This window comes from Bacteroides sp. 3_1_13 (assembly GCF_001185845.1).
Classification (GTDB): domain Bacteria; phylum Bacteroidota; class Bacteroidia; order Bacteroidales; family Bacteroidaceae; genus Bacteroides; species Bacteroides xylanisolvens.
In genome coordinates, this window is record NZ_KQ236956.1 from 78,060 (window position 1) to 135,730 (window position 57,671).

Below are 57,671 nucleotides of genomic sequence, written 5' to 3' on the forward strand. Positions count from 1 at the left end.
CCCGCAATTTCTTGGGGGTAACTATTTGTAGCTTTCTTTAAAGTGATTACTTTTGTAATATGACAGAAGCAGCATTAATATCTTTAGCTCAAATAGTACTACCAAGCGAAGTCCTTTCCTCGTTTGATATAACTAAGGTAGAAAGTACCGATACCGAGATTAACATTCATCTTGATGAAAAGATGTACGATACTTTACGTAATGATGTTCACTTTGAATCCAAAGGTTTTATTCCTGCGGTTTCCATCACCGATTTCCCCATCCGCGACCACAAAGTAATCCTTTTGCTCCGACGCCGTAAATGGGTTGATATTCGTACCGGCAAGAGTTTTATTCTACCTCTTAAAATAGCCGCCGAAGGCACCCGCTACTCCAAGGAGTTTGCGGCTTTTTTAAAAGAAACGTATGGACACATCCCCGGTGACCTGCCGTACGCTTGATGATTTCTATCATATTGACGCATCTACCTTTGAGAAGCAATACAAGGATGTGCTAAGCGGTTATCGTAATTGGGAAGAGTTGAGCCATGCGGAAGAGTGGCTTGTCTTTCCTGAGAACATTGGACCTAATCTGGCTATTGACGAGACTTCCCTGTCGAATGGCGACCTTTATACAATAGTAACCAACAGGGACAGGCATGGTCGTGAGATGTGCCTTGTCGCCATTGTTGCAGGGACGAAGTCAGAGACGGTCATAGCGGCTTTACGCCATATTCCCGAACACCTGTTGGACAGTGTAGAAGAAGTGACACTTGATTTATCGGACTCAATGCGTAAAATAGTCCGCTCCTGTTTCCGCAAGGCATCTCGTGTAATAGACCGGTTCCACATCCAGAAATTAGCTTGCGATGCAGTGCAGGAAATGCGTATCAAACTCCGCTGGGACGCAATCCAGGAAGCCAATGATGAGATGGAAGAAGCAAAGCAGAAAGGGGAATCATATGTGCCTATGAGATATGAAAATGGAGATTCAAAGAAAGAACTGTTGGCAAGAAGCCGCTATCTGCTGTTTAAATCCTCCGAAAAATGGACCCCAGCACAAAAACAAAGAGCCAAAATTCTTTTTAAGGAATATCCGGAATTGGGACAGGCGTATGGATTATGTCATTCACTCAGAATGATTCTTGCCAAAAATACAATCAAAGATGCGGCAAGATTGAGTATGGCTAAATGGTATAATAAAGTGGAAGAGGCAGGCTTTCATGCTTTCAATGTAATTGCAGCAACCTTCTATGAACATTATGATGATATTCTTAACTTTTATAATAAAAGATCCTCTAATGCGGCGGCTGAATCCTTTAATGCGAAAATCAAACAATTCAGAACCGCATTAAGAGGAGTAGTGGATGAGAAATTCTTCCTCTTTAGACTGGCTAAGATTTATGCATACCCCCAATGATTATCGGGTGAGCCGTAATATTTCGTAAACAAAAAAATGAAAGAGTATAAATAAAAAAAATGCTGTTTTACCTGATCGGATAAACAACATTTTTATAGGAGAGCCTCTTGTCGGATTCGAACCAACGACCCCGAGATTACAAATCACGTGCTCTGGCCAACTGAGCTAAAGAGGCGTTTTTCTTTTGCGGGTGCAAAGGTATGAATTTCTTTTAAAAATGCAAATACATCGCATACTTTTTTTATATTTGCAAAGTTACCAATGATTAGATGAAAATGAAAATTATGAATGTATGTGGTATGGCGATTTTAGCCATAGGTATATGGGCTTGTTCCGGACAGAAAAAGGGGACGGCAAATGTAGAAGTTGCAACAGATAGTGTAGAAGTAGCTGCAGATGCTATATCTGTTCAGGCAGATAGTACAGGATATATTGTTCGGGTAGGAGAGATGGCTCCGGACTTTACGATTACCCTGACAGATGGTAAACAAGTGAGTCTATCTTCCCTTCGTGGTAAGGTTGTCATGTTGCAGTTTACTGCAAGTTGGTGCGGAGTTTGTCGTAAAGAAATGCCATTTATTGAGAAGGATATTTGGTTAAAGCATAAAAATAATGCAGACTTTGCTTTAATTGGCATTGACCGTGACGAACCACTTGATAAAGTATTGGCTTTTGCTAAATCTACCGGAGTGACTTATCCGTTAGGACTGGATCCGGGAGCTGATATTTTTGCGAAATATGCATTGCGTGAATCCGGAATAACAAGAAATGTGTTAGTTGATAAGGAAGGAAGAATTGTAAAACTGACTCGTTTGTATAATGAAGAAGAGTTTGCTTCTCTTGTACAGAAGATTAATGAGATGCTGAAATGAAAGAAAGCCTTCATTAGGCGTATCTGACGGAGCATTTATGAGCATATAAAAATAGTGACGCTATCCTGATGTGATGGCGTCACTATTTAGGTTATATAGTGACGCTATCCGGAACGCATACCGTCACTATATAATAATGAGCTTTTCAAGCAATACTAAGTTTGACTAGGTAATCGTAATGTTTTCCTTCTTTCACTAGTTCTGCCTTAAAACCACATTCGGAAGCGTATAAACTAAGAGTCTGGAAATCTAGATATAACCAGTCGAATGTGTCTCCTTTTACATCTTTATATTGCATTTGGAAGTCAATCTCTCCATAATAATCTCCGGCCAGATCGATGACTATGCTGCCGTCTTCTTCTTCAAAAAGATAGCGCAAATCGCTGGAATCCATGAGTATGCATCCGCCGGGACGGAGAATACGTTTCATTCGTTGGAAGAATCCGGGCATATTATTCAGTCTTCCGATAATTCCGGAACCATTCATAAGCATCAGGATCGTGTCGAATGTTTCGGTAAATGTTTCGTCAAAAAGGTTGATGAGGCGCGGATCGTTCACTCCGCGTTGTTGCATCACTTCGACGGATAACGGAGAAATATCAATGGCACACACTTCTTTTCCCATTTCCTGAAGTGCCAGTGCATGGCATCCGCTTCCGGCACCTACATCCAATATTCGTCCTGTAGCCATTTGTAGGGCGGTACGCTCTAATATAGGCATAGACTGTATACTACGGAACAATTCTTTGACGGGAATTTCATCTTCTTCGAATTGGGAAGAGAATACCCGCAAACGATCAGCTCTGTGATGGTTGAAATAATCAGAAATAGCGGCTCCCATCGGGTCCTTTTCTGCAGAAAGAGTTGTTGTTGCCATTGGTGGTTACGATTGTTAACTCTGCAAAGATAAATAAATCCGCAGAAAAGGGTTATCTTTGCCGTCGGAAATGTTGAATACTAATAAATGATTATATGAGTATAGAAGAAGCAATCATGGGTGGAATCGTCTTTAAAGGTAAGAAAGATAAGCCCAAAGAAGAGGAAAAAGTGAAGACGAAAGCGAAAAAAGCGACGTATATTCGTGGACAGCATGGTTCGGGTGCAGCGAAGATGAAAGCAGATATCCGGAAGAAGAGAGCTAGCCGTCATAAGAAATAAAAGTATGGTTATAAATATAATAATTTGTGTAGTATCTGTTATACTTATGTTGCGGGGTGCTTTTTTAATTCTGAAAATGGGACTCTTGTGGATGCTTCATTGCAGGATAATAAAATCGTATGACAGGAAAACACATGGAAAGGTAGTGGATATAGAGACACAGGTAAAGTCTGATGGTATGAATATTACTGATGTATGTATACCAAAAATAAAATATAAATTGGAGGGAGAAGACGAAAAGTGTTGCCAATTTCTTCCTTCTAATCTAAAGAGTGGAGAGGAAAATAACATTTATCTTTATCCAAAACAGTATCATATAGATGATAAGGTTACCATATTGTATGATAAAGGTAAGGCGAATGATATGTTTGTGTTGCCCAGAATGCAACTAATGAGGCTGCTTGTTAACCAATTTGTTCCTGGTTGTTTTTTTATACTGGCGGCAATTTTAGGATTATGCTTTGTTTTTTAGAAGCAGCATAGGCTGTCCGAAAAGCCTTAGAGGAATATTATAGAGTAGTACAATGATAGTAGAGTCAAATCAAGGTTAAAAGGGAAGAGCCCGATGCAAAACCGGACTCTTTATCAATCTTGTTAATTTTTAGAGACATTTATTGAATATCTCTGCTTAGAAATACAAAAAAAGGCAACTAACTCGCAGTGAATTAGTTGCCTTATCTTTTTTATTTATTGAATGTCCCTTTTTAATCTGTTTAGCTTTTTAGGGCCACTCCAAATTGTAGTAAGGGTGATTTTTCTTTTTAGGGACTTTTGGGACGACCTCTCTTACTTCTGCGGAAGAATCTCAATCCAGTAATCGTCCGGGTCATTGATGAAATAAAGCCCCATGGCCGTGTTCTCAAAACATACACAATTCATTTCTTTGTGATAAGCTCTGATTGCATCGTAATCGCCGGCTACACGAAAGCAGAGATGGCTTTCGTTTTCCCCCAGTTCGTATGGAGCAGTATGATCTTTCAACCACGTCAATTCCAGCAAGAAACCTGTTTCGTTATCAGTCAGGTAGACTAACGTGAACGAGCCGTCGGATGCTTCCTTCCGATGATGTTCTTTTAAGCCGAGTGCTTTTTCATAAAAAGCGATACTCCGCTCCAGATTAGTGACGTTGATATTAAAATGGTCAAATTTACTTTTTATTTCCATTGTTGCGATTTTCTTTATTTTTTCATTAAGAGCTTCACGATTTCTCCAACATACGTGCGCGGTTGTCCGGCTTGCGGAGTTGTCTGTGAAGGCATTTTCTTACATTCGATAACAGCCGAAGGTGTTGTTTGGTTTGGAGCGTACAATTTTAATGTATAGCTATCTGCCTTTTCTATTGCATCGTAAGCTTGATCGGGTGAAAGTGTGCAATAGGCAACTGCTTTTCCTGATTGATAACCAAGTGCGCCACCAGCATTTGCAGTCATATTGGTCATGTTGAACTCATCTTTTCCGATGCTGATTACTAATTTTCCGCTTCCCATCAAAGCATATACTTCACCCGGGATTTGTTTCAAATCAATTTCTATATAACCCGGCATATCAGCGGAAGCCTTGCCTGCAGGAGTAGCAGGAGTGAGAGTTGCAGCAGGAACAGTGGTTTGAGCAGGTTCGCCAGTTGTCACTTTTATATCAGTCTTTTTATCTGCGCCACCAATGACAATCGGACCTGCGGCTGCAACGATTGATGGAGTTTTTTGCTCTTCTTCTTTCTTCTTTTTCTCTGTTTTCGGACGGGTGTCAGGTGCTCCGAAAGCTACCGCTACATCCATGAATATATCATCGGCGAAGTCTACAGTTTTTCTACGCCATTTGGCCAAGCCACGTACTAATTTAGTCTTAGCTTTATTGAGCGCATATTTATCAGTAATCCATTCTTCGGCTTTATATTTTTCTGTTTCACGATAAGTAAAACGGATTTTTTCAAGCTCTACCAGGCAGTTTCCGGGTTTGCAGGTAACGGTAATCTGATAGTTAACTAATGTACGGTCTAATGACAGGGCACTGGAATGGAAAACAATCCATTCTTCTCCAATACCGGCAATTGTTCCTTTTACTTCGTCGGAGAAAACAATGCGGCTGTCGGTGTTTTTATTCTCTTTCAGACGTTCATCCATCCACTTTGTCATTGTGTCGTAGATTTGTGCCTGACTCATTCCGGGAATCTGGAACTCTTTGGAAAATACTACTTTACCTTCTACTTCAGGAACAGCTCCTGCAAGGTACCTGGTGTCATCTTTCTTCTCTTTTGCAGAATCTGCCTTCATTGCCATCGGCAATGCGAGAAACATAGTAAGAAACAGAATCGTAAATTTATTCATAATTATAATGTGTTTATTTGGTAATCTCAAAACTTTCGCCCCGACGGGTGATGCTGATAAAACGGCATCCTGCATTTTCTGCAAAACTACGAAGCGCATTTCCTCCTTCATAATCTTCACTGAAGTGCATGGGCACAAATATAGTAGTTTTTATTTGTTCGATGAACTGTTTTGCCCCTTTCATGTAATCTTTTCCCATTCTCCGATCCACCGGGAATAGCACTAGATCGATGTTAGGCACTTTTTCTTTTAAATATTTAACTTCTGCAAGGAAATCACCATTGGCTTTTCGTATCTCTTCTTCGGTCGATTCTTCACTCCAGTGCCAGTTGTTCAAGTCGCCGGCATGGAAGATACTCCAATCTTGTAAGTGAAGAAGGAACGAACTGCCGACATCTGTTGATCCGAAGGCGTCGATGCGGATCGTGTCGTCTTCGTATGTTTCTCCTTTTTTAATATAGAAAGCATCTTCGGCTTTGGCACGATGGGACTTCAGAATATCTTTGGAGAAGATATATTGAATGTCGGGGCGTTGCTCTTTCCAAGTCAATATTTCACGGTTAAAGTGATCGGGATGGAAATGGGTGGCCAATACGTACAGTTTACCCGGCCTTTGCAGGAGATAATCATGCACGATTCCCCGGTTGTGTTCCGTTTCGGAAGAATCTTTGTAGTAATCGATGATAATGGTTACACCTTCCATTTCGATGGCGAAACCGCTGTGATAAATATAATCCAGTGTCATAGCTGACTATTTTATAGTTGCAATATTACGTATTCTCGTTGGAGTTGCCAAGAAAAATCGACGAAATCAAGGAGCAAGACGACTGATTTTCCATTCTCCGTCCGGTTGTAGGGTGTATAGAAAGCGGTCGTGTAGTCGGTTGGGGCGTCCTTGCCAGAATTCAATCCTTGTAGGTGCGACGGCATATCCGCCCCAATTATCAGGTCTTTCCACTTCTTTTCCAATCCATCGGGCGGCTTCTCTGACGAAGGATCGTATCAATTGCATTCTGCTTGCTATCGGTTGACTTTGCGGAGAAATTCGTGCGCCAATCCGGCTTTTATAAGGACGCTTCCGGAAGTATTCATCCGATTCTTCCGGTGAAACTTTCGTCGCTATTCCTTCTATATGTATTTGTCTTTCGAGAGCGTGCCAGACAAAAGAGAGGGAGATAGATGGGTTTTGTGCCAATTGTTTGCCTTTGCGGCTTTCGTAATTGGTATAAAAGATAAATTTTCCATCATGGAGTCCTTTTAACAATACTGTACGTGTGGATGGTCTCCCTTCGGGGGATACAGTTCCTACAATGACCGCAGTCGGTTCGTCCACCTCTGCGTCAATCGCTTCTTGCAGCCAACGACTGAAAAGCGAAAGCGGGTCGCCGGGAAGTTCACTTTCCCGCAACCCGCCTTTCGTATATTCCTGTCGGATATCTGCTATGTTTAATTTCGCCATAAGATTATCTGGCAGCTTTAGTTTATTATTTTTAATGATGATATCACATAGGTACTTCTATTAATAGAATATGTGAGTCTTTCAATGTCTCCAGTTCAACGCTGTTCGTATCGTAAACACCCATGCCGTCACGACGTTTCAGAACTTCACCGTCTACTACTATTTCTCCTTCAATGAGGAAGATATAGACGCCTGCATGACTTTGATGCATGTGATAACCTAATTTCTTTCCGGCTTCTACTTTGCCGATGGAGAACCAGGTATCTTGCAAAAGGGAAGCAGGTGTGCTACCGTCGGGAGATACGATGACTGCCAGTTCGTTCGGACGTTCCAGTTCTGTAATGCTAAAATCCTGATAAACGGGACGGGTATTCCGTTCTCTCGGCATAATCCAAATTTGCAGGAATTCCACCGGTTCTACCGGACTTGCATTAACTTCACTATGGAAGATTCCTGTTCCCGCACTCATTGTCTGAATTTCTCCGACAGTAATAATGCGGCTGTTCTTCTTGCTGTCTCCATGTTGCAGATGTCCTTTCAGAGGAATGGAAATGATTTCCATATTCTTATGCGGGTGAGTCTGAAAACCTTGTCCGGGCGCAACCTTATCATCATTCAATACACGAAGAGCGCCAAAATTGATACGGTCGGAGTCGAAGTACTCGTCAAAACTGAAAGTGTGATAACTATCCAGCCAATCATACTGGGAATGTCCTCTTGTATCTGCTTTATGTATTACTTTTTTCATAAAAACTGTCCTTTCTCTTATTTGTTTATATGTTTTGTAAACAAAGAAAGCGGCTTAAAAGTTTTATTTCTTCACTTCATTTAATAAAGGCTTGTGATTGATAAAATCTTTTATGTTTTGCAGGGTGGTTGCGGCAATATTCTCCATTGCTTCATGTGTGAAAAAAGCTTGATGAGAAGTGACGATTACATTGTTGAACGAGAGCAAACGGGCGAGTACATCATCGTCGATGATGCGGTCGGATTGATCTTCATAAAAGTATTCGCTTTCTTCCTCGTATACGTCTAGTCCTGCGGAACCTATTTTCTTGTTTTTCAACCCTTCAATCAGCGCATTGGTATGAATCAGTTGCCCGCGACCGGTATTGATAATCATTACTCCGTCTTTCATTTTGCTGATAGAGTAGTCGTTTATCAGGTATTTGGTCTCTTCAGTGAGCGGACAGTGTAAGGAGATAATATCCGAATTGTGGTATAGTTCGTCCAGTGAAGTATAAACTATTTGTTCTTGACGGGCGAAGTTGTAGTCCGGATAGAGGTCATAAGCTAGTACGTTCATTCCGAACCCTTTTAAGATGTGAATCAGTATTTTCGCTATTTTTCCTGTGCCGATGATACCTGCTGTTTTCCCGTGCATATCGAATCCCATCAGACCGTGCAGAGAGAAATTACCGTCTTTGGTACGCCAGGAGGCGCGGGGTATTTTTCGGTTTAGCGATAGCATAAGTGCTACCGTGTATTCTGCAACAGCATAGGGAGAATAAGCGGGAACCCGCACTACGGTGATTCCGGCAGCGGCGGCAGCATTTAAATCTACATTATTAAATCCGGCACAGCGTAATGCCAGTAGTTTCACTCCGTTTGCCGCCATCACACGGATTACTTCTGCGTCGGCAACGTCGTTCACAAAGATACAGACTGCATCCACTCCTTGTGTCAGTAGTACGTTGTTTTTATTCAGATGTCCTTTGTAGTAGCGTATTTCAAATCCAAACTCTTTGTTTTTGTCATTGAAAGAGGACTCGTCATAAGGCTTTGTGCCGAAAAATGCAATTGTATAGGCCATAATATTTTCAGTTTTTATTGCTTACTAGTAAACGCTAAAATAGGGTGAATTGTTTATCCTTTTGGGGGTTATAAATGTGAATTGTTTCATTAGAAACAGTTTACTTTTTCAATTAAAATAAGGGGCTAAACGAAAATAAATGCACAAACGTATCTCTCGTGTGCAATAATATCGTATCTTTGCGCCCGAAATAATTAAAAAAAGATTTAGATGAGAAAAATTTCCTTGATTGGATTTGTAATGCTAATCGTTTCAATTCCAACTTTTGCCGGAGGTCTTCTGACAAATACTAATCAACACGCTGCTTTTCTTCGTATGCTATCTCGTGGTGCTACCTTTGAAATAGACGGGGCTTTGTCCAATCCTGCCGGTTTGGCTTTTTTGCCGAATGATGGTTTCCATATGGGATTGAGTGTTCAGAGTGCCTTTCAGACGAGAAATATTGATGCTAGCTTCTATACTTATAATGGAATTGCTATGAATAATGGGAGCCCGGTTATGGTTGATGGGAAACCGGTACCAACAAAATCTGATAACCCATTTAATAAATATTATAAGGGAAAAGCTGCTGCACCGGTCATTCCTAGTGTGTTCGCAGCCTATAAGAAAGGAGATTGGACGATTTCCGGTTTCTTCGCTATAACTGGCGGAGGTGGAAAGGCTTCGTTTGATGACGGTCTGCCTATGTTCGACGCGGCTGCTATGGCGGGGATTTTTCAGGGTAGTATTCCGGGACACCTTACTCCTGGTGTACAAAGTCCTCTTGTGACTCCCAATATGTATGACATCAATAGTGCAATGGATGGTAAGCAATACATCTATTCTTTACAGTTAGGACTAACTTATAAAATTAACGATTGGCTTTCTGCATTCGCCGGTGGACGTATGAACTATTTTACAGGTGGTTATAAAGGTTTTCTAAATGCTCATCTGAAAGAAGCTTATGGTGGTGGCGAATTGATGAATCTGGAATTGGATTGTGATCAGACGGGTTGGGGATTGACTCCTGTTCTCGGTGTGGATGCCAAGTTTGGTAAATTCAATATTGGTGCGAAATATGAATTCAAGACGAACTTGAATATTGAAAACAAAACTAATAATTTGAAATATCCAGATTCGGCAGAGAGTCTGGTTGGTAGCTATAAAGACGGTGTGAATACTCCGAATGATATTCCTTCTATGCTTTCGGTAGCAGTGGCTTATGAATTCCTTCCAGTGTTGCGTGCATCTGTAGAGTATCACTTCTATGATGATAAGAAAGCGGGAATGGCTGGTGACAAACAGAAATATCTGACAAAGGGAGCAAATGAATATTTAATGGGTATTGAATGGGATGTAACCAAGCAACTGACATTGAGCTGTGGCGGACAGATTACAGACTACGGATTATCTGACGACTTCCAAAGTGATACCAGTTTCTCTTGTGACTCTTATACATTGGGTGTTGGAGCGAAAGTGAAGTTGAGTGAAAGAGCAGCTTTGAATGTTGGTTATATGTGGACTACCTATGAAGATTATACTAAAACTTCAAAGAATTATAGTGGTACAGGATTGCCTGGTACCAATGTATATAGCCGTACCAACAAAGTATTTGGTCTTAGCATTGACTACAGATTCTAAATAAATTAGAACTCAATAAAATACGAAGTTAATAATGATGAGAGGGAGATAGCGTTTCAATGGCTGTCTCCCTCTTCAATTTTATACAATGAAATAATCTTTTATGTATATGCTGATTTAGAAAGAATACTGCACCAGCATATTCAACCGGTTGGCATGGCGGGTTGCGGAACTGAAATCAGTGCGCCATCCTCTCAAATATTCAACGCCGACTTGCAGATTGCTGCTTACATTCCAGAAAGCATTGGCTACCAGATATTGTCCTTTACGATAGGATTCGGGATTCTCACTAGGATATCCATTTTCAGAATAAAGTCTGGACAGACTGTATGTTCCGGATATAAAGATGCTCGGGCAAAGATTGTATTGCAATCCTGCATACCATCCCAGCATCGGAAGAACTTGCATTTTTCCTTCCTTGTCGGGATCGGGGACGATGTCTACGTTCAGGTTGCTTAAATCATTCAGGTAGGAACCGATACCTTTTCCATAATTAAATTGTCCGTATGCCTGCAATTTCTTGGTAATATTGAAGGTTGTAGAGGCTTGCAGACCGAAGCCAGTAGCAGAATAGGCTTTCTCATGCACATTGCTCGAATAAGTCATGCTGCGGATAATGGCTCCTAATTTAATATGGCTGTTGCTGTTCCAGTTATACTGTACGGAAGTGGCAAAGTCAGGCATCCGTTGGGTGTTGATAGACAAATCATTGTTGGTTGTTCCGTCTACCGAAGGCATTTCCATAGAAACACCAAACTTCCAGTTTTTCAACTTATCACACATATAGCTTAATTGCGTAGTGCGGTAAAAGGCTGATCCGTTAGGCCCTGCAAAGTCGATAGTTGGAGGCAGTGCGGAGAGGTCCATGAACGAACCATAGCTGTACCCGATGGTGAAACCGAGGAATTGTGCGTAAGCGTTTTGTAATTCAAAGGTCTTTCCATCGCCACGGAAGTTTCCGGCAGTGTAAACTACGAAGTCTCCCAAATGTTTGGTACGTCCTACCAATTTGAGGAACAGGGTGGAAGTGGTGATGTCCATCTGGAATTGGTTCTTTGCAAAATTGCCGCTTCCGCGTTGTGGTATCAATGCCGGATAGAAATCTACATCATTAACGATACCGTTAAAATCATACTCTGCCGTTGCACGAACGTATCCTCCGATGCCGAGGGCGAATTTCCCTTTCTGGTCAGTGAGCAGGAAACGGGGAGCATTGGGGTCGTGAAAACGCATCTGTGAACGGTCGTTCATGATTCGGATGATTTCATCTCCTGCTTTGTTCTTTGAGACAAACATGATCGAGTTGGGCTCTTCATCTTCGATGATTACCTTCTTTTGCGCATGGGCACAGAGGGGGAAAATTCCTATCCCCAGTAGCATAGCTACCATTTTAAAGCTTGTTTTCATTATGAGTTAAGTTTTAGGTGAATGCCCAATCAACAACTAAAAAAAGAAATGGTTGAGAGGGGCAAAGGAAAAATTGCCAAACTAATCGGAAGAATTGCTATTTATAATGATTCTAAAAAAGCGGATCTTTGTACCGTACTAATTAGATAAAAGAAATACGACGATGGAAAAAGTAGATTTTACGAAAGGAATATTAGCGATACAACCGGATTTGCATCGCTTCGCATATAAATTGACGGCAGATCGCGAATCTGCCAATGATTTGGTTCAGGATTGTTTGTTGCAGGCATTGGATAATCAGGAGAAGTTTACGTATAGCAAAAATCTGAAAGGATGGATGTATACGCTTATGCGTAATATTTTCGTGAATAACTATCGTCGTACAGTTCGCGAAATGAACTTGATTGATGATAGTTACTCCATCAATCAACAACATCTGATAGAAGATGAGGATGCTGACAGATTCGAATTTACATACGATATGAAACAGTTGTATAGGGTGATACATTCCATACCGGAAGAGATGAAAGTGCCTTTTCAGATGTTTGTAGCTGGATTTAAATATAGAGAAATTGCCGAGAAATTAGGATTGCCGATGGGAACGGTGAAGAGCCGTTTGTTTTTCATCCGTAAACGGTTGAAAGAGGAATTGAAAGATTTCTCCTCCTGATGCGCCTTTTTAATTGAGTGATGTGTTTTAAGGTCAAAGTGATGAGCTTTCCTGTCAGAATACGACGCTGATGGGAAGGCTCTTTTTTATTGTCAATCCAGTATTTCCTGTACTCTGTGTTTAGCCTTTTGGACAGTTGCTTGTGCGGTATGGGCTGCGTCTATAGCTTTTTTTTTCACTGTAGTCGTCTGAAAAGGATTGTTCATAGAGAGTTTTCATTTTTTTTTAGTCATCCTTTCTTTTTAGTTTTATGATTCAGTGTTTTGATACTGTTGAGGTAGGCTTGTTCTACGGGTGAAAGCGTGCGTACTTCCCACTTGCGATATTCTGTTTCAGCTTTATCCATAGCTTGTTCATGACTTATCATACCGGCATCCATCAATAGAACTTCTCCCGTAGAAGACAGTATGGCATCCAGATGTTTGATGTAATCGTTCATGTACATTGGACGGTGCTTGATAGCTTGTACTTCGGCAAAATCAAAATATCCGGAGACAAGGTTGTTCAGCACTTTGAGTTCTTCTGCGCTCAAGTAGTTCTTGGCTATCTTTGCATCGCGCAATGTCGGATGGTCGCCTTTAAAGGAAGTTAGTCCCATCATGTGTTGGTCGGCATCGGCTCGTTCATAAATAACTTCTGCAGCTGTATGTCCGTGGGCTGCAAAGTGTAGCTTATTCTGAACAATCTTGAAGAATTCAATAGATTGTTTGGCGTGGGGATCGTAATCTACGGCAGTAGCATAGATATCAAGCACTTGTCTATACATCACCTTTTCAGACGATCGGATGTCACGGATGCGGTCGAGTAACTCTTTCCAATAATAGCCTCCTCCCAGCTGCTTCAATCGTTCATCGTCTATGGTGAAGCCTTTGATGATATATTCTTTAAGGCGTGCCGTTGCCCATTGACGGAAGTGTGTGGCTTGAATTGAATTTATTCGGTAGCCTAAAGATATTATCATATCAAGATTGTAGTGAGGAATTTCTCTTTCAACCATGCGCGCTCCTTCTTGTCGAACCTGTCGGATTTTCCGACAGGTTGATTCTTCAACAAGTTCACCATCTTCATAAATGTGCTTAATATGTTCTACCACATTTGTTCGAGACGTTTGGTAAAGGTCGGCCATTTGCTGTTGGGATAGCCATACGGTATCTTCGTCCATCTGCACTTCTATGTGTGTCTGCCCGTCTTCACTTTGGTAGATGATGATATTGCTTTTATTTTCTTTTGCCATGATTTAGATATCGTTTCTTTAAATATAGTTTATAAGTTTAATCTTTGATACAAACATTAAGCTCTGTATTTGGCAAAGTTATGTCTTTTCAATGAAATGTATGTCAATCATCGGATTTCTTTTGCTTTTTCATAGTTTTTCCTATACCTTTGCAGCGCAAAAGAATAAAAAGACATTTGATGCCGTGAATAGCGGTCGTGTATTCTAGAACACCACGTAAAAAACAGGAATTATGAAAGAAAAAGTATCTGTACCCTTTATGCTGCTGGGTATCCTTTTTAACGTTTGCCTTATTGCAGCCAATCTTCTTGAAACGAAAGTAATCCAGATCGGTAGTTTGACCGTAACAGCCGGATTATTGGTTTTTCCTATTTCTTATATTATAAATGACTGTATCGCCGAGGTTTGGGGGTTCAAGAAAGCGCGCCTTATCATTTGGAGTGGTTTTGCTATGAACTTCTTTGTGGTCGCTCTTGGGTTGATAGCTGTTGCCATTCCTGCTGCTCCTTTTTGGGAAGGTGAAGAGCACTTTGATTTTGTGTTCGGTATGGCTCCACGTATTGTGGCTGCCAGTCTGATGGCCTTTTTGGTAGGCTCGTTTCTCAATGCGTATGTGATGAGTAAAATGAAAGTAGCCAGTCAGGGACGTAACTTTTCAGCCCGTGCCATTTGGTCGACTGTGGTGGGTGAGACTGCCGATTCATTGATTTTCTTCCCGGTAGCTTTTGGAGGTGTCATTGCTTGGAAAGAACTGCTTATCATGATGGGGATTCAGATTGTATTGAAATCCTTGTATGAGGTGATGATCCTCCCGGTGACGATCCGTGTGGTGAAAGCAATCAAGAAAATAGACGGTAGCGATGTTTACGACACCAATATCTCTTATAATGTATTGAAAGTCAAAGATATTTAATATAGAATATGAATAGAGAAGCAGCATTGGTTGTGTTTAGTGGTGGGCAGGATTCTACCACTTGCCTGTTTTGGGCAAAACGCAATTTTAAGAAAGTATATGCCTTGAGTTTTCTGTATGGTCAGAAGCATCAGAAAGAAGTGGAACTTGCGCGGGAGATAGCCCGGAAAGCGGAAGTGGAATTTGATGTGATGGATGTTTCTTTCATCGGACAGTTAGGCCATAATTCATTGACCGATACCACCATGGTGATGGATCAGGAAAAGCCGGCAGATAGTGTTCCCAATACATTTGTTCCGGGACGCAACCTGTTCTTTTTGAGTATTGCGGCTGTGTATGCCCGTGAACGTGGTATTAATCATTTGGTAACGGGAGTTTCCCAAACGGATTTCAGCGGTTATCCCGATTGTAGGGATGCGTTTATCAAGTCTCTCAATGTGACTCTCAATTTGGCTATGGATGAACAGTTTGTAATTCATACTCCTTTGATGTGGATTGATAAAGCAGAGACATGGGCGTTGGCCGACAAACTGGGAGTACTGGAACTGATTCGCACCGAGACTTTGACATGTTATAATGGTGTTCAAGGAGATGGCTGCGGACATTGCCCGGCTTGTACGTTACGCCGGGAAGGATTGGAGAAGTATTTAAAAAGTAAGAATCAATAATATCTCTACATAGAGATTAAAATGCATTTTCTTGCTGTCATCTGTCACATTGTTGTTGTTAAACAGTTGATTATAAAATAAATAGTTTGTGACAGCAAGTGGTGACAGCAACAAAACTTGATATTTTGCCGTCACATCTATTGTCGCCGGTAAGTTTCAATTAATAGAAGATAGTAGCTTCTGCCTGGATGTATTGGCTTAGTTTAGTTTCAGCAGCTTGAAACTAAAGTTCCAACGGTAGGAAACTAGAGTTTCAACGGTGGGAAACTAAAGTTTCTGTTACTTGAAACTATTAGTTCCAAGGCGTGAAACACTTGGTTCCTCGGTGTGAAACACTTTGTTTCTCTACGGGAAACTCTTTGTTTCAGGTAATGAAACAAACTGTAACAAGTAAGCTGCGGATAAAGCAACCGTGGGTTAAGAGTTGATGGTGATAGGTGATAGGTGATAGATGCGGTGATAGGTTGTAAAACGAATCTTTCACCACTGAAACATCGATGAATAGAGTGTTTAAGATTGGTCGGTGATAGGTGAAAGAGGAAATGTGTTTTTTTATCTAGAATAGGGGTTGTAGTTAACGAGTACAATGACAGAATTAAAAGACCAACTTTCTTTATTAGGAAGAAAGACCGAGTATAAGCAAGATTATGCTCCTGAAGTATTGGAAGCTTTTGATAATAAGCATCCTGAAAATGATTATTGGGTACGTTTTAACTGCCCGGAATTTACAAGTCTGTGTCCTATCACGGGGCAACCGGATTTTGCTGAAATACGTATCAGCTATATTCCTGATATAAAAATGGTAGAAAGCAAAAGTTTGAAACTATACCTTTTCAGTTTCCGCAGTCATGGTGCTTTTCATGAGGACTGCGTAAATATCATTATGAAGGATCTTATAAAACTAATGAATCCCAAATATATTGAAGTAACAGGTATCTTTACTCCTCGTGGCGGTATTTCTATCTATCCATACGCCAATTATGGTCGTCCGGGAACAAAGTTCGAACAGATGGCAGAACATCGTTTGATGAATCGGGAATAATATAAATTAAAGAATTTACTAGCTAAAAAGATCGAATATGACTCATCATGTGCCTGCTGAATTGCAAAACTATGTTCGGCAAAGTATTATTCCTCAATACGCTAACTTTGATAAAGCGCATCAAATCGATCATGTAGAAAAGGTGATTGAGGAAAGTCTGAAATTAGCGATGCATTATGAAGTCGATTATTCGATGGTTTACATCATTGCTGCTTATCATGACCTGGGGTTGTATGAAGGACGTGAATTTCATCATATAACCTCCGGCAAAGTATTGTTAGCCGACGAAACTTTGCGGTGTTGGTTTACGGATGAACAGCTGTTGCAGATGAAAGAGGCGATAGAAGATCATCGGGCTTCTAGTAAACAGGCTCCCAGAACAATCTATGGAATGATTGTTGCCGAGGCTGACCGAATTATTGATCCCGAAGTTACTTTACGCCGTACCGTACAATATGGGCTGTCTCATTATCCGGAGATGGATAAAGAAGAGCAATATGCCCGTTTTCGGAAACATCTAACTGAAAAATATGCAGAAGGAGGGTATCTGACGTTATGGATACCCCAATCGGATAATGCCGGACGGTTGGCAGAACTTCGTCAACTAATTGCGGATGAAAAAAAACTTTGTAGAGTTTTTAATAAAATCTATGAAGAAGAGAATAATACAGTTTTGTGAAATATAGCTATTAGCTTGCGTTCGATTCATTTTTTATTTTTATCTTTGTCATATTAAGGATTGCAATACGATAGACAATGGAAGAATATATTACTCGATTTTCAACATATCTTTTTTGGGATGTCAATAAAGATGATTTGGATATGGAGAAGCATTCACAATATATAATAAAGAGAGTGCTTGAATATGGTATGTTGCAAGATTGGAATATTGTAAAACAATATTATGGACTTGGGAGGATCGTCGAAATAGCTAAAGGGTTTCGTGAATTGGAGCCTCGGGCTTTAGCTTATCTTTCTGCCATTTCACAAACTCCTAAAGAACAATTTAGATGTTACACTTATCAACGGTCGAATCCACAACACTGGAACTTTTAAAAAAGTTGCAACAGTTGCCTGTACTTTGTAATACTCGTCTAGTCGGTGGTACTGCATTAGCTTTGCAATTAGGACATCGAAAGTCGGTCGATTTGGATTTTTTTGGTCAGATTAATGTAGATTCTCAAGATTTGAAGGAAGCTTTACGGACACTTGGGACACTGACTATCTTAAATGATTCTAAGAATATACACATTTACGTATTGAATGAGGTTAAAATAGATATCGTGAACTATACTTATCCTTGGCTTGATGATGTCGTATATAAAGATGGGATACGTTTGGCAAGTCCTAGAGATATTGCGGCAATGAAAATTACTGCTATTGAAGGGAGAGGTACTAAAAAAGATTTTGTAGATATTTACTTTTTGTTGAAAAAGTATTCATTGAAAAATCTATTGGATTTCTATTCTCGGAAATATCCTGACTCATCTTCTTTTATGGCTATGAAAAGTTTAGCTTATTTTGAAGATGCGGAGGAGGAACCAATGCCTTATATGCTTGTGGATGTATCTTGGGACGAAATTAAAAAGTCTATTTTGTCTCGTTTATAATAGTATATGAGATAAGTTACTATTCATGATGATACGGCCCTCCATTCAATATCGTCATTGCCCGATAAATCTGCTCCACGAATATTAACCGAATCATTTGATGAGAAAAAGTCATCTTCGACATTGAAATCTTTTCGTGTGCTGCCTGATACACTTTTTCTGAAAAGCCATAAGGGCCTCCGATAATAAAAACGAGCCGTTTATTCACCGTATTCATTTTCCGTTTCATATATTCGGCAAACTCAAGAGAGCGCATTTCTTTTCCGTGTTCATCGAGCAGCACCACGACGTCACCCGGTTGAAGAGCTTTCAGTATCAGTTCTCCTTCCTTTTCTTTCTGTACTTCCATTGAAAGACTCTTGGTGTTTTTCAGTTCGGGAATCACTTCCATATCAAAAGTGATATAGCGTTTGGTGCGCTGGATATAGTCGTTGATGGCAGTGATATAGTGCTGTTCTACGGTTCGTCCTACGACGAGCAGGGTTGTTTTCATACGTCTACAATTCTGATTATTGCACAAAAATAGGCATTTTTTATGTTATTCTGCAATTAATGCTTACCTTTGCCTATCATTAGTTGAAAGTTTAAGCCTTTAAACTTCAACTTAAAAGCTTGTAATTATGAAAAAACGAGTGCTCGTAGGAATGACCGCATTGCTTCTTTCCCTCTCGTTGCTAATGGCGCAAGAGATACCGGCAGGAGTGATTACGGCATTTAAAAGAGGAAGCTCGCAAGAGCTAAGTAAGTATATGGGGGACAAGGTAAACCTGGTGCTCCAAGGTCGCTCGACAAACGTTGACAAACAGAAAGCAACAGCTATGATGCAGGAATTCTTTACGAAGAATAAAGTCAGCGGATTTAATGTGAACCATCAGGGAAAACGGGACGAATCAAGTTTCGTTATCGGCACGTTGGCTACTACTAATGGGAACTTTCGTGTGAACTGTTTCCTGAAGAAAGTGCAGAATCAATATTTAATACATCAAATAAGAATTGACAAGATCAATGAATAAGGAAAAAGAACTGATCGACAAGTTGATCGATCTTGCTTTTGCAGAAGATATAGGTGATGGTGATCATACCACCCTTTCATGTATTCCCGCTACGGCAATGGGAAAATCAAAATTGCTTATCAAAGAAGCCGGTGTATTGGCAGGTATCGAAGTTGCCAAAGAAATCTTCAATCGTTTCGACCCCACTATGAAAGTGGAAGTGTTTATCAACGACGGAACAGAAGTGAAACCGGGCGACGTAGCAATGGTAGTGGAAGGAAAAGTGCAATCTTTGCTTCAGACCGAACGCCTGATGTTGAACGTGATGCAGCGTATGAGCGGCATCGCAACCATGACCCGCAAATACGCAAAGGTATTGGAAGGAACAAATACCCGTGTGCTCGACACCCGTAAGACAACTCCCGGTATGCGCATCCTCGAAAAAATGGCAGTGAAAATCGGTGGTGGAGTAAACCATCGTATTGGTTTGTTCGACATGATTCTTCTGAAAGACAACCATGTAGACTTTGCCGGAGGTATCGACAAAGCTATCACTCGCGCTAAAGAATATTGCAAAGAAAAAGGCAAAGACCTGAAAATAGAAATAGAAGTCCGCAGCTTCGACGAACTGCAACAAGTTCTTGACCTCGGCGGAGTGGATCGTATCATGTTTGATAACTTCACTCCCGAGATGACTAAGAAAGCAGTGGAGATGGTAGCAGGCAAATACGAAACCGAATCTTCGGGCGGCATTACCTTTGATACCCTCCGTGACTATGCCGAATGTGGCGTAGACTTCATCTCGGTAGGGGCTTTGACTCATTCAGTGAAAGGACTGGATATGAGTTTCAAAGCGTGCTGATTTTTTTCACCACAGAGGACGCAGAGTACACAGAGGTTTTAAACTTACTTTATAGGAAGAATTTCCTATCATTGTTCCTTTGTGTACTCTGCGTCCTCTGTGGTGAACTCTCTTCTATTCTTTAACTTCTTTTAGCAATATTCCTTGCAGCATTCCTCAAACTCTTGCGTCTAATGAGTAAAACGACGCAGACATACGTTCGATTTTAAAAAAAAGTAATTGACTTTGGAAAACGAGATAGAACTGATAAAGGGCTGTCGGGCAGGAAAGGATTCAGCCCGAAAGGAACTTTACACCCTCTATTCCAAACAGATGCTGGCGGTATGTTTCCGCTATACGGGCGATATGGATGCGGCGCACGATGTACTGCATGACGGTTTCATCAAGATTTTTACCAACTTCTCGTTCCGGGGCGAGTCTTCGCTCTGTACATGGATCACCCGGGTGATGGTCACTCAATCACTCGATTTCCTGCGGCGGGAGAAACGAGTCAGCCAGTTGGTAGTGCATGAAGAGCAGCTTCCCGATATACCGGATATATCGGACTCGGGAGGAGGGGCTGGAATCTCCGAAGAGCAATTGATGGCTTTTATTGCTGAATTGCCGGATGGTTGCCGAACCGTTTTCAACCTTTATGTGTTTGAAGAGAAATCGCACAAGGAGATAGCCAAGATGCTTCACATTAAGGAACATTCGTCTACTTCGCAGTTGCACCGGGCCAAGTATTTGTTAGCAAAAAGAATCAAAGAGTATAGGAATCATGAAGAAAGAAAATGATGAAATAACCGATCTGTTTCGCACGCGTCTCGCTGATGCAGGGATGAGTGTACGGGATGGCTTTTGGGAAGAGCTCTCGCAGGAAATACCTGTGGCTTGCCAGCATCGCCGTCGGATTCTGCTCTTCCGTGTGGCGGCTGCGGCATCTGTATTGCTCGTTTTGGCGGCCTCGTCGGCTACTTTCTTGTATTTCTCTCCCAAAGAAGAAATGGAAGAAGCATTTACAAAGATAGCCGTGACAAATGGAGGACAGATGGATGGAGATGGAATACGCGTCAATCAGTTACCGTTGCCGGTAGAACCGGTGTTGCCGAAACCGGCTCCAAAGTCTTACGGTATGCTGTCACAATACACGGAGGAAGAAGATTCGCTTTCTATCACTTTCTCCATGTCGTTTTCTTTTTCCGCCACTACTTCTACGGGAAATGGCAACCGATATGGTAATCAAGGGAATAACGGCTTTTGGCAGGCAACAAACGGTGATACGGAATCATCTGTTGCTCCGGAAGAACAATCGAATGTGAATGTGGCTCAACCCGAAGCGGTGAAAAAGCATCGCTGGGCGATGAAAGTTCAGGTAGGCACGGCGCTTCCGGCTGATAATGGCACTTATAAAATGCCGGTTTCCGCAGGGGTAACGGTAGAGCGTAAACTAAACGAATCTCTCGGAATAGAAACCGGATTACTTTATTCAAACCTTCGTTCGGCGGGACAGCATTTGCACTATCTGGGTATTCCCGTTAAAGTAAATGTAACCCTGGTGGATACGAAGAAAATAGACCTTTACGCCACCGTAGGAGGAATAGCCGATAAATGTATCGCCGGCGCGCCGGACAACAGTTTTAAAGAAGAACCTATCCAACTGGCAGTGACTGCCGGCATTGGAATCAATTATAAGATTAATGACCGACTTGCTGTTTTTGCCGAACCCGGAGTTTCGCATCATTTCAAAACAGATTCGAAACTGGCTACGGTACGAACGAAACGGCCGACTAATTTTAATTTACTTTGCGGACTTCGCATGACGTATTAATCCTTATGAAAATGAAAAAAACACTACTAATGCTGTGGATGGCTGTTTGCCTGATCGTATCTTTTACAGGATGCACCAGCGAAGAAATGGATTATAACAATCCGGATGTTGCCCTTTTTGTGAAACAATTGAAGTCGGGTACGTACAAGATGAAAAATGATAAAGGGGTGGTGGAGGTCCCTCATTTTACGGAAGAGGACATCCCCGAACTTTTAAAATATGCAGAAGATCTGACCATTATTCCTTCTTTTCCGTCGGTTTATAATATGAACAACGGTAAGATTCGGTTGGGCGAGTGTATGCTTTGGGTGATTGAGTCTATCCGCCAGGGCACACCTCCGTCATTAGGTTGCAAAATGGTATTGGCGAATGCCGAAAATTATGAAGCAATCTATTTTCTGACTGATGAGGAGGTGCTCGATGCAGCCGCTTGTTATCGTAGTTGGTGGGAAGAGCGCCAATATCCGAAAACAAGATGGACGATCGATCCGTGCTACGATGAGCCGCTTTGTGGATCGGGTTATCGTTGGTGGTAACAAAGGAGGAGCTTTCGGAAAGTAAAAAATAGGAAACATTCATGTGGGAACGTTTGTTTGTATCAGTAGTCTTATGCTGCTGACAGGGGATTATTACGCTCAAAAGACCGCTTCTCGTAGGAGAATATAGGTGGTAACGTAAGGGAGAAACGTATGTGCATTAGTGTATATGAAGTGCTCCAAAATAACAGGTAATGAAAGAGGATAGAGGATGGATAGATTGAAACGGTTTATTGCAACGATGGTACTGTGCCTGACGGCTTTATTTGCATATTCGCAAGTATGGACGGCGCAAGACTCTTTGCATTTGAAGAAATTGCTGGAGAGTGACCAGGAGTTGCATTTGAATATGGATGCTGTAAAGTCGATTGATTTCGGAACTGCGGTTGGTACTCCCCGAATGTCGGAGGAGAAAAGCTGGATGATGCCTGATGAATCGCTTCCTGAAGCATTGCCTAAACCGAAAGTGGTGTTGAGTTTGATGCCATATAAAGCGAATACCCGTTATAACTGGGACCCTATCTATCAGAAGAAGATAAAGATTGATAAAAACACTTGGCGGGGAGATCCTTTCTATGAGATACGCCATCAAAGATCCTACTCGAACTGGGCACGTAATCCGATGGCGAAAGGGGTGCGTAAATCTTTGGATGAGATACAGGCGAGTGGAGTACGTTTCCGGCAGTTGAGTGAACGTGCCAATGGAATGATGGTGAACACGGTAGTGATGGACGCACCTATTCCCTTGTTTGGTGGGAGCGGAGTGTATATCAATGGAGGAACGGTCGGTGGACTTGACCTGATGGCTGTCTTTACCAAAGAGTTCTGGAATAAGAAAGGCCGAGATAACCGCGCCCGTACATTGGAGGTTTTGAGAACTTATGGAGATTCTACAACTGTGTTGATAAATAAACCGATCGAACAGATTGCACGCTGAAGACGTTATAATAATGTGTTGATGTAACAATGTGTAATGTACTAACTTGAGAGTGTTTGTAATTGAATAATTAGTATATTTGTGTATTGTTATGTTGGCGCATTGTTATATAACTCTGTCGTTATCATTGGTCTTTTGGCATATTAAAACATAGATAAATTATTAATTATGAATAGAATTACTTCCCTTCTGGGTATTCAATATCCTATTATTCAAGGTGGTATGGTGTGGTGTAGCGGTTGGCGTCTTGCTTCTGCCGTGAGCAATGCCGGCGGATTGGGATTGATCGGCGCCGGTTCTATGCATCCGGACACTTTACGTGAACATATCCGTAAATGTAATGCGGCCACAAAATTTCCCTTTGGAGTGAATATCCCTTTGATGTATCCCCAAATAGAAGAGATTATGAATATTGTAGTGGAAGAGGGAGTGAAGATTGTTTTTACCTCTGCCGGAAATCCGAAAACGTGGACCGGATGGTTGAAGGAGCGTGGAATAACAGTTGTTCATGTCGTTTCATCTGCTCGTTTTGCTATGAAATGTGAAGAAGCCGGGGTGGATGCAGTAGTAGCTGAAGGTTTCGAAGCCGGAGGGCATAATGGACGGGAGGAAACAACGACTTTCTGTTTGATTCCTGCTGTGCGTGAGGCTACCACATTGCCTTTGGTAGCCGCGGGAGGTATTGGCACAGGAGAAGGAATACTGGCTGCTATGGTGTTGGGGGCGGAAGGTGTGCAAATAGGAACACGTTTTGCGCTGACTGAAGAAAGTTCAGCGAGTCCGGTATTTAAAGATTATTGCTTGAGTCTCGGTGAAGGGGACACTAAGTTGTTGTTGAAAAAGCTGGCTCCGACACGATTGGTAAAAAATGCTTTTCGTGAAGCGGTGGAGAAGGCTGAAGATAGTGGTGCAACTTCCGAGGAATTAAGAACTTTGCTCGGACGCGGACGTGCTAAGAAAGGTATCTTCGAAGGTGACTTGGAAGAAGGTGAACTGGAAATAGGCCAGGTCTCGGCAATAATATCCCGTCGACAGTCGGTAGCAGAGGTGATGAATGAATTGGTTGAATCTTATCGGCAAGCTGTGGAGAAAAAATATTTGTTTGAACGATAAATGATCATTTTGCGGAGTGCCCTGAAAGGGCTTAATTATATAGCGTAGGGCAACGCCCTACGTAAAAACGACAATCTGAATTTGCGCCCTGAAAGGGCATAATTGTATACAGTTCCGCCCTTTCAGGGCTTGTGGCTGGTGTGTTTTTTTCGTAGGACGTTGCCCTACGCTATATAATTAAGCCCTTTCAGGGCACCCCAATAAATATATAATTGTAAGGCTTTCAGCCTAACCGCTAAAATCTCATTTAACCGCTAAATTCCCATTTAACCGATAAATTCCCATTTATTATAGGCTGACAGGTTCGTATTTCAAACCAAATACATCGGCTACAGCTTTATAAACGATTTTTCCTTCTACAATATTCAGTCCAAGAGCCAATGCCGGATTATCTTTGCAGGCTTTTTTCCATCCCTTATTTGCTAAAGCGATCACGTAGGGGAGGGTAGCATTAGTCAGTGCAAGAGTGGAAGTATAAGGTACGGCTCCCGGAATATTAGCTACTGCATAATGAACGATTCCGTCTACAATATAGGTCGGTGCACTGTGGGTGGTTGGGTGAGAAGTCTCGAAGCATCCTCCCTGGTCAATTGCTACATCTACTAATACTGTGCCGGGTTGCATCATCGAAAGCATCTCTTTAGTAATCAGATGCGGTGCTTTATCGCCGGGAATCAATACGGAACCGATAACTAAATCAACATCCGGCAATTCTTTTCTGATTCTAAGTTCGGATGCATACAATGTCTTTACATTCTTAGGAAGTGTTTCACTCAAATAGCGCAAACGTGCCAGATTTATATCTGTGATAGTGACGTCTGCCCCCATTCCCGCAGCCATTTGTGCAGCATTGCTACCTACGATTCCGCCACCTAAAATTAATACTTTAGCCGGTTTAACACCTGGTACACCTCCCAAAAGAATACCTTTTCCACCTTGCGGCTTTTCCAGGAAACGGGCACCTTCCTGAATAGACATACGTCCGGCAACTTCGCTCATCGGAATTAATAAAGGTAATGTGTGGTCTGCTTCTTCTACAGTTTCGTAAGCCAGGCATATTGATTTGTTGGAGAGCATGGCAAGGGTTAACTCCCTGTCGGAAGCAAAATGGAAATAAGTGAATAGTAACTGTCCTTTTCTTATTAAGTTATATTCAGTGATTATCGGCTCTTTCACCTTTACGATCATCTCGGCAGTGGCGTAAATATCTTCTATTGTTGGCAGGATATGTGCGCCGACAGCTTGATATGCTTCATCCGGAAAACCGCTATTTATTCCCGCTGTATGTTGGATAAATACCCGATGCCCTTGTTTTACCACTTCAGCCACTCCTGAAGGTGTCATGCCTACACGGTTCTCATTGTTTTTGATTTCCTTTGGTACTCCGATAATCATAATGTTGCGTATTAAAGATTTAACATGTTCGAAAGTACGAAAAATCCCCTTACGTTGTTGTTCGTAAGGGGATGTTTTAGAACAGAATGTCTTCGCGTGTTGAGATGAATAAATGCGTAGAGTGGTTGTTTTATAGACATTCACTGCCCTGTTTGTTGATTTTCATGCTTTTTCCATAGAGACCCACTCGAGCTATGTTGTTATAAAAGGGTTCTGCAATATCGTACTTAAAAGGAAGTACTTCTTCATTGTCTTTGTTTATATACCCCCACTTGGACGACTGACTTTCAATACAAACAGCAGCCAATCCTTCAGAGAAAGAGCGTCCATTATCATATTCCAGGGGAATGACAACTTCTCCTTTCTTGTTAATGAATCCTATCTTATTGTGTAGCGAGACGAGAGCTAATCCTTCCGCGAATTGTTCTATTTGACTGTAAGTCGGTGGAAGAATGTAGTTTCCTTGTCTGTCAATCAATCCCCATAATCCATCGTGGCATACCCGTGCACATTCTTGTTCAAACGAGTGAGCGGCTGTGTATTTAAACGGAATCTGTATTTGTCCGGTATGGTCGATGAATCCGTATTGAGAATTGAGTACTACCATCCCTAATCCTTCTTTAAAAGAGAAAGCCCGTTCGTACATTAGAGGAATGACAACGTCATATCCTTTATTGATGTATCCCCATTGGATTTTTCCTTTTACCGGAGCCAATCCTTCGGAGAAACGGCCAATTGCCGAGAAACGCTTTTTCTTATTAGCTACCCCATAAGCTAAAAAAGAAGCGAAGAACTTTGTAATAGTGCTGCTCATTACCTTTATTGTTTGGGCTCAGTTGTAATTCTTGGGGGATTAAGTTTAGTCAATTCCCTTCATGCATATACCTTTGCTAGCCTAAAAAGGAAGAAGCTCATATCCACTACTCCTCTAAATGATGCCCTAAATGCTTTGATTTTAGCATTAAATGCTTCCGCTGCTGCATTTGTACTCCTGTTCACAAAGAAGTTCAGAATCCTTTCATAATGATTCTCAATAGAGTTTGCTACTGTTGTGAATGTATCGTATCCATATTCTTCAATCTTATTATACCATAGTGCCAGCTTTGCTCTTGCTACATCCTTGTCATAGTTTGTGGAAAAGATCTTTCCCAACTCCAATGAGTAGTAATATACGTGCTTAATATCTTCAAACTGCTTGAAAAGTAATTCTGCCCTGATTTTCTGACTCTTGGTCCATTTATCAGGTGATTTAAATAATAAATATCTGCTTCTGGCCAATAATTGCCTGAGTGTATCTCCGTTTTCGAGTTCTTCTGCTTTATATACTTCCCCCTTCTCTTTTGCCGCTTTCATAGCTTTATTCTCCTCTTTTATCACTTGCCATCTATATGTAATGCGCAACTCTTGTACAGCTTCGTATACAAGTTTTTGTACATGAAACCTATCAATCACCTGCATGGCACGTGGAAAGCACGTTTTGGCAATCTTTTGCATGCTCCCTGCCATATCCAGTGTAATTTCTTTGACCTGATTACGCAGCTCCTGTGGCATCTTTGTAAGTACCGCAATGATATCATCGGTTTTAGTGCCCTGAATTACAGCTATAATAGAACCTTTCCTACCTCGCTTATCTCTATTTATTAAGATGGTATAAAGATCTCCCTTACTTAAAGCCGTTTCGTCAATACATAGGTGATAACCCATATTCTTTGGATAAAGGATATACTCTTGGGCATGTGCTCTCTGATCCCAATTCTGGAAGTCACTCAGGTGGTCTTTATATTGGCTTTGAAGCTGTTTGCCATCCATACAGTAATGCTCAGCTACACTTTGGCAGCTAACGGCGTGATTATCTAAGTAATTCTTTTAAAAAAGCACCGAACTCAGCGGTTATGCGAGTACCGGTGGCTACCAAACTCCAGTCACGACTATATGTCTGCCCAGTGGATGGATCTTCCCAGCGACGACGCTTGATACGTAAATAAACGGCTTTACCACGGATAGGGAAGTCCTGAACTTCAATCTCAGGGAGGAAACCTTTTGAGTGAAGATGGAGATCAGAGTACTCAGCAGGAATAGTGGCTTTCTCCTCTAAATAAAGAATAAAGCAAGTATCCTGAGAAACATGATTGACTAGGGTAAAGTAATCAAGGATTCCTGAAGGCAAGAACAAGCTTAAAGAAGCAACAGGATCAATCGTTTGGGAAGAGGATGTTTTCATGATGCAAAAATAAGAATTTTAACGCAATCCCCCAAGGTTTCAGACTGAGCCATTGTTTGTGTGGTAAGCGTCCGGATACCATATATATACAAGAGAAGCGTGGACGTCGTTAGTTCATTCTATTCAAGGCTCTGGTAAACCTATTGGGAAATGAACAACAGAGTCCACGCCCTTGCATATAACAAAGACGTGAACGCTTAGTTGCCATTATCTCCCCAATTAAAGAATTTACCAGATTCTGAATAGAGATAATATTCTAAACGCTTCTACGTTATTAATCGTAATAAGTCGCTACAAAGATACGGATTTCTTGTTAAAGAACAATGCTTTTAGGGGATAAAGATTTAATGGTGAATGAGGTAGGTGTACAAAATGAGAAATGGCTAATAGATAGATTAAAAAAAGCTCCTTTTACGCTTTAGGTAAAGGGAGCTTTTTAGTCTATGATGTCAGGCGGTTTGTTTCTATGAAAAATGCTTGGTTATTAGTTTAAAAGTCCGGGATTAGCATCAATTGCATCTTGTGGAATACGCAATGTGTAACGGGAATCATCTTGTACAAGTGTGTAGGTTACATCTTCAATTTCTTTTTTGATTTCCGGTCGGGTAGTTCGGCGTAAATCAAACCAACGATGGCCTTCAAAAGCAAGCTCGCGAGCACGTTCTTTCAGAATTTCTGTGACTAGCTTTTCTTGGCTCATCGCATTTATTTCATTCTTTTTCTGCTCATAACCTTCTGATGTATAACGATTCTCTATTAGTTTCAAGAGCCGGGTACGTGCTTCAGGTAATTTGTTTAAATGTGCAGCAGCTTCTGCTGAATTTAAATAAAGCTCTCCGGTGCGGAAAGTACATTTGAATTTAGATTCACCACTTTTGATGGAAGTATAATTTCCATTTTTATTTGCTTGATAATACTTGTTTGGACGTAGATCTTTTCCTTCCTCATATTCTTGTAAAAATGAAGGGTAAAGTAAGAGTGATCCGGCATAATCGCTATTTGGAAAAACTTCATAGGCAGTGATCATTTCTACAGATGTAAATTCATTAGGAAGTTTGCCTCCTTCATCATTTAGGTTTACCAATGTCGATTTTCCGGCTAATACACGTTCCGAAGCTTCATAAGATTTGCTCCATTCACCCATGTATAAATATACCCGTGATTCCATAGCATCTACTGATAATGTTGAAAAACGGTATGAATATTGAATTTCCCATTCTTTTTTATTAATCAGTTTCCGTGCTGTTTCTATATCAGATAAAATAGAGGTATATATTTCCTTTACAGTATTTCTTGATGGTATTTCTTCTAAATCAGTATTGAGTTTTAGAGGAACTGCTTTGGTTTCTAATGCTCCGGTAGCTGTATAAGGTTGTCCATAAAGATTGACCAATATGAAATGCATATATGCTCTCATGAGGTAAGCTTCTCCAACTAATTGATTAATATCTTCTTGGCTTCCTTCTGATATTTCATCTTTTTTATCGATGATTGCGTTGGCATAATAGATATTGGTATAATAGGCCGCCCATCCAAATTGTCTCGTACTTGCATTCGGATTAACATCATTCCATTTTTCAACATCTCCTAAAGAATTTTTGGAAGTGGCATCAGACTGTAATATGGTTGCGATATCTGTTCTGATTTCGCATATTCCTCTGTCATTGAGTGCTGTATTGTAAGCTGTTGTGAATAAAGCTCTGTATTCAGCTAGCGTATTGGGAATTACTTGGCCTACTGGTTGTATGTCCAAATAACTATCACAGGAAGATAATAACAGGCTTCCTATTAATGTGAATATATAATATATTTTCTTTGTCATAATATATTTTTTAAAAGTTAAGACTTAGATTGAAGGTAATGGATTTGGGAACTGGGGTAGAGTATAGGTTGCCCATTGATTCCGGATCCATATAATTATCATAATTAGAGCTGATAACGAATAGGTTACGAGCCTCTAATCCTACAGTTGCTCCGCCGATACTTAGTTTATGAAGCCATTCGGATGGAACCCGGTAAGCAAGACGTATATTTTGTAGACGTACAAAGCTTAGCTTTTTTACCCAGATATCCAGTGATCTGTAAATGTCATTTCGAGTACTGAACAAGTAGTAGTCGGCCGGATTGTAATTGTACGTTGCTAATGCAGGGAACTTTCCTGTTGTATTTTCCGGTGTCCATCTATCCAGTATGTCTCTATTCATATTGCGCCCTGGGTCTAAGTCAGATACATTATAACTTGGAGTAGTTTTTACGTGTGCTCCAAAATTATAAGAAAAATTCAGGTTCAGTTCCCAATTGCGGTAATTGAACGTATTTAGAAAACCGCCCGTATAGGGAGCGTCTGACGTTCCGACATAGCTGTAGAAATCTCTTTGTTCTTCGCTATTCGGTCCTATTTGGTAAGTGCCAAGCCCGTCTTCATTCGATGTCATTCTAAATAATTCTTCCACAGTGACAGCTTTGCCCTCTTTATTCTCAAGATAGATTTGCCCTGTATCAGGATTTATACCTTTTGTTTTTAGTGCAAAGATTGCACCTACAGGATATCCTTCCAGACTAGGAGTCACTTGGCTTTTATCTGTAAGTACTTTTAGTACTTTATTTTGATTATATGCGAAGTTGAAAGTAGTGTACCAAGAGAAGTTTTTAGTGGTGATATTACGTGTCTGCAGATTTACTTCTACACCTTTATTTTCCATACTAGCCCAGTTTATAGACATATTAGTGAATCCATTTTCCAAAGCTAATGCTTTAGAACCAATTAAGTCTGTTCCTTTTCTATAGTAGTAATCTACACTAAGATTGATGGCTTGATTGAGTACGGAAAAATCCATTCCTAAATTGTAAGATGCTGTTTTTTCCCAGCGTAATTTACTGTTGGGAGCACTATTGATAATAATATTTTCTTCACTGTAACCAGGTAAAATATTCACATTATCATATTTCCCGACTAGGAATGGAGAGGTTCCCTTATCAATATTTCCTTGTAAACCATAAGAAAGGCGAAGAGCTAAATTATCAATCCATTTGTATTGTCTAATGAACGATTCATTAGATAAACGCCACAAACCGCTTACCGAATAGATTGGTAAGAAACGGTATTTCTTATCTACTCCGAATAAGTCAGAACCATCCATGCGCACACTTCCTCCCAATGTATAACGATTCATTAAAGTATATGAACCATTGGCAAAGAAAGAAGCAAAAGCGTTTTCCTTGTACGATTTAGTTTTTAGATTCCAATCATTGGCTTGTGCTTCATCTTTAAATATGAGATTCTGGAATGTTAGTTTCTTGGGATCATATCCGTATCCGGTTGAGGCTTGGTTGTCTACCCAGTTTTTGCGAATTTCCGAACCAGCCATTATCTGTATGTCATGTATATCCCCAAATGTGTTTTTGTATTCTCCCTGGATTTTCCATGTGAGTTGTGAAGTTGTACTATTAGTTGTTTTAAGCATACCTCCTTCTGGTATGAGATAAGTGTGTACACCATCTTTCCAATATTTATTGGTTTCACGTATATTCCTAATATTATATGAATTTATCCCGGCATACTCTTCTTGGGACAATTGATCCCATTGCACACCAATCTGTGAATAAACTTTCCACTGATCGTTAAAACGTAGCTGAACATCAAAGATAGAATTGATGGCTGTGGTGACAGACTCTTTATTGGTATTTGCTCGTTCTTCGAATATATTGAAGCCTTGCTTTTCATCTGTTTCATTACTTCTGACTACGTCGTAATCGTAAAGGTAGTTTCCTTGTTCGTCAAACGGAGCAAAGTAAGGGTTGGCGATACGTGAATAATATATAGGGTTAATAAGTCCGTAAGTATCAGTCATAAATGTGTTATTCTTGCGTCTGTTGGCAAAAATAGACATTCCAATTTTTAATATTTTGTTGATTTGGTAAGACGTTTTACTGGTCAGATTAAAACGACTCATGCTTACACCTGGTACATTTCCGTTTTCTTTGACATAACCAAGTGAGTTGTAATAAGTAACCTTTTCGCTACCACCAGAAATGCTAAAGTTATATTCTTGCGTAAAAGCATCTCTGAATAATATGTCATTCCAGTCTGTATTGATTGTTTTCAGTTTGTTTATAGCATTTTGGGCTTCAGGTGTCAGTCCGTTCCACCCCTGTTCTTTATAGATGTCTATTAAGTTATATTGTTTCATGATAGCAGCAACTTTTCCTTTTTCAGGAAATACCGGTATCGGATCTGTTAATCCCCATAATATGTCAAACCGTGCTTCTTTTAACAATTGAAGTTCCAAATCGACTTTCTCTTCCGAGTTTAGTAAGTTGAGTCGTGAAGTATTGAGATTTGGAGTATAAGTCAATTTAGTATTGAAGTTAATAACAGGTTTTCCGGTTTTTCCTCTTTTGGTTGTTACCACAATTACGCCATTTGCAGCACGTGCACCATAGATAGCAGTAGCAGCTGCATCTTTTAATATCGTAATGCTTTCAATGTCGTTTGGACTTAAACCTGCGATAGAAGATTGTGACATATTTACGATGTCATTATCGTTGTCTTTGTTGATTTCCGGAATATCTGTCCCCTCCAAAGGTATTCCATCCAATACCCATAATGGGTCTTGTGTTCCATTTAATGAAGCCGTACCACGAATACGAATACGTGCTGGAGCTCCCGGTGCACCAGAAGTTGTCGTAACAGCTACACCGGCGATTTGTCCTGCTAACGCCTGATCGATACTTTTTGCAGCACCTACCATTCCATCTGTAACATCTACTTTGGCAATGGCAGCAGTCAGTTTACGACGTTCCAGTTCTTGATAACCAGTTACTACTACGTCTCCTAATGTGTGTGATGAAGCTTGAAGTACAATACGATAAGTATCTTTTCCTGCTTGCAAAACGATGTCTTGTTCTTCAAATCCTATATAACTACAATGTAACCTAGTCACCTTTTCCGGAATGGAAATGGAGAATTTACCATCCATATCAGTGATAGTACCTAGAGAAGTCTGTGATGCTCCGGCCTTTTTTAAGTCATCTGCGTTAACATATACGGAAGCGCCGATCAGAGGTTCATTATCTTCACCGGATATAACGACTCCGGTGATTGTACGATTAGCAGCGCTGGCAAAGGCCAGCGCATTTGCAAAGAGGCATATAAGAATGCACAAGTATTTTTTTCTCATTAATGTAGATAGTTAAAGTAATAAGTGGTTTTATTTGATTCCTAAAGCAGTATTAATACGCAGAATCATGTCCTCATAATGATAGCGTGCAGCAGTATCGGAGGTTCCGAGACGGTTCTGCAACAACTTCTTGATACGTAGTAATTCACCGCGTTTCACAGAAATAGCATCTGAAATACGGTTGAGCTGGCTGCCATAGAAATTGAGCACACGTGGAGCACCCATTCGGTCTTCCTGACGAAGTGCACGCTGTTCGGCAGCGTAACAGCTACAGAAAGGAGTAGCGTGGTCAAGCAAGAAATGTTCGTTGGCGATCTTCTTGTTGATTTTAACGGCTTCCGGTTCTGCAGCGGCTGTAAGTAATGCATCAAGGAAGTTTTTCTGCAAAGAACGTTCCATAACATTAGGGATACCACCGCGTTCGGTAACACCGAAAATGTTCTTATGAAGTCCGTCCATAAGCTCCACTACTGTAAAGGCTTTCTTTCCGTTGACAGATTCATTCTCTATCATACGCATCAAACGAGTATTGCCAAGTAAATCCCAAAGGATATAGGCTTGGGCGTTCTTTAAGATTTGTGTAGGAGCATTTTCCTGTTTTCCGATGGGAGTATTGCGAAGTAGATAAGTATATTGCCCCACTTCCGTGTCAAACAACCATTTAGGGTATGTCAAAACTTCATCCATCAGAAATTTCAGTGAAGCTTGTTGTTTCTCTTTCTCTACAAATGTATAAGTTTTAACGCCGTCTCCTACAATTGTATTTTCAATGTAGATGCCACCAATATTGGCAAGGACATGATATAAATAGTTGTTCCATTGGTTGATTACAGCGTAGTAGAGGCGAGATGCTTCTTCATAAGTTTGTCCCTTCTCACCGGTAGTAGTCCATTGAAGAATTTGTGGAACGATACGTTTCAGATTCTCAATGCCAAGTAAAGAAGAACGAACCGGATCATCACCTAAATCTTCGTTCTGTGCACGTGGATCTACCGCATCGCGGACATCCTGTGCCTCACTATATTTATAAAGCCGATCAGTATGTTTGCTCAAGAAATCGAATAAAATATCCTTTTCTTCTTCCGGAGTACTCTTTCCGTACCAACGATATCCATATTCGATAGCAAACATATCGTATGGACCGATATGCGGAGAAAGAACTTTCACGCCATCTCCAGGCTGTGCGATATAATTGAATCGTGCATAATCCATGATAGATGAAGCGGTAGAGTTCATTCTGGAAGTGAATGCTTCGGAACGTAATGAATCTGTCGGGAAAGCCCATGAACCCATCATATTGTGGCGGAGTCCCAGAGAGTGGCCTACCTCATGACAGGCGACGAATCGAATGGCATCTCCCATCAAAGCATCAGGCAATTGTACATTACGTGCTTCCGGACACACTGTTCCGGTCTGGACAGTAATCCATTCACGTACCATAGAAAGCACATTGTGCCACCACATAATATCAGCTTCCAGAATTTCTCCGGAACGGGGATCTAACAGAGAAGGTCCCATTGCATTTTTCTTTTCCGAAGCAGCATAAGTCAGTACGGAGTAATTGACATCATCCATGTCTACATGCATACTGTCCGTGATTTCTTTGGCGATAATCGCATTCTTGAAACCAGCCTTTTCAAAGGCAATCTGCCAGTCCTCGATACCTTTCTTAATGTACGAACGCCATTGGTAAGGAGTTGAATTATCAATGTAGAAGACAATCGGTTTGGCAGGTTCTACCATCTGACCTTTCAGATAAGCCTCCCGATCTTCCGGTTTGGGTTCCATACGCCAGCGGGTGATATACTGTGTCTTATCCGTACGCTGCTGCGCATCACTGAAACTTAATAACGGATTCGTGAAATAACCGACCTTCTGATTGTCGAATCGCCCCATCATCGGCTTTTCGGGCAATAAGAGAATAGAAGAACTAACTTCCACCGTTACATAAACAGTAGTAGTACCTTCCGTTACCCGGGTAGTCAACTCGGAAGTTGCCACGACATTGTTTGAAAAGGATTTGATGGATAGAATACGTGATAAATTCTTGATAGCCGAAGTACCCAGATTAATATTGGTAAATACGTTATTGATACTGGTTTCCGTACCATCATAAATATCATTCACCTTGATTACTAATGCCGTAGAATCTGCATTGACTGCTTCGATCTTGAATGCGGCAATCAGCGGAGAGATAAAATTATCCTTTACCGAACGGAAGATAGCGTCCGTTTGGGGGGCCAGAGGTAATGGGCGTTGTTGGCGTAACATTAGTTTGCCCGTCGCTTTGTCCCATTCCATGCAAACCATCTGATTCTCATAGTTTACTCCGCGGTTTACGCCCGCATCATTAAGTTCGGCAGGAACTCGTTGCAGCTTATTGACAACTAATAAGTCACGTCCCAAAAGTGAGGTGGGAATTTCAAAATAATAATCATTCTTCTTTTGATGTACAGCAAACATCCCTTTGGTCGTTTTACTGTCTTCCACTAATTTCTCGTAGTCGCTTTTACTCTTCTCTTCTTTCTCTTCTGGTTTTTTCTTTTTCTTTTTAAACCAACTCAGATTTTCTGTAGCGGGGGTAGTTGCAAATGCCGAGAGCGCTTCTCCACTCAGCAATATACATGCAATGACCGCTGCCATTACTTTTACATACATTCTCATTGAGTTTCTAACTTTTAATTATAATTAAAAAACGGCTACAAAAGTACTAATATAAATAACATAATGACTACTAATTTGCAATGAATATAACATTAAAAAGAAATATTAACTAGTATCTACGGTCATCATTCTCCTCGGATATTTCATAGTTTAGTGGGAATAGTGTACATTTGCGGGAGTAAAAAAGTGAACGGAATGATGAGACGATATATCACTGCTTTGATGTTGGCTTGCTGCATCGGAGGGTATGGACAAGAGAAGAAGCAAGTAACCTTTGTACCTCCTTTTGACTTTCCTCTTACATTGAGTGGGAACTTTGGAGAAATTCGCTCCAATCACTTCCACGGCGGACTGGATTTTAAGACAGGCGGAGTTATCGGTAAACCCGTTCGTGCTCTCGCTGATGGCTATATTTCGCGTATTCGCGTCACGAATGGTTCGGGATATGTACTTGATGTCTGTTATCACAATGGCTATTCAACGATCAACCGCCATTTGAGTGGTTTTGTTTCTCCCATTGCCGAAAGGGTGGAGAAACTTCAATATGAAGAAGAAAGCTGGGAAGTAGAGATTGTTCCTGAACCGGAAGAATATCCGGTAAAAGGAGGCCAGCAGATCGCATGGAGCGGAAATACCGGATATTCGTTCGGTCCGCATCTTCATCTGGATGTGTTTGAAACGGAATCGGGAGATTATATTGACCCTATGCCTTTCTTTCAATCGAAAATAAAAGATACGCGTGCTCCGAAAGCGGATGGCATTCTATTTTTTCCACAACTGGGTAAAGGAGTAGTGGATGGAAAGCAAGAGAATAAAACCATTCTTCCCAATAGTGAGCGTCCGGTGGAAGCATGGGGAGTGATAGGTGTGGGGATCAAAGCATACGATTACATGGATGGAGTGAATAACCATTATGGAGTTTATTCAGTTGTGCTTACGGTAGATGGAAATGAAATATTTCGTAGCACCGTAGATCGCTTCTCGCAGGAAGAGAACCGGATGATTAATTCCTGGACTTACGGGCAATATATGAAATCTTTCATTGATCCGGGCAACACTTTGCGTCTGCTAAAAGCATCGAATGATAACCGTGGCTTGGTGACGATTGATGAGGAACGGGACTATCAGTTCTTATATACATTAAAAGATGCTTTCGGAAACACTTCCAAATATAGTTTCACCGTACGGGGTCGGAAACAGCCGATTGAACCGTTGAATCATCGGGAGAAATATTATTTTACCTGGAATAAGACTAATTATCTGCAAGAACCGGGATTGAACTTGGTTGTTCCGAAAGGAATGTTGTATGATGATGTTCCCCTCAATTATCAGGTGAAGGCGGATAGTGGTGCCGTTGCTTTTACTTATCAGCTGAATGATAAGACGGTTCCGCTGCACGCAGCTTGTGAGTTGTGTATCGGGTTGCGTAGAAAACCAATTGCCGATACGACGAAATATTATGTGGCCCGCATAACTCCAAAAGGAGGAAAGTACAGCGTAGGCGGAAAGTATGAAGACGGATACATGAAAGCATCTATCCGGGAGTTGGGAACTTACACTGTTGCCATCGATACCATCCCGCCGGAGATTATCCCTGTCAACAAGAATCAGTGGGGAAGAAACGGAAAGATTGTCTATCGTTTGAAAGATCAGGGCGCAGGAATTGCTTCCTATCGTGGAACGATTGACGGAAAGTATGCGCTTTTCGGACGTCCCAATATTGTGAAATCATACTGGGAATGTACGTTGGATCCCAAACGCGTAAAGAAAGGAGGCAAGCATACTGTTGAATTTACAGTGACCGACTATTGTGGGAATGAAACAGTGGCCCGTGAAAGCTTTGTTTGGTAAATTATTAAAAGTGAATCATATATTTATTATGAAGAGAAGAATTATTCTTTGTGCCGCCGTATTGATGGCGGCTGTGGCGAACACCTTCGCCTGCACCAACCTGATTGTCGGAAAGAATGCGTCTGCTGATGGCTCGACGATTGTTTCCTATTCTGCCGACTCGTATGGCTTATTCGGAGAACTTTATCATTATCCGGCTGCTACCTATCCAAAAGGTACGATGCTGAAAGTTTATGAATGGGATACCGGCAAGTATCTGGGAGAAATAGAGCAGGCACGCCAGACTTACAATGTAGTCGGTAATATGAATGAATATCAGGTTACCATTGGTGAGACAACTTTCGGCGGACGTCCGGAATTGGCCGATTCTACAGGGATTATCGATTACGGAAGTCTGATTTATATCGGTTTGCAACGTTCGCGCACTGCCCGTGAAGCAATTAAGATCATGACCGACTTAGTGCAGCAATACGGCTATTATAGCGAAGGAGAATCCTTTACTATTGCCGATCCGAACGAAATATGGATTATGGAAATGATTGGTAAAGGTCCCGGCATCCGTGGAGCAGTTTGGGTAGCTGTACGTGTGCCCGATGATTGTATTTCGGCCCATGCCAACCAGTCACGTATCCACCAGTTTGATATGAACGACAAGGAAAACTGCATGTACTCTCCGGATGTCGTTTCTTTTGCCCGTGAGAAGGGATATTTTAATGGAGTAAACAAAGACTTTAGCTTCTCATTAGCCTATGCGCCTCTTGATTTTGGTGCACGTCGTTTCTGTGAGGCTCGCGTGTGGAGCTATTTTAATAAGTTCACAGATAACGGAAAAGATTATCTTCCTTACATTGAGGGAAAGACCAATACGCCGATGCCTCTTTTTGTGAAACCGAAACATAAGTTATCCGTGCAAGATGTGAAAGATATGATGCGCGACCATTATGAAGGAACGCCTCTTGACATCTCCAATGATTTTGGAGCCGGACCTTATAAGACACCTTATCGTCTTTCTCCTCTGAACTTCAAAGTAGACGGCCAGGAATATTTCAACGAACGTCCGATTTCCACTCAACAAAGCGGGTTTGTATTTGTTGCACAAATGCGGGCTCATAAGCCGGACCCGATAGGCGGTGTACTTTGGTTTGGCGTGGATGATGCGAACATGGCTGTATTTACCCCGGTTTATTGTTGTGCTACTAAAGTGCCGGTATGTTATACCCGTGTAGATGGGGCCGATTATATTACTTTCTCCTGGAATTCTGCTTTCTGGATTTTCAACTGGGTATCTAATATGGTCTATCCGCGTTATGATTTGATGATCGGTGATGTACGGGAAGCGCAGAAAGAAATGGAAACTACTTTCAACAATGCACAGGAAGGCATTGAAGAAATGGCTGCCAAACTGCTGGCAAAAGATAAGAACGCAGCAGTTGACTTTCTGACAAACTATACAAATATGACCGCACAGAGCACTTTCGATACTTGGAAACAATTGGGTACATTCTTGATTGTGAAGTACAATGATGGAGTGGTGAAACGTGTTAAAGACGGTAAGTTTGAGCGTAATTCTATCGGACAACCTGCCGGAGTGATGCGTCCCGGATATCCGAAAGAATTCTTGCAGGAATATGTCAAGCAGACTGGTGACAGATATTTGGTAAAATGAAGAATTAAGAATGAAAAATGAAGAATTATGCTTTGCAAATATGTCTTATAATGCGATTCTTCATTTTTCATTCTTAATTCTTCATTAAATAACTAGGAATTATAAACTTATTATTTTACATTTGTGTGCTCAAGAAATTGATAATAAATAATTCATTAACCAATAAATAACAATCGAAATGGAAAATCAGGAACTTATTAAACAGGTCACTGAAAAAGCCGAAAAATGGCTAACCCCGGCTTATGATGCTGAAACCCAGGCTGAAGTGAAACGTATGTTGGAAAACGATGATAAAACCGAACTAATTGAAGCTTTCTACAAAGATCTTGAATTTGGTACTGGTGGTCTGCGTGGTATTATGGGTGTAGGTAGCAATCGTATGAATATCTATACGGTAGGTGCTGCCACTCAAGGACTTTCCAACTATCTGAAAAAGAACTTCAAAGACCTGCCGCAGATTTCTGTAGTAGTAGGTCACGATTGCCGCAACAACAGCCGTTTGTTTGCGGAAACTTCTGCTAATATTTTCTCTGCCAATGGTATCAAAGTATATCTGTTTGACGACATGCGTCCGACACCGGAAATGTCTTTCGCCATCCGTCACCTCGGTTGCCAAAGCGGTATCATCCTGACTGCTTCTCACAATCCGAAAGAATACAACGGTTACAAGGCATATTGGGACGATGGTGCACAGGTATTGGCTCCACACGATAAAGGTATCATCGACGAAGTGAATGCAATTGCTTCTGCTGCCGATATCAAATTCCAGGGAAATCCGGATTTGATTCAGATTATCGGTGAAGACATCGATAAGATTTATCTGGATATGGTGAAAACTGTTTCTATTGATCCGGCAGCTATCGCCCGTCACAAAGATATGAAGATTGTCTATACTCCGATTCATGGTACAGGTATGATGTTGATTCCTCGTGCATTGAAAATGTGGGGATTCGAAAACGTATTTACTGTGCCCGAACAGATGATTAAGGACGGTAATTTCCCGACTGTCGTATCTCCGAACCCGGAAAACGCCGAAGCTCTTTCTATGGCTGTAAACCTTGCCAAAGAAATTGATGCTGACCTCGTTATGGCTTCCGACCCGGATGCTGACCGTGTGGGTATTGCTTGCAAGGATGATAAAGGCGAATGGGTACTGATTAACGGTAACCAGACTTGTATGATGTACCTTTATTATATTCTGACACAGTACAAACAACTGGGTAAGATTAAAGGTGGCGAGTTCTGTGTGAAGACAATCGTTACAACTGAACTAATCAAGAAAATCGCAGATAAGAACAATATCGAAATGCTTGACTGCTACACCGGATTTAAATGGATTGCCCGTGAAATCCGTCTGCGTGAAGGCAAACAGAAATATATCGGTGGTGGTGAAGAAAGCTACGGATTCCTTGCCGAAGATTTCGTTCGCGATAAAGATGCCGTATCAGCTTGCTGTTTGATTGCTGAAGTTGCTGCATGGGCAAAAGATAATGGTAAATCCTTGTATCAGTTGTTGCTGGATATCTACGTAGAATACGGATTCTCTAAAGAGTTTACTGTAAACGTAGTGAAACCGGGTAAGAGTGGTGCAGAAGAAATCAAAGCTATGATGGAGAACTTCCGTGCCAATCCTCCGAAAGAATTGGGTGGCTCTAAAGTGATCTTAAGCAAAGATTATAAGACACTGAAACAGACAGATGATAAAGGTAACGTAACTGCAATCGATATGCCGGAACCATCTAACGTACTTCAATATTTCACTGAAGACGGTAGCAAAGTTTCCGTTCGTCCTTCAGGTACAGAACCGAAGATTAAGTTCTATATGGAAGTTCAGGGTGAAATGGGTTGCCGCAATTGTTATGCTTCTGCCGAATCTGCCGCAATGGAAAAGATTGAAGCAGTGAAGAAATCATTGGGTATCTGATTTGGTTTCTGTTGATATTTCAGCAATAGACAACGAAAGATAAATAATAAATAGCGCCTCCATCGTCTTTTCGAAGATTATGGAGGCGCTTCTTTTTCTCTATACATAGCCCTGATTCTGTCTATTTTCGGGCTTTTTCCCCAATTTGGCACAGTTCTTTCATTTCCTTTGCATTCTTTAAGTCCACTTGCTAATCCTTCTTGCGAGAATCTTGTTGTATTGGCATCATCTCAATTTCAACCCGCAGGCTGCGGATACACATGTTTTGTTGATGCTTTAGAGTGATACGTTCAGTTTCATATTCGTAAGTTGTTCGTTTGTAGTTATGTGTATTTCGTGGCCTGCTTTCTTAGTCTATTTTTCAGTCAGTGCTATTTCTTTTTTTTCTGTTATTTCTTCGTGCCTATCCAAGTCCATTTATGCCATATTGTTTCCAATGGTCCTTGTTTATGTTTAGACAACCACCATTTGCAGAACCGAACTTGCGCCAGGAAAAGAATAATACCGATAATCAGGCTAAGAGTATATCCACAGTAAGGAGCAAGATAGAATCCGAATGGGAAATAGATAATGGCTCCCAAAATAGATTGAGAAATATAATTGGTCAAGCTCATTTTTCCGTAGAATCGCAGATTAGATACAGTTTTCTTGAACTGATCCTTCTGATAAAGCAACACGAAAGAAGCAACGAGTACAATCGTAAATGCAAATTTCTGCCACATATCAAAGGCAGTACCTACCGTTTGCTGAATTAAACTGCTGTCACTTTGCATGATCTGTTCTTTCAGAGAATACAGTGGCGCGAAACTGATAGCTGCAATAATAAGTGCTTTCATCCAGAACTTCAAATGAGATTCGGTAGTTACGAACAATTCTTTGCGTCCGATATATAAGCCAAACAGGAAAAGTCCGGCAGTCTGCAAGAAACGTCCGGCACCGATAGCCCAAAACAGGCTTGCTTTCTGTCCTAAAGTAATATTACCTATCAGAAAATCCCAAAAGTTTCCGGCTTTGGTGTATTCTGCTACTTCAGCATACATGGCTCCGACATTCAAATCGGGTAGGGTATATGCAGGATTGAAAAGGCTCATTATATAATGAAACCATTCAATCGGTTGCAGTGAAAACAAGATGGCGGTGATTAGAATCGCTTTGTCACTCCATTTACGTACGATAAATAGTACAAGACTGACTACAACAAACAGAAGCAGGACATCTCCTGCCGGGAAGAAAGCGGCATTCAAAGTGGCGAATCCTGCCAGCAATATCATTCTCCATAAAAAGCGGTAACCAAAATCTTTTCCTTTCAACTGCTGGTTGTGCGACTGGATATAGAAAGTGAATCCGAAAAGCAGAGCGAATATGGCATAAGACTTTCCGGCAAGCAGTGAAAATGTCGCATTAAATACTCCGGCATCCAAAATGGTGAGCCATTCAGGAGAACTTTCCGGATATACGGGGAAAATGAAATGCTCCAGGTTATGAACCAGAAGGATGGCCATTACAGCAAATCCTCTAAGAGCATCTACTACTTCAATTCGGGGTGTTTTTGTTGATAATTCCATGGGGCTAATTTATGATTGTTTTTAGTAAATGTTCATTTTACCCATCTCTAAGCAGGCTTCGGGAACATACTGACGGATTCCTTTGATGATATTTTCCATGTTTGATTTATTCATTTGGATGCTCTATCCACCAATCAATCATCTTTCGGGCAAGACTAAGTTTTCTGGGAAGTTCGGGTAAATTGTCTCTTGTATAAAAGTCTCCCGAACTCAATTCTTCATCTTGGAGGTTGATTTCCCCTCCGGCATAATCAGCAATAAAGCCGACCATTAGTCCGCTGGGATAAGGCCAGGGCTGATTACCGAAATAAGTGATATTCTTTACATCCAGTCCGGTTTCTTCTTTCACTTCACGTGCTACACATTCTTCTAGCGTTTCTCCGGTTTCCAGAAATCCGGCAACGAGACTGTTGAATGTTCCTTTAAAATTGCGGGCGTGCACTAAGAGTAGTGAATCTTTTTTTCTCACTAATACAAGAATCGCTGTGGAAATGGAAGGATATACCTCCCGGTCACATTTCGGACAACGCTTCATGATAGATTCTTTCTGTTCCATAGGCGTGCCGCAGGCGGAACAAAAGCGGCTGTTTCTATCCCAATGCAGAATCTCATATGCTTTTCCTGCTGTCTGATAATGAGACAAAGGAAGATATTCATAGGAGGCACGAAGCCCTATCATGATCCATTGCTCCGATTCTTCAATGGGAGAGGAGAGGGAGAAAGCCTTGCAGTTTCTCCCTTCCAGTGTAGTGATATTGTGTACGGTTGTTTTTTCTTTAATAACAATAGGAGAGCTTTCTCCACACGGGATGGCATATATGCCATCCTCTTTTTTCTCAAGAAGCAGTTGGTCTTTGTAAAAGATAAACCACCATGATTGTGCTGTCTGATTCATTTTAATTCTAATTCTTGATCTTCGCGCTGCGAAGTTATAAAAAAACTAGATTGATATTTAGACTTATCAGATAAAATACAGGGCAACTGCACCAAAATTTGATTCATAACCGTGCAGAAATCAGCTAAATGATAATTTTGCGGAGTGCCCTGAAAGGGCTTAATTATATAGCGTAGGACAACGCCCTACGAAAAAACGGTAATCTGAATTTGCGCCCTGAAAGGGCATAATTGTATACAGTTCCGCCCTTTCAGGGCTTGTGGCTGGTGTGTTTTTTTCGTAGGGCGTTGCCCTACGCTATATAATTAAGCCCTTTCAGGGCACCCCAATAAATATATAATTGTAAGGCTTTCAGCCTAACCGATAAATTCTCATTTAATTAAGAACTGTACTGAAACGAGTTAAACGATGCGCTAATGAATGGGTCAAGGGTGAGGGTTGGTGAGGGTAGATTTATAACTTTCGTATTTTTTTTTATAGATAAAAAAGGAGATAGTATAGAAAATAATAAAATAAAAGGTTATAAATCTACCCTCACCAACCCTCACCTTTGACCCATATCTTATAATAAAAAGATAACGGGGAATCTTAAAAACTCAATCATCTTTTTCAGATTTACCACAACGTTTCCAGAATACTTCATTATTTTATTCAAAACTGTGCGGATATGAATTAAATTTTGGTGCGGTTGCCCTAGATAAAATATCAATAGACTAACTCAATAAAATGCATTGTTCGACACCAATTTCCTGAATAAAATAATTGTCGTGTGAGATTGCTATCACAGTACCTGCATAATTTTTGATAGTAGCAGTGATAATTTCAATACTTTGTATGTCCAAATTGTTGGTAGGTTCATCCAGGATAAACATATCAGGGGTATTGTTACTAATCATCAGACAGCAGAAAGCGAGACGCATTTTCTCACCACCACTAAGTTTCCGGCAGGATTTGTCCCATTCGGATGCAGGAAACAAGTAACGGTTTAGAATAATCTTTATTTCATGCTCCGGCAGATTCCGGCTGTTGAAAGCGTAAGCCTGTTCAAGAATACTGTTCCGGTCGTCAATGATCGAATACTCTTGATTCAAATAGACATAGCTAAAGTCCGTCCGTGTCAGGGTTCCTTCCTGTGGTTGAAGTTGGCCGGTGATTAATTTCAATAGAGTTGTTTTCCCGCTACCGTTGGCTCCTTCTATACGGAGGCGGTCTCCGCTCTTTAGCTGAAAGCTGACAGGAGCTTGCCAAAGCTGTTGTTTTGAGATACTATTTTCCTGAATATCATTGCTATTCGGATTGGGATGATAACCTGTGTCAGACGAATTTATTTCATCATTCGTCAGAATATCATTGTTAATCGAATTGGAATGATAACTGAAGTTAATCTCTTTTGCTGTCACTAATATCTTCCCGGTATGAAGCGAGGAACTGTTGAAATCGGTTTTTAATGCCGCAGTCGGAGAGAGCGAACCTCGAAGCTGGTTACGTTCATTTGTTAACTTCTCGGCTTTCTCCTGATGGACACCAGTCAGTTTACTAGTGCTCTTCTCGGATTTCCCTTGGAGTGCGTTCAATACAATGCGTGGAACTCCTTTTTTTATATTACTCTTTTCGCCGCGTACATTCTGTTTGTCTCTGCGTTCGGCCGTTTCGCGAGCCACTTTACGGGCGATACGTAGTGCCTTTTCTTTTTCTTCAATACGTTGTTGCAATGCTTCCTGCATCAGCGTTTTTTGTTCTTTGTAGAATTCGTAATTTCCGCCATAATAATTGATTTGATGCTTCTCCAATTCGCAAATTTCGGGGAGAAGATTGAGCAGAGTACGGTCATGACTTACCACTAACAGGGTGGAACGATATTTTTCTACCCAGTCATATAAACGTTGTCTGCCGGAAGAATCGAGATGATTGGTCGGTTCATCCATAAGTATGACAGATGGATGATGAATGTCCATACCTGCCAGGAATACGCGGGTCTTTTCGCCGCCACTAAGCAGATTCATCGGGTAGGATAGCGTAAACTGTCCTAATCCCCATAAATCGAGAGCGGCGATGGAACGTTCTTCGATATTCCAGTCATCATTTAGAATGGTGAAATTCTCGTTTGAGACATCTCCTGTCAGGATAGCGTGCAGAGCTTGCTGTTTACACTCTATTTGAAGAGCCTGTGCGATGGTCAGTGAATCATATTGCCCGAAATGTTGCGGGATATAATATAGGTCGTCCGGGCGGACAATGACACCGGAAGAGGGTGATAACTGTCCGGCAATAATTTGTAGCAAAGTAGACTTGCCACAACCATTGTTACCGACTAATCCTAGTTTCTGCCCTTTACTGATGGCGAAATTGAGGTCACTGAATAATACTTCTTTATCCGGATGGATATAGCTGATTTGTTGGATACTGATAGACATGATGATCTATTGGGTTTGAGGTTGAAAATAGAGTGAAAAAAATCACAGGATAGGGGAACGACAAACACAATACTGGCTAAACAACACGGATTTCGTGATGCTTAACAAAATAGAAAAAGCATATAAGAAAAGTGATGTTTACTTAGAAGTGTTGTCTTACTTAGTAATTCTCATTGTGGTAGGTATATAGTTTAACTTGGCTGCAAAGATAACACTTTCTATTAGATTTCACTCTATTAAGACTGAAAAAGAATGAATTTCATTTATTTAGAGGCTCCGTTTACCTCATTCAGAGCCTCCGATTACTCCAAATAGAGCCTCTGTTTACCCTATTCAGAGGCTCTGTTTTAGAAGTGAGTTATACTCTTTCTTATTCTTATACATCAAACAGTTGATTTAATCCCTCACTCATACTGGGATGCGTGAAGATAAAATCGCGCAAGAATGTAGAGGTTTGCCCTGTTTTTATCGCCATAGCTACGATATTGATGATTTCTGAAGCATCGGCGCAGAATAGAGTACAGCCCATAATCTTCCCGTTATGATTATTGATGATAGCTTTTAGCATACCATCAGTCTGCCTCAATGTACGGGTACGGACGATGGAGGATGCCGGCAACCGGGAAACCTTAAATGAATATCCTCTTTTCAGAGCTTCTTCTTCACTGATTCCGATATGCGCCAATGGCGGATCAATAAACACTGCATATTGCACAGGATCACGGTCTCCGATATCACGTTTCTTGTCGCCGAAGAGCTGATCGCGGATAATCCGGAAATCATCCAGCGAGAGATATGTAAATTGCGATCCGCCTTTCACATCTCCCATTGCCCATATATGAGGAACAGTAGTGCGTAACTGATCGTTTACGATGATAGCTCCGTGGGCATCAACTCCTACACCCGCTGCTTGCAGATTCAATCCCTCAATCATCGGTTTACGTCCCGTTGCGATAAGAATGGCATCTCCATCTACATAATAAGGAGTACCGTCGGATACGTCCGAGTAAGTCAGTGTCACTCCGTCATTCGTGTCATGGATAGACTGCGCACGAGCGTTCAGATGGATTTCAATACCTTTCTTCTCCATCACTTCTTTGACGCTGTTTGCAATATCCCGATCTTCACGAGGCATAAATTTGTTTCCTCCTTCGAGTATCGTCACTTTACTGCCGAAACCGGCATACATAGAAGCGAGCTCCAGTCCGATATATCCTCCACCTATGATAATCAGGTGATGAGGAAGTACGCTTAAGTCCAAAAGCGCACTACTGGTATATACGTGCTGACTTTGCTGAATACCATCTATTGCAGGGATAATGGGAGTAGACCCCGTGTTGATAAATATCTCTTTTCCTTTCAGTTCGATTTCTCCTTCGGGAAGTTCCACTTTTATGGTATCGGCGGATATGAAAGACCCCGTTCCGGTATAGATAGTCACATTAGGACGTTTACTTAGTCTTTCGTAATTATCATTCCTAAGAAAGGAAGTGAGGCGGTTCTTTCGGCCGATGGCCTGTTTGTACATATTCGTCTGCTTCGGAAAATCATCGTGGTAAAGCAAAGCGGAAACCTCGGCTTCATGCACCAGCGTCTTTGTTGGGATACAGGCTACATTCGGACAGCTTCCTCCATACATCATGTTGGAACGTTCTACGATGGCCACTTGCCATCCGCGGTTGGAAAGTTCGGCAGCCAGGGTTTTCCCTGCCTTGCCGAATCCTATAATAATTGCATCATATTGTTTCATAACTTCTTGTATTAACGATTCGTATGAGACTATATAACAGTCTGAAAATACGATTTGTTCCGCAATGGCAAGAAGTCAGAATCCTCTTTAGTGGTTGTCTTAGTTTTTTTTAAGTGTTTTGAGTACGCGTTGTGACGAGTCGGATAATAACACTACGGCACTGGCCAGGATCACAATGTCTTTAATCACCAACCGCCCTGCACCGGATAGTAATGGGAAACCAAATTCTCCGCTTCCCAAGTCGGGAACCCAGACTTCCGGGGTGGTGACAAGAAAAGAAAGTGTGCCGAGCGTCATGATAATGGCGAGGGTGTCGCCTGCCAATCCCACTTTTGGGAAAAAGATTCCCAGGAATACCAGTATGCCGATACTCATAATAAGAGCTCCCAGTCCATAAGAGAAAGTATAAGTGCGGTTTGCTTCGTGCCATGCACGATTTTCCGGGACAAAAGCACCTTCCGCATTTTTATGTTCTTTGTATTCGGGTGCACCTTTAGCATAGAAGAAACTCATAAAAGGACTGTTGGCAACAAACGGAACAATCCCGTCGGCTTCATAATGGAAATACTTCAATCCGCCTATCCATACAAATACTACCAGGATGGCAACGCGGATAAATTTCATACCAAAACTTTTCAGACTTGAAGTGAAGGTCAGTAAAGCGATCAATTTCTCTTTCATTTTGTTGGGGTTTTAATGGATTTATCTTATGTTGCAAAGGTCGTCCATTTCCACTACCCCCCAAATAGCAATACTTCCGTATGCCTTGTCAATTTTTCCCTTCCTGTGTATTTCTGAATTGCACGGCGCTCTGTCCGGTCATATTTTTGAAGAAACGGCTGAAAGAAGCCTGGTCTTCAAATCCCAGAATATCGGCAATCTCTTTGGCGCTTTTGTTGCTGTAAAGCAGGAGACGTTTAGCTTCCGCTTCCACCCGTTCGTGGATAACTCGAAGCGGCGAAGGCAGTTTGCAGGTGGAAAAGATGTTCGATAGTGTCTTGGGAGATTTATGCAACATATCGGCATAATCCTGCACCTGTTTCTTCGTCCGGTAATGCTCGTCGACCAAGTTATAGTATTGGCGGACAATCTCGAATCCGGATTCTTTTTCACGAGTGATATTCATGCGATGACGTGCAATCCGGGTACATTGGATAATGAAACGTTTCAGCAGGATGCGCAGCATCTCTTCCTGCAGGCTGTCGGAAACGGTAAACTCATTTTCCAGTGCTTCGGTAATAGTGTCGAGTTCTTTACGTTCTTTTTCGTTCAGTGTGAAACGGATCAGGTGAGATGAACCGTTGAACAGGAAACCGCTGCATGACACTTCATGGTCGTTGCCATAGATACAATAGAAATTGCTATTGAACAATAAAGTCAGGTATTCACCATCAATCGATTTAAATTCGAGGTGTTGCAGATGAGTGAGTGAAATCACTTCATCTTTGGTAAGCGTCATTTCCTGATGGTCGATTTCTACCGTGATGCTTCCGTTGCGTACCCATATAAATTTATAAAGCCCTTTTTCTTTTTGCAGTGCTTTTTCTGTCAGATAAGAGTCTGTAAGTGCGAGTGTTCCTTTTAGTTTCGTGTGATATTGTTGTAACATAATTAATCCTCCATTGCTGATGCGTCAAATGATAATGGCAGTAGATCGCCTATACTTTTTACTTCGTAGATACATTCTTTGCCATATAATAGGATGCGGATGGGGTGTTTGTAACGCTTTTCCGTTTCCAGAATCACTTGCCGGCAAGCACCGCAGGGAGGAATCGGATGGTCGATGAAGTCCTTTTCCGTTCGTGCCGCAATGGCAAGAGTGACAACCGATTGGTCGGGATATTGGGAGTTGGCATAGAATAGGGTAGTACGTTCTGCACAAAGCCCCGACGGATAGGCCGCATTTTCCTGATTGGTTCCTGTCACTACTGTCCCGTTGCCCAATAGCGCAGCGGCACCTACGGAGAAATGGGAGTACGGAGAATAACTACGAGCTGTTGCCTCCATGGCAGTCTTTATTAGTGACCGATCGCCCTCATTCAACTCATCATATTGATATACTTTAATAATAGCGGTAATTGTGAGGTCTTTCATATACGTCAGGGTATTGGTTTCTACAATTAATGTTACAAAGTTAGGAAAGAGATTGATAATCCCAATTATTTTTCGGATTTTTGTGCCATCTAATTCACATCTGAATAAAAATGGAGAATAAACTGCATAGACTTATCTTTTTAACCGTTGTTTTTTTCTTTGCCGTAGGAGTGCAGGCACAGAAACGGAATGCCCGTTACGTCGAGTATATAAATAAGTATAGTGATTTGGCTGTTGAACAGATGAAGCTTCATAAGATTCCGGCGAGTATCACGTTGGCGCAAGGATTGCTGGAAAGCGGTGCCGGATACAGCCAGTTGGCACGAAAGAGTAATAACCACTTTGGTATTAAATGTGGTGGCAGTTGGCGGGGACGTACGGTTCGTCATGATGATGATGCGCGCAACGAATGTTTCCGTGCTTATAAGCATCCGCGTGACTCTTACGAAGATCATTCCGACTTCCTTAGAAGAGGTGCCCGTTACGCTTTTCTTTTCAAACTGGATATCACCGATTATAAAGGATGGGCGCGTGGACTGAAAAAAGCAGGCTATGCTACCGATCCTTCTTATGCTAATCGTCTGATTACAATTATCGAAGATTATGACTTGTATAAATACGACCGTAAGGGGGTATATTCGGAACGGAAACTGAAAAAGAATCCTTGGTTGATGAGCCCGCATCAGGTGTATATCGCTAATGATATTGCTTATGTGGTAGCTCGCAACGGTGATACCTTTAAAGATTTAGGCAACGAATTCGATATTAGTTGGAAAAAACTTGTGAAGTACAACGACTTGCAGCGTGATTATACCTTGATGGAAGGAGATATCATCTACCTGAAGAGCAAGAAGAAAAAGGCTTCCAAACCTTATACTGTATATGTTGTGAAAGATGGAGATTCCATGCATGGCATCTCTCAAAAATATGGTATCCGCCTCAAAAATCTGTATAAGATGAATCGTAAGGATGGTGAGTATGTTCCGGAAATCGGAGATAGATTGCGTCTGCGGTAGAGACTTCTCTCAAAAGTTTCGAATTTCGGAAACTTAATGACTCATTCATGTGTTATTATCTTGATAAAACATGATTAGAATATGAGTCTAAACATTGCAAAAAGTAATAAGAAACGTGTCGTCATAGTAGGCGGTGGTTTCGGTGGCTTGAAACTGGCTAACAAGCTGAAAAAGTCAGGCTTTCAAGTCGTATTGATAGATAAAAACAACTATCATCAGTTTCCTCCTTTGATTTATCAGGTGGCTTCGGCCGGTATGGAGCCAACTTCCATATCCTTCCCCTTCCGTAAAATATTCCAGCATCGGAAAGATTTCTATTTCCGTATGGCGGAAGTACGTGCCATTTTCCCGGAAAAGAATATGATACAGACTTCCATCGGAAAAGCAGAATATGACTATCTGGTGTTAGCAGCAGGTACTACAACCAACTATTTCGGTAATAAACATATTGAAGAGGAAGCCATGCCGATGAAAAATGTGTCAGAAGCGATGGGATTGCGAAACGCTCTTCTGGCTAATCTGGAACGAGCGCTGACCTGTTCAACAAAGCAGGAACAACAAGAGCTATTGAATATTGTAATTGTAGGAGGTGGAGCTACCGGGATAGAAGTAGCCGGAATACTTTCCGAGATGAAGAAATTTGTCTTGCCGAATGATTATCCTGATATGCCCAGCAGTCTGATGCATATCTATTTGATTGAAGCCGGGCCGCGATTGCTTGCCGGAATGTCAGAAGAATCTTCTGCACATGCTGAACAGTTTCTCCGTGAAATGGGAGTAAATATCCTGTTGAATAAACGTGTTGTGGATTATCGTGACCATAAAGTAGTACTCGAAGATGGTACAGAGATTGCCACGCGTACTTTTATCTGGGTGAGTGGTGTTACCGGTGTGACTATCGGCAATCTGGATGCCTCTCTGATTGGGCGTGGAGGACGTATTAAAGTCGATTCATTCAACCGTGTAGAAGGGATGAACAATGTGTTTGCTATTGGCGACCAATGTATTCAGTTAGCTGATGAAAATTACCCGAACGGGCATCCTCAACTGGCACAAGTGGCGATCCAGCAAGGAGAACTATTGGCAAAGAATCTGATTCGTATGGAAAAAGGACAGGAAATGAAACCTTTCCATTACCGCAATTTAGGTTCGATGGCGACTGTCGGGCGCAATCGTGCCGTGGCAGAGTTTAGTAAAGTAAAGATGCAGGGATGGTTTGCCTGGGTGATGTGGCTGGTTGTTCATCTGCGTTCTATCCTTGGAGTGCGTAATAAAGTGATTGTGCTCTTAAATTGGATCTGGAATTATTTCACTTATGATCAATCCATGCGTATGATTGTCTATGCCCGTAAAGCAAAAGAAATTCGTGATCGTGAAAAGCTGGAGGAGACTAATCATTGGGGAAAAGAACTGATACAGGAACCGAAGCAACACTCTCCGCAGGAGATTCAGCAAGCTTCCGGACAAGAGAAAAAATAGTCAATGAGAAGTCATTATACCGTAGTTGACAATCCGTCATTATCCAGGTATACTGACCTTCCGCCGACAGGTGGATAGATTCATATTCTGAACAGTAAATTCGTACAGGGTGTCCGATATCGGACACCCTTTGTTTTTTGTTATATTCTATTTATCAATTACTTACGGTTTTGGCATAGATTTGGTATGTAAAATGCTAAATTGATACATGATAAAATCGTAAACGATCAGATATGGACAGAGAAATTCCTAAAGAAATACGTCAGAAAGAACGTAACAAGAAGATCATTCGTTATTCATCCATCGGGGTAGCAAGTATTGTTGTCATTGGTGTACTTATATCTGTACTAAGGGCAGGAGTGGAGGCAAAAGATCTTGTCTTTTCCACAGTCGATACAGGAGTTATTGAGGTAAGTGTCAGTGCTTCCGGCAAGGTGGTTCCTGCATTTGAAGAAATTATCAATTCTCCAATCAACAGTCGTATTCTTGAAGTTTATAAAAAAGGAGGAGATAGCGTAGATGTAGGTACTCCGATTCTGAAACTCGATCTTCAGAGTACGGAAACCGAATATAAAAAGTTGCTGGACGAAGAGCAGATGCGTCGGTATAAGCTCGATCAGCTTCGTGTCAATAATCAGACGAAGCTTTCGGATATGGCGATGCAGATCAAAGTTTCGGCTATGAAATTAAGCCGGATGAAGGTGGAGTTGAGAAATGAACACTATTTGGACAGTCTCGGTGCGGGAACAACGGATAAAGTGCGCCAGGCTGAATTGAGCTATAATGTTGCCCAGTTAGAGTACGAACAACTCCGGCAACAATATAAAAATGAGAAGGAGGTGGCTGCTGCCGAACTGAAAGTACAGGAACTTGATTTTAATATTTTCCGTAAGAGTCTCTCCGAAAAGAAACGTACTTTGGATGATGCGCAAATCCGTTCTCCGCGCAGAGCTATTCTTACCTATATTAATAACCAGATTGGTGCGCAGATTTCCGAAGGCGGACAAGTCGCTATCATTTCCGATTTAAGTCATTTTAAGGTGGAAGGTGAGATTGCTGATACGTATGGCGACCGTGTGGCAGCTGGAGGAAAAGCAATTGTTAAGATAGGAAGCGATAAACTGGAAGGAACGGTCAGCAGTGTAACACCGTTATCCAAAAATGGCGTCATATCATTCACGGTTCAGTTGAAGGAAGATAATCATCGTCGTCTGCGCTCCGGATTGAAGACAGATGTTTATGTGATGAATGCTGTGAAGGAAGATGTGATGCGTGTTGCCAATGGCTCTTTCTATGTGGGGCGTGGTGAATACGAATTGTTTGTCTGCAATTCTGACAATGAACTGGTCAAACGTAAGATACAGTTGGGTGATTCAAACTTTGAATATGTAGAAGTTTTGAGTGGATTGCAACCGGGTGACAAGGTAGTGGTAAGCGATATGAGTGCATATAAGAACAAGAATAAGCTGAAGATTAAATAAATTAAATACTAGAAGTTATGATAACATTGAACTCTCTTTCCAAAATTTACCGTACTGATGAGATTGAAACGGTAGCGTTGGAAAATGTGAATCTGACGGTAGAACGTGGAGAATTCCTAAGTATAATGGGACCTTCCGGGTGCGGAAAATCTACATTGTTGAATATAATGGGATTGCTTGACGCACCTACCATGGGAATAGTGGAAATCAATGGAATACGTACCGAAGGAATGAAAGACAAAGAATTGGCAATTTTCCGTAATAAAACGCTTGGTTTTGTGTTTCAGTCTTTTCATCTGATTAATTCGTTAAATGTGATGGATAATGTGGAGTTGCCTTTACTTTATCGCCGTGTTGGCAGTAGTGAGCGAAAGCGGTTGGCGCAAGAGGTATTGGAAAAAGTAGGGTTAAGCCATCGTATGAGACATTTTCCTACACAACTTTCCGGTGGGCAGTGCCAACGTGTAGCTATTGCCCGTGCTATTATCGGTAATCCCGAAATAATCCTTGCCGATGAGCCGACAGGTAACTTGGATTCAAGGATGGGAGCCGAAGTCATGGAACTGCTTCACCGACTGAATAAAGAAGACGGACGCACCATCGTCATGGTTACCCATAATGAAGAACAGGCGAAGCAGACTTCGCGTACCATCCGTTTCTTTGACGGACGTCAGGTGCAGTAGAACCTGCGTTTTATACATAAAACTAAATAGAAAATAGATTAATATCTCTCTAAATTAAAAACCACCATGACAAAGAATATTTTTATCGTTGCGATAGCTGTCCTGTTAAGTGTTGCTTTTTGTTCGCTATCGGCACAAAATGTGAGTAAAGATTATAATGTAGGCGACTTCTTTGCCATCAACCTGCAATCTGTCGGAAATATTATTTTCGCTCAATCGGCAGAATGTACCTGCCGTTTGGGAGGGCCTTCTGAATTTGTAGAGAAAACCCGGGTAACGGTGAAGAACGGCACACTGGTTATCGATTATAAAGAGAAGAACGTAAAGAATGTCAAGAATCTGATTTTTTACATCACTGCTCCCGATTTGAGTAAAGTGAAAATCGACGGGGTAGGGAACTTTGATGCAAAGGAAAAATTGAATCTTAAAAATATAGCTTTCGAACTTGACGGAGTGGGAAATTGCAACGTGAAAAATCTTCATTGCGATGAACTGAAACTCGATGTCGACGGAGTAGGCAATATGAAAATGAATGTTGACTGTGGCCTTATCAAGGCTAAAGTGGATGGAGTAGGGAATATCACTTTATCGGGTAAGACTGATACTGCATTCTTTAAAAAGGATGGTGTTGGTAAAATCAATTACAAAAACCTGAAATGTAAGGATATAACAAAGAAGGGATGGAATTTCTAATATGGAACGTTCTTTGACGAACTTCTGTGGAACCTAATCGAAGAAGAATAAAAAAGACGAGTAAGAAATATACTGAACTCTATACTGGTAACGATCATGATAAAACTCTATTTTAAACAAGCATTCCATCTGTTGGGAGAAAATAAACTGCTTTCATCTATTTCCATTATTGGTACAGCTTTGGCTATTGCTATGATAATGGTAATTGTGATTACTTTACGTGCGACTATTGCTCCCTTTGCACCGGAAACCCATCGTGACCGGATGCTTATTTTCCGGTTTGCCGGACTTCAAAGTAAGTCCAACGTGAATTGGCAAAGCAATGGCCCTATCGGATACAATACGGCAAAGGCTTGTTTCAAAGCAATGACAATTCCCGAAGTTGTTTCCATAACCAATATCTGGCAGGAAACAATGCTGGCTGCTAAACCGGCAGGTGAGATGGAAAGTTGTAGTGTGTTGCAAACAGACGATGCTTTCTGGAAAATATTTGAATTTGAGTTTCTATCCGGTAAACCGTATGATAATGCCGATTTTGATGCCGGAGCAGCAAAAGCTGTGATTTCCGAAGATATGGCTCGCCGTTTGTTCGGAACATCAGAAGTGGTTGGAAAAACATTCCTTCTGAATCATTCGGCTTATATTGTTTGCGGAGTGGTACGTCCGGTCTCTAAACTGGCGAAGTACGCCTATGCGCAAGTTTGGATTCCTTTGAGTTCAACAAGTGCCTTCACAGCCACTTGGGGCGATGACAATATCATGGGTATGACTGCCGTCTATATACTGGCTAAATCGAGAGACGATTTTCCGGCTATTCGTCAGGAGGCAGACCGCTTGCGGGCTATCTTTATGGCAGGGCATCCCAATTTCGATTTACTCTATCGCGGACAGCCTGATACTTATTTCGTAGCCGCGCAACGCTATTCCGCCAACAATCCTCCTGCTGTGAAAGAAGCAGTACGGCAATACATACTGACATTACTTGTCTTATTGATTGTTCCTGCCGTCAACTTATCCGGACTTACTTTGTCACGCATGCGTAAGCGTATCTCCGAAATAGGAGTGCGAAAAGCCTTTGGTGCCCCCAGACGGGAGCTTATGATGCAGGTACTATCCGAAAATATGCTTTATTCCCTGTTCGGAGGAATTCTCGGACTGGTATTAAGTTATGTCGCCGCTTTCCTTTTGGGAGGAATGCTTTTCTCCGTAGACTTTGTATCCAATGGGGTGGAAGATTTGCGGACCATGTGTGTAGACTTACTGTTCGATCCTACCGTATTCCTGCTGGCATTTCTGGCTTGCTTCCTACTCAATTTATTAAGTGCCGCCATTCCGGCATGGAGAGTAACTCGCACCAATATTGTGGATGCCATCAACGAAAGATAATTCTTCAACTCATCTAAATTCTAAAGAAAATGCAACTATTAAAACAAATATGGAACGAGCGCCGGTCAAACGGATGGTTATGGTCAGAACTATTAATTGTTTTTGTGGTCCTGTGGTATGTGGTCGATTGGACGTATGTGACAGCGCGTACTTATTACGAACCGGTAGGATTTGATATTACCGATACGTATTATTTGGAACTAAGCCTGAAAAACGACAAGAGTAATTCCTATCTTTCGAAAGAGCAAAAGAGTACATCTTTAGGACAAGATATTATCGAGTTGACCAATCGTCTCCGGAGATTGCCGGAAGTGGAGGCCGTTTCAATATCCAATAATGCGCGTCCCTATATCGGGAGTAACTCCGGTAGTATGTTGCGTATCGATACATTGGTTAGTAATCCGCTACGGCGTTCGGTAACCCCTGACTTTTTTCAGGTCTTTCGTTATCAAAGTGCTGATGGGCGTGGTTATCAGCCGTTGGTGCAAGCTTTAAGGAATGGCAATGTAGTTGTTGGTGAAAATTTCTGGCCCAAAGATTATAAAGGCGATCGTACGCTGTTGGGTAAAGAAATGGTCGATGTGGATGATTCTACGAAAGTGTACAAGATAGGGGGAGTTTCGAAGAAAGTGCGTTACAATGACTTTTGGCCTAACTACAGTGACCGGTATGTAGCCATTGAACTTACTGAAAAGATAATGGTCGAACTTGACGATGAACTTTATCCTTCGAGTGTAGAAGTTTGTCTGCGGGTGAAACCGGGGACTTCCAGAGACTTTGCGGAACATTTGATGAAATTGTCCGCCAACCAGTTGAGTGTCGGTAACTTATTCATCCTGAAAGTGCATGATTATGAAGATCTGCGGAATGACTTCC

55 protein-coding genes and 1 tRNA gene (2 of these 56 cut by a window edge) are annotated in these 57,671 nt (G+C 41.4%); 31 read left to right on the forward strand and 25 right to left on the reverse strand.

Features of this window, described 5'->3' with window-relative positions; all coding sequences use genetic code 11:
- The 3 genes in view from HMPREF9009_RS12645 to HMPREF9009_RS12655 are tightly spaced (at most 28 nt apart) and all read left to right on the forward strand, a layout consistent with a single transcriptional unit that may run on beyond the window.
- Positions 1-31, forward strand: partial view of a DMT family transporter gene (locus tag HMPREF9009_RS12645; protein ID WP_049702423.1) — the 3' end only. 866 nt of this gene lie to the left of the window's left edge; 31 of the gene's 897 nt are visible here — the last part of the coding sequence; its start codon lies beyond the left edge, outside the window; the stop codon is at positions 29-31.
- A gap of 28 nt (positions 32-59) precedes the next feature.
- The gene (locus HMPREF9009_RS12650) at positions 60-440 is read left to right on the forward strand and encodes an ISAon1 family transposase N-terminal region protein (protein WP_049701282.1); all 381 of its coding nucleotides are present in this window, start codon (positions 60-62) and stop codon (positions 438-440) included.
- Positions 406-1,398: an ISAon1 family transposase gene (locus HMPREF9009_RS12655; protein WP_182425236.1), complete on the forward strand. Its 993-nt coding sequence runs from the start codon at positions 406-408 to the stop codon at positions 1,396-1,398. The genes HMPREF9009_RS12650 and HMPREF9009_RS12655 overlap by 35 nt, the downstream gene beginning before the upstream one ends.
- 101 nt (positions 1,399-1,499) lie before the next feature.
- On the opposite strand, the gene HMPREF9009_RS12660 is transcribed toward HMPREF9009_RS12655, so the two are convergent.
- Positions 1,500-1,573, reverse strand: a tRNA-Thr gene (locus HMPREF9009_RS12660).
- Positions 1,574-1,667: 94 nt separating this feature from the next.
- Between HMPREF9009_RS12660 and HMPREF9009_RS12665 the strand changes: the two genes are divergently transcribed.
- Positions 1,668-2,270, forward strand: coding sequence for a TlpA family protein disulfide reductase (locus HMPREF9009_RS12665; RefSeq protein ID WP_008018304.1), 603 nt, complete (start codon positions 1,668-1,670; stop codon positions 2,268-2,270).
- Between the two features lie 145 nt (positions 2,271-2,415).
- On the opposite strand, the gene HMPREF9009_RS12670 is transcribed toward HMPREF9009_RS12665, so the two are convergent.
- A complete protein-coding gene (locus tag HMPREF9009_RS12670) occupies positions 2,416-3,147 on the reverse strand; it encodes a class I SAM-dependent methyltransferase (RefSeq protein WP_008025809.1) in 732 nt (243 codons plus the stop codon).
- A gap of 95 nt (positions 3,148-3,242) precedes the next feature.
- Between HMPREF9009_RS12670 and HMPREF9009_RS12675 the strand changes: the two genes are divergently transcribed.
- Positions 3,243-3,428: a hypothetical protein gene (locus HMPREF9009_RS12675; protein ID WP_004300779.1), complete on the forward strand. Its 186-nt coding sequence runs from the start codon at positions 3,243-3,245 to the stop codon at positions 3,426-3,428.
- Positions 3,429-3,432: 4 nt separating this feature from the next.
- A complete protein-coding gene (locus tag HMPREF9009_RS12680) occupies positions 3,433-3,900 on the forward strand; it encodes a hypothetical protein (protein WP_008774710.1) in 468 nt (155 codons plus the stop codon).
- A 314-nt stretch (positions 3,901-4,214) separates the two neighbouring features.
- Here HMPREF9009_RS12680 and HMPREF9009_RS12685 read toward each other — a convergent pair whose 3' ends face one another.
- The 6 genes from HMPREF9009_RS12685 to HMPREF9009_RS12710 form a co-directional block, all read right to left on the reverse strand.
- Positions 4,215-4,592, reverse strand: a complete 378-nt coding sequence (locus HMPREF9009_RS12685; protein ID WP_004304308.1) for a VOC family protein — start codon at positions 4,590-4,592, stop codon at positions 4,215-4,217.
- A gap of 14 nt (positions 4,593-4,606) precedes the next feature.
- Positions 4,607-5,752 (reverse strand): DUF4468 domain-containing protein, encoded by a 1,146-nt coding sequence (locus HMPREF9009_RS12690; protein ID WP_004311362.1) that lies wholly within the window; start codon positions 5,750-5,752, stop codon positions 4,607-4,609.
- 13 nt (positions 5,753-5,765) lie between these two features.
- Complete coding sequence (locus HMPREF9009_RS12695) at positions 5,766-6,497, reverse strand: MBL fold metallo-hydrolase (RefSeq protein ID WP_004311361.1); 732 nt, start codon at positions 6,495-6,497, stop codon at positions 5,766-5,768.
- 66 nt (positions 6,498-6,563) lie between these two features.
- Positions 6,564-7,211: a pyridoxamine 5'-phosphate oxidase gene (pdxH, locus tag HMPREF9009_RS12700; RefSeq protein WP_049702424.1), complete on the reverse strand. Its 648-nt coding sequence runs from the start codon at positions 7,209-7,211 to the stop codon at positions 6,564-6,566.
- A gap of 43 nt (positions 7,212-7,254) precedes the next feature.
- On the reverse strand, positions 7,255-7,959 hold the full coding sequence (locus HMPREF9009_RS12705) for a pirin family protein (protein ID WP_004311359.1): 705 nt from the start codon (positions 7,957-7,959) through the stop codon (positions 7,255-7,257).
- 63 nt (positions 7,960-8,022) lie between these two features.
- Entirely contained in the window at positions 8,023-9,024 is a 1,002-nt protein-coding gene (locus tag HMPREF9009_RS12710) for a 2-hydroxyacid dehydrogenase (protein WP_008025799.1), read from the reverse strand.
- A 210-nt stretch (positions 9,025-9,234) separates the two neighbouring features.
- Between HMPREF9009_RS12710 and HMPREF9009_RS12715 the strand changes: the two genes are divergently transcribed.
- Positions 9,235-10,644 (forward strand): OmpP1/FadL family transporter, encoded by a 1,410-nt coding sequence (locus tag HMPREF9009_RS12715; protein ID WP_008774706.1) that lies wholly within the window; start codon positions 9,235-9,237, stop codon positions 10,642-10,644.
- Positions 10,645-10,761: 117 nt separating this feature from the next.
- On the opposite strand, the gene HMPREF9009_RS12720 is transcribed toward HMPREF9009_RS12715, so the two are convergent.
- Complete coding sequence (locus HMPREF9009_RS12720) at positions 10,762-12,051, reverse strand: DcaP family trimeric outer membrane transporter (protein WP_008644596.1); 1,290 nt, start codon at positions 12,049-12,051, stop codon at positions 10,762-10,764.
- 163 nt (positions 12,052-12,214) lie between these two features.
- On the opposite strand from HMPREF9009_RS12720, the gene HMPREF9009_RS12725 reads away from it, so the two are divergent.
- On the forward strand, positions 12,215-12,721 hold the full coding sequence (locus HMPREF9009_RS12725; RefSeq protein WP_004314521.1) for an RNA polymerase sigma factor: 507 nt from the start codon (positions 12,215-12,217) through the stop codon (positions 12,719-12,721).
- 229 nt (positions 12,722-12,950) lie between these two features.
- On the opposite strand, the gene HMPREF9009_RS12730 is transcribed toward HMPREF9009_RS12725, so the two are convergent.
- Positions 12,951-13,955, reverse strand: coding sequence for a virulence RhuM family protein (locus HMPREF9009_RS12730; RefSeq protein WP_008644602.1), 1,005 nt, complete (start codon positions 13,953-13,955; stop codon positions 12,951-12,953).
- A gap of 232 nt (positions 13,956-14,187) precedes the next feature.
- On the opposite strand from HMPREF9009_RS12730, the gene HMPREF9009_RS12735 reads away from it, so the two are divergent.
- From HMPREF9009_RS12735 to HMPREF9009_RS12760, 6 genes are all read left to right on the forward strand, one after another.
- Positions 14,188-14,868, forward strand: coding sequence for a queuosine precursor transporter (locus HMPREF9009_RS12735; RefSeq protein WP_008644604.1), 681 nt, complete (start codon positions 14,188-14,190; stop codon positions 14,866-14,868).
- Positions 14,869-14,876: 8 nt separating this feature from the next.
- Positions 14,877-15,536 carry a 7-cyano-7-deazaguanine synthase QueC gene (gene queC / locus HMPREF9009_RS12740; protein ID WP_015532987.1) on the forward strand — a complete coding sequence of 220 codons (660 nt, stop codon included), beginning with the start codon at positions 14,877-14,879 and terminating at the stop codon, positions 15,534-15,536.
- Between the two features lie 586 nt (positions 15,537-16,122).
- On the forward strand, positions 16,123-16,578 hold the full coding sequence (gene queF, locus HMPREF9009_RS12745) for a preQ(1) synthase (RefSeq protein ID WP_008644607.1): 456 nt from the start codon (positions 16,123-16,125) through the stop codon (positions 16,576-16,578).
- A 37-nt stretch (positions 16,579-16,615) separates the two neighbouring features.
- Positions 16,616-17,257, forward strand: a complete 642-nt coding sequence (locus tag HMPREF9009_RS12750) for an HD domain-containing protein (protein ID WP_004311350.1) — start codon at positions 16,616-16,618, stop codon at positions 17,255-17,257.
- 77 nt (positions 17,258-17,334) lie between these two features.
- Entirely contained in the window at positions 17,335-17,634 is a 300-nt protein-coding gene (locus tag HMPREF9009_RS12755; RefSeq protein ID WP_004311349.1) for a DUF6922 domain-containing protein, read from the forward strand.
- Positions 17,589-18,188 (forward strand): nucleotidyl transferase AbiEii/AbiGii toxin family protein, encoded by a 600-nt coding sequence (locus HMPREF9009_RS12760; RefSeq protein WP_008644609.1) that lies wholly within the window; start codon positions 17,589-17,591, stop codon positions 18,186-18,188. The genes HMPREF9009_RS12755 and HMPREF9009_RS12760 overlap by 46 nt, the downstream gene beginning before the upstream one ends.
- Before the next feature lie 19 nt (positions 18,189-18,207).
- Here HMPREF9009_RS12760 and rlmH read toward each other — a convergent pair whose 3' ends face one another.
- Entirely contained in the window at positions 18,208-18,681 is a 474-nt protein-coding gene (gene rlmH, locus HMPREF9009_RS12765; protein ID WP_004314516.1) for a 23S rRNA (pseudouridine(1915)-N(3))-methyltransferase RlmH, read from the reverse strand.
- 127 nt (positions 18,682-18,808) lie between these two features.
- On the opposite strand from rlmH, the gene HMPREF9009_RS12770 reads away from it, so the two are divergent.
- The 7 genes from HMPREF9009_RS12770 (at position 18,809) to HMPREF9009_RS12800 (ending at position 24,438) form a co-directional block, all read left to right on the forward strand.
- Positions 18,809-19,201: a DUF4783 domain-containing protein gene (locus HMPREF9009_RS12770; RefSeq protein ID WP_008025787.1), complete on the forward strand. Its 393-nt coding sequence runs from the start codon at positions 18,809-18,811 to the stop codon at positions 19,199-19,201.
- Positions 19,194-20,042 (forward strand): carboxylating nicotinate-nucleotide diphosphorylase, encoded by an 849-nt coding sequence (nadC, locus tag HMPREF9009_RS12775; protein WP_004314515.1) that lies wholly within the window; start codon positions 19,194-19,196, stop codon positions 20,040-20,042. The genes HMPREF9009_RS12770 and nadC overlap by 8 nt, the downstream gene beginning before the upstream one ends.
- A 225-nt stretch (positions 20,043-20,267) precedes the next feature.
- A complete protein-coding gene (locus HMPREF9009_RS12780) occupies positions 20,268-20,819 on the forward strand; it encodes an RNA polymerase sigma factor (RefSeq protein ID WP_004300758.1) in 552 nt (183 codons plus the stop codon).
- Complete coding sequence (locus HMPREF9009_RS12785) at positions 20,803-21,852, forward strand: porin family protein (protein WP_008644614.1); 1,050 nt, start codon at positions 20,803-20,805, stop codon at positions 21,850-21,852. The genes HMPREF9009_RS12780 and HMPREF9009_RS12785 overlap by 17 nt, the downstream gene beginning before the upstream one ends.
- Positions 21,853-21,863: 11 nt before the next feature.
- Entirely contained in the window at positions 21,864-22,388 is a 525-nt protein-coding gene (locus tag HMPREF9009_RS12790) for a DUF4943 family protein (RefSeq protein WP_008644616.1), read from the forward strand.
- Between the two features lie 211 nt (positions 22,389-22,599).
- Positions 22,600-23,325: a DUF4858 domain-containing protein gene (locus HMPREF9009_RS12795; protein ID WP_004314511.1), complete on the forward strand. Its 726-nt coding sequence runs from the start codon at positions 22,600-22,602 to the stop codon at positions 23,323-23,325.
- A gap of 168 nt (positions 23,326-23,493) precedes the next feature.
- On the forward strand, positions 23,494-24,438 hold the full coding sequence (locus tag HMPREF9009_RS12800; RefSeq protein ID WP_049702425.1) for an NAD(P)H-dependent flavin oxidoreductase: 945 nt from the start codon (positions 23,494-23,496) through the stop codon (positions 24,436-24,438).
- 288 nt (positions 24,439-24,726) lie between these two features.
- Here HMPREF9009_RS12800 and ald read toward each other — a convergent pair whose 3' ends face one another.
- The 7 genes from ald to HMPREF9009_RS12835 all read right to left on the reverse strand — a co-directional run bounded on the left by ald (position 24,727) and on the right by HMPREF9009_RS12835 (position 35,898).
- Complete coding sequence (gene ald / locus HMPREF9009_RS12805) at positions 24,727-25,833, reverse strand: alanine dehydrogenase (RefSeq protein WP_008644620.1); 1,107 nt, start codon at positions 25,831-25,833, stop codon at positions 24,727-24,729.
- Between the two features lie 130 nt (positions 25,834-25,963).
- A complete protein-coding gene (locus HMPREF9009_RS12810) occupies positions 25,964-26,647 on the reverse strand; it encodes a WG repeat-containing protein (protein WP_004311339.1) in 684 nt (227 codons plus the stop codon).
- A 59-nt stretch (positions 26,648-26,706) separates the two neighbouring features.
- Positions 26,707-27,642, reverse strand: a complete 936-nt coding sequence (locus HMPREF9009_RS12815) for an ISAon1 family transposase (protein WP_008025715.1) — start codon at positions 27,640-27,642, stop codon at positions 26,707-26,709.
- 40 nt (positions 27,643-27,682) lie between these two features.
- Positions 27,683-28,054, reverse strand: coding sequence for an ISAon1 family transposase N-terminal region protein (locus HMPREF9009_RS12820; RefSeq protein WP_008640050.1), 372 nt, complete (start codon positions 28,052-28,054; stop codon positions 27,683-27,685).
- A gap of 484 nt (positions 28,055-28,538) precedes the next feature.
- Positions 28,539-29,876 carry a RagB/SusD family nutrient uptake outer membrane protein gene (locus HMPREF9009_RS12825; RefSeq protein WP_004304248.1) on the reverse strand — a complete coding sequence of 446 codons (1,338 nt, stop codon included), beginning with the start codon at positions 29,874-29,876 and terminating at the stop codon, positions 28,539-28,541.
- A 10-nt stretch (positions 29,877-29,886) separates the two neighbouring features.
- Positions 29,887-33,234 carry a SusC/RagA family TonB-linked outer membrane protein gene (locus tag HMPREF9009_RS12830; protein WP_049702426.1) on the reverse strand — a complete coding sequence of 1,116 codons (3,348 nt, stop codon included), beginning with the start codon at positions 33,232-33,234 and terminating at the stop codon, positions 29,887-29,889.
- A 30-nt stretch (positions 33,235-33,264) separates the two neighbouring features.
- Positions 33,265-35,898 (reverse strand): zinc-dependent metalloprotease, encoded by a 2,634-nt coding sequence (locus HMPREF9009_RS12835; RefSeq protein WP_049702427.1) that lies wholly within the window; start codon positions 35,896-35,898, stop codon positions 33,265-33,267.
- Between the two features lie 198 nt (positions 35,899-36,096).
- Here HMPREF9009_RS12835 and HMPREF9009_RS12840 point away from each other — a divergent pair, with 198 nt between their 5' ends.
- The 3 genes from HMPREF9009_RS12840 (at position 36,097) to HMPREF9009_RS12850 (ending at position 41,339) form a co-directional block, all read left to right on the forward strand.
- Positions 36,097-37,749, forward strand: coding sequence for a M23 family metallopeptidase (locus tag HMPREF9009_RS12840; RefSeq protein ID WP_049703313.1), 1,653 nt, complete (start codon positions 36,097-36,099; stop codon positions 37,747-37,749).
- Positions 37,750-37,777: 28 nt separating this feature from the next.
- Positions 37,778-39,415, forward strand: a complete 1,638-nt coding sequence (locus tag HMPREF9009_RS12845; protein WP_053095326.1) for a C69 family dipeptidase — start codon at positions 37,778-37,780, stop codon at positions 39,413-39,415.
- Between the two features lie 178 nt (positions 39,416-39,593).
- The gene (locus tag HMPREF9009_RS12850) at positions 39,594-41,339 is read left to right on the forward strand and encodes a phospho-sugar mutase (RefSeq protein WP_004300737.1); all 1,746 of its coding nucleotides are present in this window, start codon (positions 39,594-39,596) and stop codon (positions 41,337-41,339) included.
- A gap of 389 nt (positions 41,340-41,728) precedes the next feature.
- Here HMPREF9009_RS12850 and HMPREF9009_RS12855 read toward each other — a convergent pair whose 3' ends face one another.
- The 7 genes from HMPREF9009_RS12855 to cdd all read right to left on the reverse strand — a co-directional run bounded on the left by HMPREF9009_RS12855 (position 41,729) and on the right by cdd (position 50,057).
- Positions 41,729-42,904 carry a DUF418 domain-containing protein gene (locus HMPREF9009_RS12855; protein WP_049702429.1) on the reverse strand — a complete coding sequence of 392 codons (1,176 nt, stop codon included), beginning with the start codon at positions 42,902-42,904 and terminating at the stop codon, positions 41,729-41,731.
- 106 nt (positions 42,905-43,010) lie between these two features.
- Complete coding sequence (nudC, locus tag HMPREF9009_RS12860; RefSeq protein ID WP_255353100.1) at positions 43,011-43,805, reverse strand: NAD(+) diphosphatase; 795 nt, start codon at positions 43,803-43,805, stop codon at positions 43,011-43,013.
- 707 nt (positions 43,806-44,512) lie between these two features.
- The gene (locus HMPREF9009_RS12865; RefSeq protein WP_049702431.1) at positions 44,513-46,213 is read right to left on the reverse strand and encodes an ABC-F family ATP-binding cassette domain-containing protein; all 1,701 of its coding nucleotides are present in this window, start codon (positions 46,211-46,213) and stop codon (positions 44,513-44,515) included.
- Positions 46,214-46,589: 376 nt separating this feature from the next.
- Positions 46,590-47,963: an FAD-dependent oxidoreductase gene (locus tag HMPREF9009_RS12870; RefSeq protein WP_049702432.1), complete on the reverse strand. Its 1,374-nt coding sequence runs from the start codon at positions 47,961-47,963 to the stop codon at positions 46,590-46,592.
- Between the two features lie 99 nt (positions 47,964-48,062).
- Entirely contained in the window at positions 48,063-48,644 is a 582-nt protein-coding gene (locus HMPREF9009_RS12875; protein WP_049702433.1) for a DUF417 family protein, read from the reverse strand.
- Positions 48,645-48,732: 88 nt separating this feature from the next.
- Positions 48,733-49,572 carry an AraC family transcriptional regulator gene (locus HMPREF9009_RS12880; RefSeq protein WP_008025757.1) on the reverse strand — a complete coding sequence of 280 codons (840 nt, stop codon included), beginning with the start codon at positions 49,570-49,572 and terminating at the stop codon, positions 48,733-48,735.
- Positions 49,573-49,574: 2 nt separating this feature from the next.
- Positions 49,575-50,057: a cytidine deaminase gene (cdd, locus tag HMPREF9009_RS12885; protein WP_049702434.1), complete on the reverse strand. Its 483-nt coding sequence runs from the start codon at positions 50,055-50,057 to the stop codon at positions 49,575-49,577.
- A gap of 110 nt (positions 50,058-50,167) precedes the next feature.
- Here cdd and HMPREF9009_RS12890 point away from each other — a divergent pair, with 110 nt between their 5' ends.
- The 7 genes from HMPREF9009_RS12890 to HMPREF9009_RS12920 form a co-directional block, all read left to right on the forward strand.
- Complete coding sequence (locus HMPREF9009_RS12890; RefSeq protein ID WP_004314292.1) at positions 50,168-51,073, forward strand: glucosaminidase domain-containing protein; 906 nt, start codon at positions 50,168-50,170, stop codon at positions 51,071-51,073.
- Positions 51,074-51,154: 81 nt separating this feature from the next.
- Positions 51,155-52,552, forward strand: a complete 1,398-nt coding sequence (locus HMPREF9009_RS12895) for an NAD(P)/FAD-dependent oxidoreductase (protein WP_008025751.1) — start codon at positions 51,155-51,157, stop codon at positions 52,550-52,552.
- A 233-nt stretch (positions 52,553-52,785) separates the two neighbouring features.
- Positions 52,786-54,033: an efflux RND transporter periplasmic adaptor subunit gene (locus tag HMPREF9009_RS12900; protein WP_049702435.1), complete on the forward strand. Its 1,248-nt coding sequence runs from the start codon at positions 52,786-52,788 to the stop codon at positions 54,031-54,033.
- A gap of 17 nt (positions 54,034-54,050) precedes the next feature.
- On the forward strand, positions 54,051-54,716 hold the full coding sequence (locus HMPREF9009_RS12905) for an ABC transporter ATP-binding protein (RefSeq protein WP_049702436.1): 666 nt from the start codon (positions 54,051-54,053) through the stop codon (positions 54,714-54,716).
- 66 nt (positions 54,717-54,782) lie between these two features.
- The gene (locus HMPREF9009_RS12910) at positions 54,783-55,409 is read left to right on the forward strand and encodes a GIN domain-containing protein (RefSeq protein ID WP_004311326.1); all 627 of its coding nucleotides are present in this window, start codon (positions 54,783-54,785) and stop codon (positions 55,407-55,409) included.
- A gap of 96 nt (positions 55,410-55,505) precedes the next feature.
- Positions 55,506-56,795, forward strand: coding sequence for an ABC transporter permease (locus HMPREF9009_RS12915; protein ID WP_004300698.1), 1,290 nt, complete (start codon positions 55,506-55,508; stop codon positions 56,793-56,795).
- 29 nt (positions 56,796-56,824) lie between these two features.
- A protein-coding gene (locus HMPREF9009_RS12920) for an ABC transporter permease (protein ID WP_032811091.1) crosses the window boundary here: on the forward strand, positions 56,825-57,671 show its 5' portion. The gene runs 407 nt beyond the window's last position; the window shows 847 of its 1,254 coding nt (coding positions 1-847); its start codon is at positions 56,825-56,827; its stop codon lies off the right edge, out of view.

Coding starts and splice junctions, on each gene's coding strand:
- HMPREF9009_RS12650 (WP_049701282.1), top strand. CDS start 60: ATGACAGAAGCAGCATTAATATCTTTAGCTCAAATAGTACTACCAAGC.
- HMPREF9009_RS12655 (WP_182425236.1), top strand. CDS start 406: ATGGACACATCCCCGGTGACCTGCCGTACGCTTGATGATTTCTATCAT.
- HMPREF9009_RS12665 (WP_008018304.1), top strand. CDS start 1,668: ATGAAAATGAAAATTATGAATGTATGTGGTATGGCGATTTTAGCCATA.
- HMPREF9009_RS12670 (WP_008025809.1), bottom strand. CDS start 3,147: ATGGCAACAACAACTCTTTCTGCAGAAAAGGACCCGATGGGAGCCGCT.
- HMPREF9009_RS12675 (WP_004300779.1), top strand. CDS start 3,243: ATGAGTATAGAAGAAGCAATCATGGGTGGAATCGTCTTTAAAGGTAAG.
- HMPREF9009_RS12680 (WP_008774710.1), top strand. CDS start 3,433: ATGGTTATAAATATAATAATTTGTGTAGTATCTGTTATACTTATGTTG.
- HMPREF9009_RS12685 (WP_004304308.1), bottom strand. CDS start 4,592: ATGGAAATAAAAAGTAAATTTGACCATTTTAATATCAACGTCACTAAT.
- HMPREF9009_RS12690 (WP_004311362.1), bottom strand. CDS start 5,752: ATGAATAAATTTACGATTCTGTTTCTTACTATGTTTCTCGCATTGCCG.
- HMPREF9009_RS12695 (WP_004311361.1), bottom strand. CDS start 6,497: ATGACACTGGATTATATTTATCACAGCGGTTTCGCCATCGAAATGGAA.
- pdxH (WP_049702424.1), bottom strand. CDS start 7,211: ATGGCGAAATTAAACATAGCAGATATCCGACAGGAATATACGAAAGGC.
- HMPREF9009_RS12705 (WP_004311359.1), bottom strand. CDS start 7,959: ATGAAAAAAGTAATACATAAAGCAGATACAAGAGGACATTCCCAGTAT.
- HMPREF9009_RS12710 (WP_008025799.1), bottom strand. CDS start 9,024: ATGGCCTATACAATTGCATTTTTCGGCACAAAGCCTTATGACGAGTCC.
- HMPREF9009_RS12715 (WP_008774706.1), top strand. CDS start 9,235: ATGAGAAAAATTTCCTTGATTGGATTTGTAATGCTAATCGTTTCAATT.
- HMPREF9009_RS12720 (WP_008644596.1), bottom strand. CDS start 12,051: ATGAAAACAAGCTTTAAAATGGTAGCTATGCTACTGGGGATAGGAATT.
- HMPREF9009_RS12725 (WP_004314521.1), top strand. CDS start 12,215: ATGGAAAAAGTAGATTTTACGAAAGGAATATTAGCGATACAACCGGAT.
- HMPREF9009_RS12730 (WP_008644602.1), bottom strand. CDS start 13,955: ATGGCAAAAGAAAATAAAAGCAATATCATCATCTACCAAAGTGAAGAC.
- HMPREF9009_RS12735 (WP_008644604.1), top strand. CDS start 14,188: ATGAAAGAAAAAGTATCTGTACCCTTTATGCTGCTGGGTATCCTTTTT.
- queC (WP_015532987.1), top strand. CDS start 14,877: ATGAATAGAGAAGCAGCATTGGTTGTGTTTAGTGGTGGGCAGGATTCT.
- queF (WP_008644607.1), top strand. CDS start 16,123: ATGACAGAATTAAAAGACCAACTTTCTTTATTAGGAAGAAAGACCGAG.
- HMPREF9009_RS12750 (WP_004311350.1), top strand. CDS start 16,616: ATGACTCATCATGTGCCTGCTGAATTGCAAAACTATGTTCGGCAAAGT.
- HMPREF9009_RS12755 (WP_004311349.1), top strand. CDS start 17,335: ATGGAAGAATATATTACTCGATTTTCAACATATCTTTTTTGGGATGTC.
- HMPREF9009_RS12760 (WP_008644609.1), top strand. CDS start 17,589: ATGTTACACTTATCAACGGTCGAATCCACAACACTGGAACTTTTAAAA.
- rlmH (WP_004314516.1), bottom strand. CDS start 18,681: ATGAAAACAACCCTGCTCGTCGTAGGACGAACCGTAGAACAGCACTAT.
- HMPREF9009_RS12770 (WP_008025787.1), top strand. CDS start 18,809: ATGAAAAAACGAGTGCTCGTAGGAATGACCGCATTGCTTCTTTCCCTC.
- nadC (WP_004314515.1), top strand. CDS start 19,194: ATGAATAAGGAAAAAGAACTGATCGACAAGTTGATCGATCTTGCTTTT.
- HMPREF9009_RS12785 (WP_008644614.1), top strand. CDS start 20,803: ATGAAGAAAGAAAATGATGAAATAACCGATCTGTTTCGCACGCGTCTC.
- HMPREF9009_RS12790 (WP_008644616.1), top strand. CDS start 21,864: ATGAAAAAAACACTACTAATGCTGTGGATGGCTGTTTGCCTGATCGTA.
- HMPREF9009_RS12795 (WP_004314511.1), top strand. CDS start 22,600: ATGGATAGATTGAAACGGTTTATTGCAACGATGGTACTGTGCCTGACG.
- HMPREF9009_RS12800 (WP_049702425.1), top strand. CDS start 23,494: ATGAATAGAATTACTTCCCTTCTGGGTATTCAATATCCTATTATTCAA.
- ald (WP_008644620.1), bottom strand. CDS start 25,833: ATGATTATCGGAGTACCAAAGGAAATCAAAAACAATGAGAACCGTGTA.
- HMPREF9009_RS12810 (WP_004311339.1), bottom strand. CDS start 26,647: ATGAGCAGCACTATTACAAAGTTCTTCGCTTCTTTTTTAGCTTATGGG.
- HMPREF9009_RS12815 (WP_008025715.1), bottom strand. CDS start 27,642: ATGGATGGCAAACAGCTTCAAAGCCAATATAAAGACCACCTGAGTGAC.
- HMPREF9009_RS12820 (WP_008640050.1), bottom strand. CDS start 28,054: ATGAAAACATCCTCTTCCCAAACGATTGATCCTGTTGCTTCTTTAAGC.
- HMPREF9009_RS12825 (WP_004304248.1), bottom strand. CDS start 29,876: ATGACAAAGAAAATATATTATATATTCACATTAATAGGAAGCCTGTTA.
- HMPREF9009_RS12830 (WP_049702426.1), bottom strand. CDS start 33,234: ATGAGAAAAAAATACTTGTGCATTCTTATATGCCTCTTTGCAAATGCG.
- HMPREF9009_RS12835 (WP_049702427.1), bottom strand. CDS start 35,898: ATGAGAATGTATGTAAAAGTAATGGCAGCGGTCATTGCATGTATATTG.
- HMPREF9009_RS12840 (WP_049703313.1), top strand. CDS start 36,097: ATGAGACGATATATCACTGCTTTGATGTTGGCTTGCTGCATCGGAGGG.
- HMPREF9009_RS12845 (WP_053095326.1), top strand. CDS start 37,778: ATGAAGAGAAGAATTATTCTTTGTGCCGCCGTATTGATGGCGGCTGTG.
- HMPREF9009_RS12850 (WP_004300737.1), top strand. CDS start 39,594: ATGGAAAATCAGGAACTTATTAAACAGGTCACTGAAAAAGCCGAAAAA.
- HMPREF9009_RS12855 (WP_049702429.1), bottom strand. CDS start 42,904: ATGGAATTATCAACAAAAACACCCCGAATTGAAGTAGTAGATGCTCTT.
- HMPREF9009_RS12865 (WP_049702431.1), bottom strand. CDS start 46,213: ATGTCTATCAGTATCCAACAAATCAGCTATATCCATCCGGATAAAGAA.
- HMPREF9009_RS12870 (WP_049702432.1), bottom strand. CDS start 47,963: ATGAAACAATATGATGCAATTATTATAGGATTCGGCAAGGCAGGGAAA.
- HMPREF9009_RS12875 (WP_049702433.1), bottom strand. CDS start 48,644: ATGAAAGAGAAATTGATCGCTTTACTGACCTTCACTTCAAGTCTGAAA.
- HMPREF9009_RS12880 (WP_008025757.1), bottom strand. CDS start 49,572: ATGTTACAACAATATCACACGAAACTAAAAGGAACACTCGCACTTACA.
- cdd (WP_049702434.1), bottom strand. CDS start 50,057: ATGAAAGACCTCACAATTACCGCTATTATTAAAGTATATCAATATGAT.
- HMPREF9009_RS12890 (WP_004314292.1), top strand. CDS start 50,168: ATGGAGAATAAACTGCATAGACTTATCTTTTTAACCGTTGTTTTTTTC.
- HMPREF9009_RS12895 (WP_008025751.1), top strand. CDS start 51,155: ATGAGTCTAAACATTGCAAAAAGTAATAAGAAACGTGTCGTCATAGTA.
- HMPREF9009_RS12900 (WP_049702435.1), top strand. CDS start 52,786: ATGGACAGAGAAATTCCTAAAGAAATACGTCAGAAAGAACGTAACAAG.
- HMPREF9009_RS12905 (WP_049702436.1), top strand. CDS start 54,051: ATGATAACATTGAACTCTCTTTCCAAAATTTACCGTACTGATGAGATT.
- HMPREF9009_RS12910 (WP_004311326.1), top strand. CDS start 54,783: ATGACAAAGAATATTTTTATCGTTGCGATAGCTGTCCTGTTAAGTGTT.
- HMPREF9009_RS12915 (WP_004300698.1), top strand. CDS start 55,506: ATGATAAAACTCTATTTTAAACAAGCATTCCATCTGTTGGGAGAAAAT.